The 50,402-nt window shown below is 73.9% G+C and carries 44 protein-coding genes and 3 pseudogenes; 18 read left to right on the plus strand and 29 right to left on the minus strand.

Annotated elements, in window-relative coordinates:
* Positions 1-163: 163 nt before the first annotated feature.
* A pseudogene (locus tag ACH4ZX_RS37165) lies at positions 164-439 on the plus strand (transposase); the annotation flags it as partial.
* Here ACH4ZX_RS37165 and ACH4ZX_RS37170 read toward each other — a convergent pair.
* The 4 genes from ACH4ZX_RS37170 to ACH4ZX_RS37185 form a co-directional block, all read right to left on the minus strand.
* On the minus strand, positions 423-650 hold the full coding sequence (locus tag ACH4ZX_RS37170; RefSeq protein ID WP_398282823.1) for a transposase: 228 nt from the start codon (positions 648-650) through the stop codon (positions 423-425). The pseudogene ACH4ZX_RS37165 and the gene ACH4ZX_RS37170 sit on opposite strands and share 17 nt — an antisense overlap.
* An 83-nt stretch (positions 651-733) precedes the next feature.
* Positions 734-2,236: a metallophosphoesterase family protein gene (locus ACH4ZX_RS37175; protein ID WP_398282825.1), complete on the minus strand. Its 1,503-nt coding sequence runs from the start codon at positions 2,234-2,236 to the stop codon at positions 734-736.
* Positions 2,237-2,321: 85 nt separating this feature from the next.
* Positions 2,322-3,011, minus strand: a complete 690-nt coding sequence (locus tag ACH4ZX_RS37180) for an NADPH-dependent F420 reductase (protein ID WP_398282896.1) — start codon at positions 3,009-3,011, stop codon at positions 2,322-2,324.
* Between the two features lie 49 nt (positions 3,012-3,060).
* On the minus strand, positions 3,061-3,741 hold the full coding sequence (locus ACH4ZX_RS37185) for an SMI1/KNR4 family protein (RefSeq protein ID WP_398282827.1): 681 nt from the start codon (positions 3,739-3,741) through the stop codon (positions 3,061-3,063).
* Between the two features lie 521 nt (positions 3,742-4,262).
* Here ACH4ZX_RS37185 and ACH4ZX_RS37190 point away from each other — a divergent pair.
* Complete coding sequence (locus ACH4ZX_RS37190; protein ID WP_398282898.1) at positions 4,263-6,599, plus strand: M4 family metallopeptidase; 2,337 nt, start codon at positions 4,263-4,265, stop codon at positions 6,597-6,599.
* Between the two features lie 111 nt (positions 6,600-6,710).
* On the opposite strand, the gene ACH4ZX_RS37195 is transcribed toward ACH4ZX_RS37190, so the two are convergent.
* The 3 genes from ACH4ZX_RS37195 to ACH4ZX_RS37205 form a co-directional block, all read right to left on the minus strand.
* Entirely contained in the window at positions 6,711-7,910 is a 1,200-nt protein-coding gene (locus tag ACH4ZX_RS37195; protein ID WP_398282829.1) for a glycoside hydrolase family 64 protein, read from the minus strand.
* A 174-nt stretch (positions 7,911-8,084) separates the two neighbouring features.
* Positions 8,085-8,840 carry a dienelactone hydrolase family protein gene (locus tag ACH4ZX_RS37200; RefSeq protein ID WP_398282831.1) on the minus strand — a complete coding sequence of 252 codons (756 nt, stop codon included), beginning with the start codon at positions 8,838-8,840 and terminating at the stop codon, positions 8,085-8,087.
* A 119-nt stretch (positions 8,841-8,959) separates the two neighbouring features.
* Positions 8,960-9,580 carry an L-threonylcarbamoyladenylate synthase gene (locus ACH4ZX_RS37205; protein WP_398282833.1) on the minus strand — a complete coding sequence of 207 codons (621 nt, stop codon included), beginning with the start codon at positions 9,578-9,580 and terminating at the stop codon, positions 8,960-8,962.
* A 421-nt stretch (positions 9,581-10,001) separates the two neighbouring features.
* Between ACH4ZX_RS37205 and ACH4ZX_RS37210 the strand changes: the two genes are divergently transcribed.
* Positions 10,002-11,501 carry a helix-turn-helix domain-containing protein gene (locus tag ACH4ZX_RS37210; RefSeq protein ID WP_398282835.1) on the plus strand — a complete coding sequence of 500 codons (1,500 nt, stop codon included), beginning with the start codon at positions 10,002-10,004 and terminating at the stop codon, positions 11,499-11,501.
* Between the two features lie 150 nt (positions 11,502-11,651).
* On the opposite strand, the gene ACH4ZX_RS37215 is transcribed toward ACH4ZX_RS37210, so the two are convergent.
* From ACH4ZX_RS37215 to ACH4ZX_RS37225, 3 genes and pseudogenes are all read right to left on the minus strand, one after another.
* Complete coding sequence (locus ACH4ZX_RS37215; protein WP_398282837.1) at positions 11,652-12,878, minus strand: cytochrome P450; 1,227 nt, start codon at positions 12,876-12,878, stop codon at positions 11,652-11,654.
* 202 nt (positions 12,879-13,080) lie between these two features.
* Positions 13,081-14,080 (minus strand): annotated as a pseudogene (locus ACH4ZX_RS37220) (NAD(P)-dependent alcohol dehydrogenase).
* A pseudogene (locus tag ACH4ZX_RS37225) lies at positions 14,057-14,386 on the minus strand (TetR/AcrR family transcriptional regulator); the annotation flags it as partial. The pseudogenes ACH4ZX_RS37220 and ACH4ZX_RS37225, both read right to left, overlap by 24 nt.
* Positions 14,387-14,591: 205 nt before the next feature.
* On the opposite strand from ACH4ZX_RS37225, the gene ACH4ZX_RS37230 reads away from it, so the two are divergent.
* The 6 genes from ACH4ZX_RS37230 to ACH4ZX_RS37255 all read left to right on the plus strand — a co-directional run bounded on the left by ACH4ZX_RS37230 (position 14,592) and on the right by ACH4ZX_RS37255 (position 21,740).
* The gene (locus ACH4ZX_RS37230) at positions 14,592-15,941 is read left to right on the plus strand and encodes a transaminase (RefSeq protein ID WP_398282839.1); all 1,350 of its coding nucleotides are present in this window, start codon (positions 14,592-14,594) and stop codon (positions 15,939-15,941) included.
* A 46-nt stretch (positions 15,942-15,987) separates the two neighbouring features.
* A complete protein-coding gene (locus tag ACH4ZX_RS37235; RefSeq protein WP_324789602.1) occupies positions 15,988-16,428 on the plus strand; it encodes an Lrp/AsnC family transcriptional regulator in 441 nt (146 codons plus the stop codon).
* Positions 16,429-16,719: 291 nt separating this feature from the next.
* The gene (locus tag ACH4ZX_RS37240) at positions 16,720-17,985 is read left to right on the plus strand and encodes a PP2C family protein-serine/threonine phosphatase (RefSeq protein WP_398282841.1); all 1,266 of its coding nucleotides are present in this window, start codon (positions 16,720-16,722) and stop codon (positions 17,983-17,985) included.
* Between the two features lie 126 nt (positions 17,986-18,111).
* A complete protein-coding gene (gene pgm / locus ACH4ZX_RS37245; protein ID WP_398282843.1) occupies positions 18,112-19,752 on the plus strand; it encodes a phosphoglucomutase (alpha-D-glucose-1,6-bisphosphate-dependent) in 1,641 nt (546 codons plus the stop codon).
* A gap of 120 nt (positions 19,753-19,872) precedes the next feature.
* Positions 19,873-20,703: a PP2C family protein-serine/threonine phosphatase gene (locus ACH4ZX_RS37250; RefSeq protein WP_398282845.1), complete on the plus strand. Its 831-nt coding sequence runs from the start codon at positions 19,873-19,875 to the stop codon at positions 20,701-20,703.
* Between the two features lie 59 nt (positions 20,704-20,762).
* A complete protein-coding gene (locus ACH4ZX_RS37255; protein WP_398282847.1) occupies positions 20,763-21,740 on the plus strand; it encodes an MASE1 domain-containing protein in 978 nt (325 codons plus the stop codon).
* A gap of 9 nt (positions 21,741-21,749) precedes the next feature.
* Here the strand turns inward: ACH4ZX_RS37255 and ACH4ZX_RS37260 are convergent, their stop codons facing one another.
* The 3 genes from ACH4ZX_RS37260 to ACH4ZX_RS37270 all read right to left on the minus strand — a co-directional run bounded on the left by ACH4ZX_RS37260 (position 21,750) and on the right by ACH4ZX_RS37270 (position 23,326).
* Positions 21,750-22,223, minus strand: a complete 474-nt coding sequence (locus ACH4ZX_RS37260; RefSeq protein WP_398282849.1) for a hypothetical protein — start codon at positions 22,221-22,223, stop codon at positions 21,750-21,752.
* A gap of 93 nt (positions 22,224-22,316) precedes the next feature.
* Positions 22,317-22,877 (minus strand): GNAT family N-acetyltransferase, encoded by a 561-nt coding sequence (locus ACH4ZX_RS37265; protein WP_398282900.1) that lies wholly within the window; start codon positions 22,875-22,877, stop codon positions 22,317-22,319.
* A 50-nt stretch (positions 22,878-22,927) separates the two neighbouring features.
* On the minus strand, positions 22,928-23,326 hold the full coding sequence (locus ACH4ZX_RS37270; protein WP_398282851.1) for a hypothetical protein: 399 nt from the start codon (positions 23,324-23,326) through the stop codon (positions 22,928-22,930).
* Positions 23,327-23,508: 182 nt separating this feature from the next.
* Between ACH4ZX_RS37270 and ACH4ZX_RS37275 the strand changes: the two genes are divergently transcribed.
* Positions 23,509-24,753 (plus strand): cytochrome P450, encoded by a 1,245-nt coding sequence (locus ACH4ZX_RS37275; protein ID WP_398282853.1) that lies wholly within the window; start codon positions 23,509-23,511, stop codon positions 24,751-24,753.
* On the opposite strand, the gene ACH4ZX_RS37280 is transcribed toward ACH4ZX_RS37275, so the two are convergent.
* The 5 genes from ACH4ZX_RS37280 to ACH4ZX_RS37300 are packed head-to-tail and all read right to left on the minus strand — an operon-like array spanning position 24,754 to position 28,912.
* Positions 24,754-26,130 carry a cytochrome P450 gene (locus ACH4ZX_RS37280; RefSeq protein ID WP_398282855.1) on the minus strand — a complete coding sequence of 459 codons (1,377 nt, stop codon included), beginning with the start codon at positions 26,128-26,130 and terminating at the stop codon, positions 24,754-24,756.
* Positions 26,127-26,762: a GTP-binding protein gene (locus ACH4ZX_RS37285; RefSeq protein WP_398282857.1), complete on the minus strand. Its 636-nt coding sequence runs from the start codon at positions 26,760-26,762 to the stop codon at positions 26,127-26,129. Before ACH4ZX_RS37285 ends, ACH4ZX_RS37280 begins: the two co-directional genes overlap by 4 nt.
* Positions 26,740-27,096 (minus strand): DUF742 domain-containing protein, encoded by a 357-nt coding sequence (locus ACH4ZX_RS37290; RefSeq protein ID WP_398282859.1) that lies wholly within the window; start codon positions 27,094-27,096, stop codon positions 26,740-26,742. The genes ACH4ZX_RS37285 and ACH4ZX_RS37290 overlap by 23 nt, the downstream gene beginning before the upstream one ends.
* On the minus strand, positions 27,093-27,506 hold the full coding sequence (locus tag ACH4ZX_RS37295) for a roadblock/LC7 domain-containing protein (RefSeq protein ID WP_324789591.1): 414 nt from the start codon (positions 27,504-27,506) through the stop codon (positions 27,093-27,095). The genes ACH4ZX_RS37290 and ACH4ZX_RS37295 overlap by 4 nt, the downstream gene beginning before the upstream one ends.
* Positions 27,503-28,912: an ATP-binding protein gene (locus ACH4ZX_RS37300; protein ID WP_398282861.1), complete on the minus strand. Its 1,410-nt coding sequence runs from the start codon at positions 28,910-28,912 to the stop codon at positions 27,503-27,505. Before ACH4ZX_RS37300 ends, ACH4ZX_RS37295 begins: the two co-directional genes overlap by 4 nt.
* A gap of 397 nt (positions 28,913-29,309) precedes the next feature.
* Between ACH4ZX_RS37300 and ACH4ZX_RS37305 the strand changes: the two genes are divergently transcribed.
* Positions 29,310-30,245 carry a helix-turn-helix domain-containing protein gene (locus ACH4ZX_RS37305; RefSeq protein WP_398282863.1) on the plus strand — a complete coding sequence of 312 codons (936 nt, stop codon included), beginning with the start codon at positions 29,310-29,312 and terminating at the stop codon, positions 30,243-30,245.
* 16 nt (positions 30,246-30,261) lie between these two features.
* On the opposite strand, the gene ACH4ZX_RS37310 is transcribed toward ACH4ZX_RS37305, so the two are convergent.
* The 3 genes from ACH4ZX_RS37310 to ACH4ZX_RS37320 form a co-directional block, all read right to left on the minus strand.
* Positions 30,262-31,284, minus strand: coding sequence for a YbhN family protein (locus ACH4ZX_RS37310; protein ID WP_398282865.1), 1,023 nt, complete (start codon positions 31,282-31,284; stop codon positions 30,262-30,264).
* Between the two features lie 643 nt (positions 31,285-31,927).
* A complete protein-coding gene (gene ftsH / locus ACH4ZX_RS37315; RefSeq protein ID WP_398282867.1) occupies positions 31,928-34,048 on the minus strand; it encodes an ATP-dependent zinc metalloprotease FtsH in 2,121 nt (706 codons plus the stop codon).
* 202 nt (positions 34,049-34,250) lie between these two features.
* Positions 34,251-34,754 carry an HIT family protein gene (locus tag ACH4ZX_RS37320; protein ID WP_398282869.1) on the minus strand — a complete coding sequence of 168 codons (504 nt, stop codon included), beginning with the start codon at positions 34,752-34,754 and terminating at the stop codon, positions 34,251-34,253.
* Positions 34,755-35,022: 268 nt separating this feature from the next.
* On the opposite strand from ACH4ZX_RS37320, the gene ACH4ZX_RS37325 reads away from it, so the two are divergent.
* Entirely contained in the window at positions 35,023-35,901 is an 879-nt protein-coding gene (locus ACH4ZX_RS37325) for an LAETG motif-containing sortase-dependent surface protein (RefSeq protein WP_398282871.1), read from the plus strand.
* 253 nt (positions 35,902-36,154) lie between these two features.
* Here ACH4ZX_RS37325 and ACH4ZX_RS37330 read toward each other — a convergent pair whose 3' ends face one another.
* Positions 36,155-36,640, minus strand: coding sequence for an SPW repeat protein (locus ACH4ZX_RS37330; RefSeq protein WP_398282873.1), 486 nt, complete (start codon positions 36,638-36,640; stop codon positions 36,155-36,157).
* A gap of 122 nt (positions 36,641-36,762) precedes the next feature.
* Between ACH4ZX_RS37330 and ACH4ZX_RS37335 the strand changes: the two genes are divergently transcribed.
* The 4 genes from ACH4ZX_RS37335 (at position 36,763) to ACH4ZX_RS37350 (ending at position 41,146) form a co-directional block, all read left to right on the plus strand.
* Positions 36,763-37,719, plus strand: a complete 957-nt coding sequence (locus ACH4ZX_RS37335; RefSeq protein WP_360760082.1) for a helix-turn-helix domain-containing protein — start codon at positions 36,763-36,765, stop codon at positions 37,717-37,719.
* 154 nt (positions 37,720-37,873) lie between these two features.
* Positions 37,874-38,872: a type I glyceraldehyde-3-phosphate dehydrogenase gene (gene gap, locus ACH4ZX_RS37340; protein WP_398282875.1), complete on the plus strand. Its 999-nt coding sequence runs from the start codon at positions 37,874-37,876 to the stop codon at positions 38,870-38,872.
* Positions 38,873-39,174: 302 nt separating this feature from the next.
* Positions 39,175-40,554, plus strand: coding sequence for a diacylglycerol/lipid kinase family protein (locus tag ACH4ZX_RS37345; protein ID WP_398282877.1), 1,380 nt, complete (start codon positions 39,175-39,177; stop codon positions 40,552-40,554).
* A complete protein-coding gene (locus tag ACH4ZX_RS37350; protein WP_398282879.1) occupies positions 40,547-41,146 on the plus strand; it encodes a phosphatase PAP2 family protein in 600 nt (199 codons plus the stop codon). The genes ACH4ZX_RS37345 and ACH4ZX_RS37350 overlap by 8 nt, the downstream gene beginning before the upstream one ends.
* Before the next feature lie 47 nt (positions 41,147-41,193).
* On the opposite strand, the gene ACH4ZX_RS37355 is transcribed toward ACH4ZX_RS37350, so the two are convergent.
* Positions 41,194-42,126, minus strand: a complete 933-nt coding sequence (locus ACH4ZX_RS37355) for an SGNH/GDSL hydrolase family protein (protein ID WP_398282881.1) — start codon at positions 42,124-42,126, stop codon at positions 41,194-41,196.
* Between the two features lie 155 nt (positions 42,127-42,281).
* Here ACH4ZX_RS37355 and ACH4ZX_RS37360 point away from each other — a divergent pair, with 155 nt between their 5' ends.
* Positions 42,282-43,061: a DUF4097 family beta strand repeat-containing protein gene (locus ACH4ZX_RS37360; RefSeq protein WP_398282883.1), complete on the plus strand. Its 780-nt coding sequence runs from the start codon at positions 42,282-42,284 to the stop codon at positions 43,059-43,061.
* 26 nt (positions 43,062-43,087) lie between these two features.
* Here the strand turns inward: ACH4ZX_RS37360 and ACH4ZX_RS37365 are convergent, their stop codons facing one another.
* The 6 genes from ACH4ZX_RS37365 to ACH4ZX_RS37390 all read right to left on the minus strand — a co-directional run bounded on the left by ACH4ZX_RS37365 (position 43,088) and on the right by ACH4ZX_RS37390 (position 50,187).
* On the minus strand, positions 43,088-45,304 hold the full coding sequence (locus ACH4ZX_RS37365; RefSeq protein WP_398282885.1) for a PQQ-binding-like beta-propeller repeat protein: 2,217 nt from the start codon (positions 45,302-45,304) through the stop codon (positions 43,088-43,090).
* Between the two features lie 333 nt (positions 45,305-45,637).
* Entirely contained in the window at positions 45,638-46,510 is an 873-nt protein-coding gene (locus ACH4ZX_RS37370) for a short-chain dehydrogenase/reductase (RefSeq protein ID WP_398282887.1), read from the minus strand.
* Between the two features lie 23 nt (positions 46,511-46,533).
* The gene (locus ACH4ZX_RS37375) at positions 46,534-46,989 is read right to left on the minus strand and encodes a hypothetical protein (RefSeq protein WP_398282889.1); all 456 of its coding nucleotides are present in this window, start codon (positions 46,987-46,989) and stop codon (positions 46,534-46,536) included.
* A gap of 74 nt (positions 46,990-47,063) precedes the next feature.
* Positions 47,064-48,695 carry a phytoene desaturase family protein gene (locus ACH4ZX_RS37380; RefSeq protein WP_398282891.1) on the minus strand — a complete coding sequence of 544 codons (1,632 nt, stop codon included), beginning with the start codon at positions 48,693-48,695 and terminating at the stop codon, positions 47,064-47,066.
* Positions 48,688-49,194: an SRPBCC family protein gene (locus ACH4ZX_RS37385; protein ID WP_398282892.1), complete on the minus strand. Its 507-nt coding sequence runs from the start codon at positions 49,192-49,194 to the stop codon at positions 48,688-48,690. Before ACH4ZX_RS37385 ends, ACH4ZX_RS37380 begins: the two co-directional genes overlap by 8 nt.
* A 102-nt stretch (positions 49,195-49,296) precedes the next feature.
* Positions 49,297-50,187, minus strand: a complete 891-nt coding sequence (locus tag ACH4ZX_RS37390) for an oxygenase MpaB family protein (protein ID WP_398282893.1) — start codon at positions 50,185-50,187, stop codon at positions 49,297-49,299.
* Here ACH4ZX_RS37390 and ACH4ZX_RS37395 point away from each other — a divergent pair.
* The gene (locus tag ACH4ZX_RS37395) at positions 50,174-50,350 is read left to right on the plus strand and encodes a hypothetical protein (protein WP_398282894.1); all 177 of its coding nucleotides are present in this window, start codon (positions 50,174-50,176) and stop codon (positions 50,348-50,350) included. The genes ACH4ZX_RS37390 and ACH4ZX_RS37395 overlap by 14 nt on opposite strands.
* The last annotated feature ends 52 nt before the right edge of the window (positions 50,351-50,402 follow it).

Genomic DNA, 50,402 nt, shown 5'->3' on the forward strand with positions numbered 1-50,402 from the left:
GACGCCAACACCAAGCCCGCATCAGTCACTACAAACGACGCGGACACAGTCTCCGACCTGGCCATCAGTCACACCAAGCACCGTTGCAGTACTAACAGCACGCCTGTCCGAAGTGTGACGCGCAGCCCGGCTCGCCGTGCCGCTCGCGCGGCGGCGCGGTCGCCGGGCACGCAGCCGGCAGAAGGCATGGGCTCACGTCACCGACAACGTCCTCCTCAGCGAGCGTCCCGCCGAGGCCGAGGACCGCGTCGTTCCCGGGCACTGGGAAGGCGACCTCATCATCGGGCTGAAACGCTCGGCGATCGGGACTCTCGTCGAGCGCACCACCAGGTTCACCATGCTGGTCCACCTGCCGCGCGAGGAGGGCTACGGTGTGGTCGCGCGCATGAAGAACGGACCCGCTCTGGCCGGATACGGCGCCATCACGATGAAGAACGCCGCCGCAGTTCCTCTCGCTCGGCGCTGGTCAGCTCGCCGCCCTGCTCCTCGCCCCGATCGGCCTTGGCCTTGCGGTACCAGCCGCGCAGGGACTCGGAGCTGATGCCGAGTTCCCGGGCGACGGCGGTGACCGTCTTGCCCGAGGAGTCGACGAGCGCGATGGCGTCACGTTTGAACTCCTCGGTGTACCGCTTCGTGTACTTGCTTCCCACCTGGTGCTACTTCCTCTGGAACCTCAGGTCCCAGTCTCCAGGTGTCCACGATCAAGGGGAAGCTTCACCTTGTGGCAAGGCGATCAGACCAGCGGGATGATCACCTCGTCCTCCACGGGCGGGTCGACCTCCTGCGCGCGGTTGCCGGTGGCGGCGTGGCAGCGCAGCCGGATCGCCTCGGGGGTGACGTCCAGGCGCAGGAACTGCTTGAAGAACGGCGGGCTGTACGTCGCCGAGCCCGGCGAGAACAGCCGTGTGTAGAGCTTGCGCACCGGGAGCCGGAACCGTGAGGTGCGGTCGGGACGGCCGCCCGCGCCCAGCAGGCTCGCCAGCAGACGCATCCGCCGCGTCACCCGCACCGGGCCGCCCGGCGCGCGGGTCGGCGGGATGCCCAGGCGCTCCGAGACCACCGCCGTCGCCTCGGCCTCGGTGAGGGCGAAGAGGCGGCGCAGCCGCAGCCGGCGGCCGTAGAGCGCGCTGTAGAAGGCGAGGGAGTCACCGCGCAGCGGATAGCAGCGGAAGTCCCGCTCGGTGACGCCTGCGATGCCGACCCGGGGGATGGTGTGGGTGGCGTGCATGAACGCCCCGCCGCCGCCCGAGACGACGTACTGCACGGTGCGGCCGTCCACCTGGACCGGGTAGCGCTGGTAGTTGTGGATGTCGCCGCCGATCGCGGCCACGTAGCGGTGCTCGGGCGCACGGACGATGTCGTCGACGGTGCCGCCGCCCTCGATGGGACAGGGGTGGTGCTCGCCGTCCACGTACAGGGGCGAGCCGGTGATCAGGATCTTCGGGCGGGGTCCCTCGGACACCTCGCGCAGCCATGCGCCCTGCTCGGCGTCGAGGGTGCCGAGCAGTCCGGTGTCGATGCCGACGATCCGCACCGGCCCGGCGTCGATGGCCCAGTACGGGCCCGGCTGGACGGCCTGCTGGTCGGCCGACGACCGCAACTCTCTGGCCTTTTCCAGTTGCTGACTGTCCGTCGGGCGGGGCCGGTGCCACAGGAGTGAGCGCAGCCAGGCGCGGGTGAGCGGGCGCGGCGCCGGCTCGGGGGCGAGGGGCGGGGCGTCGTCGCAGAAGACGCGCATGAAGGCGCCCAGATCCTCGTACCAGTCGTGGTTGCCGGGTATCGCGTATATCGGCGCCCGGTAGTGCTGGTAGGGGCGGAAGAACTTGGTGTCGTAGTCGTCCGCGCTGCCCACCGGGTAGATCACGTCGCTGGCGATGACGGCGAAGTCGGTGCCCCGGCCGACCTTCAGCAGGCCCGGCACGACCGCGTACTGGGAGTCGTCGCCCTCGCCGGTGTCCCCGACGACCAGGAAGGAGAAGCGGTCCGGGCCGTCACGCCGGATCACCTTGTCGGCCGGTGCGCCGGCCGCCGCCCGCTGGGCCACCCAACGGCTGCGGGTACGGCCCGTGGGATCCCCGAACCAGGAGGCCAGCACGCCGTTGCGGGCGGCCCACAGCGTCTTCGGGCTGAGCCAGGAGAGCTTCTCGACCTTGTGCGGCATCAGCCGCTGGTAGTCGCCGCGTTCCGCGGTTCCCCAGCCGGCGCCCGCGGCGGTATCGCGTGAAGAGTCAGACACCGGTGCACGGTAACAACGAGCGCAGCCGGTGATCGAGGCCGGTCAGGTATCAACTCGGGTGCTTACGCTTGCGTTTGGCTGCCCGTCAGGGAGCGATGATCTTGATGCCGCTCATCCAGCCGTGCCCCTCGGGCCGTGTCTGCAGCGCCATGTGCAGCAGCTGGAAGCCCTCCAGTTCGCGGGCGTGGTGCAGTCCGCCGACGTCCACGGGGTTCAGGCCCCCGGAGGAGGCGAGTTCGGCTACCCGTGCGCGGGCGCCCGCGTCGTCCCCGGCGATGAACACGTCCAGCGGGATCCCGGCGACCTCGCCCGCCACCAGGGTCCCGGCGAACGTGGTGTTGAAGGCCTTCACCACGTCGACTCCCGGTACGGCCGCCGCGGCGATCTCCTCGGCCGCCGACGAGCCCGCCGGCACGGTCAGGGAGTCGAAGGTCGAGAAGTCCACCGGGTTGGAGATGTCGACGACCGTCTTCCCCGCCAGCCGCTGCCCGTAGGAGGCCACGACCTCCTTGGCGGCCTCGAACGGCACGGCCAGCACCATCACGTCGGCCTCCCCGACCGCGTCCGCGTCGGCGGCCGCCGCGTCCCCCGCGGACACCCGGCGGCCCAGTTCCTCGGCCAGCTCCCGCGCCCCGGCGGGATCCCGGCCGACCAGCCGCACGGAGTGCCCGCCGGCCAGCGCCCGTGTGCCGATCCCGCCCGCCATTTTCCCGGTGCCGACGATGAAGACCCGCATGGACCGCGCCCTTCCTGCGTGACGAACGACGCGAACCAGCCTGGATCCCCTCGAACCGGACGGCCCACCGGGAGTGGCGGACTGCCGGTCAGGGGCCGGTCAGGGCCGTCCGCTCGGCCTCCTCCAGCCAGCGCAGGTACCAGCGGGCGAACGTCAGCGGTGTGCCGTCGTCGTCGAGGAGCGGGGCGAGGCCGGCGCCGTCCGCTCGATGATCGGACCAGACCGTTCCCCGGCGGGTGCCGCTGACGATCAGCCACTCCCGCAGGGCGCAGCCCAGGTGACAGATCGCGACGGCGCCGGCGGTGCGCTCCGGGGCGAACATGACGGCCGCCCACTTTTCCTCCCACGCATCCATGGCCTCGTCGAAGTCCTCGGCGTCGGCGAAGTCCTCCTCCTCGGGGCACTGGGAGAGCAGGCTCTTCAGCACTTCGGGGTCCGGGCCGTGGTCCGGGAACGGCTCCGCGAGCCTGCCGAGGTCGGCCAGGTCCGCGCCGTCGCCCTCCCAGCGCCAGCGGTCCCGCACGCGCCGCACCGGGAACACGCCGTACGCGGGCCCGGCGCCGCCCGCGCCGACGTGGAGCAGGAAGTCCCGGTACTCCTCGGGCAGCCGCACCCCCGTCTGCGTCTCGAGTTCGGCCAGCTCGGCGGGCGCGAGCGGTTCCTCGAGCACCCACTTGTGTCCCAGTGCCCCGAAAACCTTGCCCCCGGCTGCTGCCGCGCCCGCCGCCGCGACGCGCTCACGCACGCCCGTCCACCACTGATCGGTCATGGGACAGACCGTACGCGCCGCCACTGACAACCGGCCCCGGCGGCCCGCCCGCGCCCAGCCTGCGCCCCGCCGGGCGGCCCGCTCGCGCCCCGGTGGACGGTCCGCTCGTGCCCCGCCTGCGCCCCGGCGGAAGGCGCGCCTGTGCCCCGCCGGGCGGCCCGCTCGCGCCCGTCGGAGGGCCCGCCCGCGCCCCGCAGGGAGGCGGGTTCCGGCCGAGTCCGGGCGGGCCGTCCCTGGTCAGCGGGGTGCCCTGCCCTTCCGGTGCGCGGACAGAGGGATAACCCTCGAATGCCAGGAGCAGGGCTGACATGACCTGGTCAATCCTGCCATCCTCAACTGCCGCGCACCCCCCATGTGCCCGTCGCACCGTCACGGTCCCGCACAGCTTGTCTCGTCCCGGTCAGTACACCCGTCTGCCCGGTCTGTTCCCGGCCGCCCCCGCGGCCGTCGCAGTAGGAGAACGAGTGAGACGCATTCCCCGCAAGCGCGTCGCGGTAGGAGCCCTGGTCTCCACCGCAGCCATGCTCGCCGTCGGCATCCAGTCGGTCCCGGCGACCGCCACGCCGGCCGCCGCCCACCCCAGCCCCCTGCGCACCGGTGGCCTCGAGGCCAAGCTGACCCCGGCCCAGCGCACCGCGCTGATCAAGAGCGCGGAGAAGAAGACCGCCGCCACCGCGCGCACGCTCGGCCTGGGCGCCAAGGAGAAGCTCGTCGTCAAGGACGTCGTCAAGGACAACGACGGCACCGTCCACACCCGTTACGAGCGCACCTACGCCGGCCTCCCGGTCCTCGGCGGCGACCTCGTCGTGCACACCCCGCCCGCCTCCAAGGCGTCCGGCACGGTCAGCACGACCTTCGCCGGCAAGCGCACCATCAAGGTCGCCTCCACCGCCGCCACCCTGACCAAGGCGGCGGCCGAGACCAAGGCGCTGAAGACGGCCCGCGCGCTGGACGCCAAGCAGCCCGCCGCCGACAGCGCCCGCAAGGTGATCTGGGCGGGCAACGGCACCCCGAAGCTGGCCTGGGAGACCGTGGTCGGCGGCCTGCAGGACGACGGCACACCGAGCCGGCTGCACGTCATCACCGACGCCACCACCGGCAAGGAGCTCGGCCGCTACCAGGACATCAAGACCGGTACCGGCAACACCCAGTACAGCGGCACCGTGACGCTGAACACCACGCTGTCCGGTTCGACGTACCAGCTGTACGACACCACGCGCGGCGGCCACAAGACGTACAACCTGAACAACGGCACGTCGGGGACCGGCACCCTGATGACCGACTCCGACGACGTCTGGGGCACCGGTTCCGGTTCCAACACCCAGACCGCGGGTGCGGACGCCGCCTACGGCGCGCAGGAGACCTGGGACTTCTACAAGAACACCTTCGGGCGCAGCGGCATCAAGAACGACGGCGTGGCCGCCTACTCGCGCGTCCACTACAGCAGCGCGTACGTCAACGCGTTCTGGGACGACAGCTGCTTCTGCATGACCTACGGCGACGGCTCCGGCGGCACCCACGCGCTGACCTCGCTGGACGTGGCCGGCCACGAGATGAGCCACGGCGTCACCTCCAACACCGCGGGCCTGAACTACTCCGGTGAGTCGGGCGGCCTGAACGAGGCCACCTCCGACATCTTCGGCACCGGCGTGGAGTTCTACGCCAACAACTCCACCGACGTCGGTGACTACCTCATCGGCGAGAAGATCGACATCAACGGCAACGGCACCCCGCTGCGCTACATGGACAAGCCCAGCAAGGACGGCTCGTCCGCCGACAGCTGGTACTCCGGTGTCGGCAACCTTGACGTGCACTACTCCTCGGGCCCGGCGAACCACATGTTCTACCTGCTGTCCGAGGGCAGCGGCAGCAAGACCATCAACGGCGTCACGTACAACAGCCCGACCTCCGACGGTGTCGCGGTCGCCGGGATCGGCCGGGCCGCGGCCCTGCAGATCTGGTACAAGGCGCTGACGACGTACATGACGTCCACCACCAACTACGCGGGCGCCCGCACCGCCGCCCTGAACGCCGCCGCCGCGCTGTACGGCACCAACTCCACGCAGTACGCCGGAGTCGGCAACGCCTTCGCCGGCATCAACGTCGGCAGCCACATCACCCCGCCCAGCAGCGGCGTCACGGTGACCAACCCGGGCAGCCAGTCCTCCACCGTCGGCACCGCGGTGAGCCTGCAGATCTCGGCGAGCAGCACCAACAGCGGCTCCCTGAGCTACGCCGCGAGCGGCCTGCCCACCGGCCTGTCGATCAACAGCTCCACCGGCGTCATCTCCGGCACCCCGACGACGGCGGGCACCTACAGCACCACCGTCACGGTGACCGACTCCACCGGCGCGACCGGCACCGCCTCCTTCACCTGGACGGTCAGCTCCGGCGGCGGCGGCACCTGCACCTCGGCCCAGCTCCTGGGCAACCAGGGCTTCGAGTCGGGCAACACCACCTGGACCGCCTCCAGCGGTGTCATCACCAACTCCACCGGCGAGTCGGCCCACGGTGGCTCGTACTACGCCTGGCTGGACGGCTACGGCTCCACCCACACCGACACGCTGTCGCAGTCGGTGACCGTCCCGAGCGGCTGCAAGGCGACGCTCACCTTCTACCTGCACGTCGACACCGCGGAGACCACCACCAGCACGCAGTACGACAAGCTGACGGTCACCGCCGGATCGACGACCCTGGCGACGTACTCGAACCTGAACGCCGCCTCCGGCTACACCCAGAAGTCGTTCGACCTGTCCTCCTTCGCCGGCTCCACCGTCACCATCAAGTTCAGCGGCGTCGAGGACTCCTCGCTCCAGACCAGCTTCGTCGTGGACGACACCGCCCTGACGACCAGCTGATCCACCGCACACGCACACGCACACGCACAAGGACCTCACCCCGCACCGCGGGGTGAGGTCCTTCGCGTCGGCTTCGCGTCGGCTTCGCGTCGGCTGCGGTTCGGCTTCGGGTCAGTTCAGCGGGTCGAGCGTCAGATGGGCCTGCTGGGGGCTGCCGTCGTGCACCAGCGACTCCTGGTTGCCGACGTCGTCGAAGGCGAACGCGTAGGCCTTGCCGTCGGCCGTCTGCGCGTGGATGGCCCGGGCGTAGTGGTTGGTCACCGTGTCCTGGTAGAAGTTCGCGGTGGTGGTGTCCGGCTGGTCGGGGTTGACCAGCAGCGTGGAGCGGTTGAAGCCCGCGCACAGGGTGCGGGAGATCGGGCCGCGCACCTGGTCGTTGGGGGCGTCGAGCAGCTTGTGGCAGCCGAAGACGCTGTCGGCGTCCGGCTTCTGGAAGCTGGTCACCACCGCGCCCGAGGCGTCGGTGAAGTTCATGACGCCGCCCGACACCCGGCCGTAGTACTTGGTACCGGGCCGGTCGGCGAACGGGGTGACCGTCAGCGTCGACGTCGTGTACTTCTGCCAGACACGGTTCACGTAGTCGTCCATGACGGTCGCCGGGAGCGCGCCGGTCTCCAGACCGTGTCCCGGGGACAGCGCGCGCAGCACGGTGCCGTCGGAGCGGGTCTGGATCAGGCCGGCCCAGCCGCCGGGCTGCCCGCGCAGGGCGGTGAAGAAGCCGTTGTAGCCGCCGGACTTGAGGTGGCCGGTGGTGGCCGTGGTCCCGTCGGAGCGCTGCACACCGACCGCGTAGGGCACGGAGAACATGTCCACCTGCGTGCTGTTGATCCACAGCCCGGAACCGTCGAGCGTGTACTCGGACCAGTTGAACAGGATGTCGCGGTTGGGGTCGCTCGGGTTCTGCACGGCGGGCTGCACCAGACCGCCGGTGGTGAGCTTGAAGACGAGCTTCTGGCCGTAGGAGAAGTAGATGCGGCCGGAGAATCTGGGGATGCGGATCGTCGTCGACTGCCCGGCCGCGGGGCCGGGGATGGCGGCGTCGGGCGCGGGCGTCGGCGGGTTGCCGCCCGCGGGCCAGGCGTGGAACGTGCCGGCCGCGTCCGCCCAGCCCTGCTGTCCCGTGCTGAGCTGGGTGCCGAGGTCGTAGATGTAGACGGGCTCGCCGCGGCCGGAGTTGTTCGTCACCGTCAGGGGGATGGTGTCGGGCACCGCCGCCTCGGCGGTCGAGGGCGAATGGACCGCGAGGACCGCGCCGAGCAGCGCGGTCGCCGCGGCCGGTGCCAGGAGCCGGCGCAGGGGCTTTCTGAACACGCTCCACCTCCGTGGGGGTTCACGAGTTGTGGGGGGATCTCACGAGGCGCGGGTCCGCAGTGGTCCGTACCTTCATGAGAGCGCTCTCAAAGTGGCACCCAGGCGCGTGCATGTCAAGAAGATGAACCATGGGGGCGGACGGCGCCGGGCCGGCGCCGCGGTCCGCCCCGGTCCTCAGAAGGTGCGCTCCAGCAGGTCGAGCAGCACGGCCCAGTGCCGCTCGGCGCCCTCCTTCTGGTACGCGGCCGTGTCGGCCTGCGTGTAGCCGTGGCGGGCGCCCGGGTACACCTCGCAGCGGTGCCGCACGCCCGCCGCGGTCAGCGCGTCTTCGAGGATCTTCATCTGCTCGGGCGGCATCGAGGGGTCGTCGTCGGCGTGGCCGAAGTACAGCTCGGCGGTGATGTTCCCGGCCGCCAGGTGCGGGCTGTCCGGCGCGTCCGTGGCCAGCTGTCCGCCGTGGAAGCCGGCCGCGGCCGCGACCCGGTCGGGGTACGCGCCGGCGGTGCGCAGTGCCAGCCGGGCGCCCATGCAGTAACCGGTCAGCGCCACCGGGCCGTCGGCGACCAGCGGGGAGTCCGCCATCCAGCGCAGGTACGCGCCCGCGTCGCGCATGGCGAGGTCGGGCGTCAGCGACCGCATCACCGGGCTGATCTGCTGCCAGATCTCCGGCCGCGCGGCCGGGTCGATGAACTCGGGCAGGTCGAAGACGGGCGTGCGGCCGTGCCGGTGGAAGACGTTCGGCAGCAGGACCGTGTAGCCCGCGCTGGCGAGCCGGTCGGCCATCGACCGCAGATGCGGCCGGATGCCGAAGGCGTCCATGAACAGCAGGACGCCGGGGTGCGGGCCGCCGTCGCCGGGATGCACCAGATAGGCGTCGGCGACGCCGTCCTCGGTGGGGACGTCCACGGCTGTTCCCTGTACGGAGGTCATGAGGGGCTGCCTCTCTGCGGTCGACGGCGTAAGCGCGCACCACCGGCCCGACCTGGGCCGGATGATCGAACGCCCATGTTTCCACGGGGCGAGACGCCCGCTTCGTCCGCCCCCGGGTCTCACTCGAACCGTGTCGCGTCCCCCGCGCCGCGCCGTACGATCTCCGCCTCGCCGCCCGAGAAGTCGATCACCGTCGTCGGCTCGGTGCCGCACTCGCCGGAGTCGACCACCGCGTCCAGTACGTGGTCCAGCCGGTCCTTGATCTCCCAGCCCTGGGTCATCGGCTCCTCCTCGTCGGGCAGGAGCAGCGTGCTGGACAGCAGCGGCTCGCCCAGCTCGGCGAGCAGGGCCTGGGTGACGACGTGGTCGGGGATGCGCACGCCCACCGTCTTCTTCTTGGGGTGCTGTAGGATCCGCGGCACCTCCCTCGTCGCGGGCAGGATGAAGGTGTAGCTGCCGGGTGTGGAGGCCTTGATCGCCCGGAACACGTCGTTGTCGATCCGCACGAACTGACCGAGCTGCGCGAAGTCCTGGCAGACGAGGGTGAAGTGGTGCCGGTTGTCCAGGTGGCGGATGGAACGGATGCGGTCCACCCCGTCACGGGTGCCCAGCCGGCAGCCCAGCGCGTAGCAGGAGTCGGTGGGGTACGCGATGAGGGCGTCCGCGCGGACGAGGGCGGCGATCTGGCCGATGGTGCGCGGCTGGGGGTTGTCGGGGTGGACGTCGAAGTACTTGGCCATCTACCGAGCTTATGCCGTCCGCGCACGCGGACCGCACACGGACGGCCCCGGACGCGCTGCGCTCGCGGGGGCGGAGGGGCCGCGCGGGCGTGGTGGGCGGGGCCGTGCTGGGGGCGTCCGTCGAGAGTCGATGTGGGTTGTGCCGGCGTGTACGGACGTGCACGGACCCGGTTGTGCCGTCAGGGGGCGGTGGGGCTGCCCGCCCGTCGGGGCCGTCGGAATTGTGCCGGTGGGACCGGGCGGGCTGCACCGACGGTGTTCGTGCAGGTGGGCGCCGACCCCGCCGCGTAGTCGGGGGTCGACCGGGACGCGTCGTCAGGGGGCGGGCGCGGTCGCGGCGTCGGGTGTCGGGCGGGTCGTGTGGGGTAACGTCCCCGAGCGATGTGCCGAGGCCGACGCGCTGGACGAGGAGAAGCCCGACATGGCTGGCCGCGAGGACGGGACCCGTACCACGGCGGTGACGCAGGACGACGGCCCGGCGTGGGCGCAGCAACTGCTCGACCACCTCAGGCCCACCGGACGGGACGTCCGCAAGGTCGTCGCCTGGCTGGCCGGCGCCGTGCGGGGCACCGCCTGTCTCCAGGACGGCTCCGGCGCCCTCCTCGCCGGCACCCCGACGCCGCTGGAGAAGGACCTGACCGCCGACATCGTCTCCGGCCGGATCGCCTCCGCCGCGTGGGACGGCCGGGGGCGCCACCTGCGCCTGGTACGGGTCGCGCGGCCCCGGCCCGCGTCGGCCGGCGTGCTCGTGGCCTCCCGCGAGACCCCCTTCGACCGGCGGGCCTCCGACATCGTGACGTACACCGCCCAGGTACTGGAGGTGCTGCTCAGGGCGCGGGAGACGTCCGCCGCCGGACGCCGGCTGGAGCGGGCCGCCGCCGATCTGCGCCTGGCGATCCTGCAACTGCTGATGGTGGAGGACCCCGTCTCGGCGCGCCGGGTGGCCGCGGGCTTATGGCCCGGTCTGCTCGACGCGGACACCGCGTGCGTGTACGTGCTGGAGGGCCACGTCGACGACCGCGACCGGACCGCGCAGGAGTGCATCGAGGCGACGGGCGAGCGGGTGCTCGTCGTGCGCTGCCCCGCCATGGACGCGCACGTCATCGTCCTCGCTCCGCACGACACGGCCGCCGACGAACTGCGCTCCCTGATCGGCCGGCGGCCCGGCACCTTCCTCGGCGGCAGCGCCCCGCAGAGCCTCGCCCGCACCGCCACCGCCTACGGTCAGGCCGTCAGCGCCCTGGCCGTGGCCCGCTTCCGGCCCGACCGGCAGGCCGTGTACGCCGAACGCACCCACCCCGAGCGGCTGATGGACCCGGCCGCGCTGCAGCACTGGACCGCCGGGGTGCTGCGCCCCCTGGACGGCCTGGCCCACCACACCCGCGCCGAACTCCTCGCCACCACGCGGCTGGGCCTGGAGTTCACCGCCGTCAGCGCCGCGAAGGTGCTCGGCGTGAGCCGGAACACCGTCCGCGCCCGCATGGAGCGCGTGGAGACCCTGCTGCGGACGGACTTCTCCGACCTCGCGGTCCGCGCCGTCGTCCACCTGGCGCTGAACGCGCACGCGGGCCTCACCGAGGCGCCGCCGCGGGCCGGCGCCGACGCCGCGGCCCGGGTCCGGCTCGGCGACCTGCTCGCCGGCGCCGCCCTGCGCACCTGGGCCGACGACCTGCTCGGACGCCTGGCCGCGGACAGCCGCGACCTGCGTCGCACGCTGCGCACCTGGATCGCCGCCGGAGGCAACGCCGAGCGGGCCGCGCAGACCCTGGGCGTGCACGCGCAGACCGTGCGCGAGCACGTCCGCAGCGCGGAACCGGTGCTGGAACGCCAGCTCCTCGCCGCCGGCAGCGACCTCTACGAGGTGGTCCTCGCCCATCTGGCCCTCGGCGCCCTCGAACCGCCCGCCCTCCACGGGGCATAACCGGGCGATCGGGACTCACTTGTGCACAGGTGAGTCCCCGGGACGCCGGGGCGGGCACCGGCACGATTCACAAAGCCCGGACCAGCGACGTAGGTTCGACGGGCCGCGGGGGCGCGACCGGAACGGGGGACTGGTCGGCCCCCCGCGGTCTCATCCGCGCAGCCGCACCGGGATCTCCTGCCAGCCGGACGCGATGAAGGACGGCACCTGCCGCAACTCCCGCTCGTCGACGGCCAGTCGCAAGCCGGGGAAGCGGTCGAAGAGGGCGGGCAGCGCGGTCAGCGCCTCCACGCGGGCGAGCGGAGCGCCGATGCAGCGGTGCACGCCGATGCCGAACGCCAGATGGTCGTCGGCGCCGCGGGCCGCGTCGAAGTCGTCCGCGGCCGGCCCGTAGCGCGCGGGATCGAGCCCCGCGGCGGCGTACGTGGTGATGATCGCGTCGCCCGCCGCGACCGTGACGTCGCCGACGGCGATGTCGCTGACGGCGAACCGCAACGGCAGCGCGGCGATGGACGGGTGCACCCGCAGCGTCTCGTCGACGACCGCGTCCCAGCCGATCGCCCCGGCCCGTACGGCCGCCAGCTGCTCCGGGTGCGTCAGCAGGGCGACCACCGCGTTGCCGATGAGGTTGACGGTGGTCTCGAAACCGGCGCCGATCACCAGCAGCAGCGTGTACAGCAGTTCCTCGTCGCTGAGCCGGTCGCCGTCCTCGTCGCGCACCCGGATCAGCTCGGTGGTGAGGTCGTCGCCGGGGTGCCGGGTGCGGTGGGCGATCAGCGCGGGCAGCACCGTGCCGATCTGCCGCTGCACCGAGGCGGCGTGCTCCGGACTCGGGTCGGAGGTGTCCATGATGGCGGCGATCAGACGGGCGGTGTCGTCGACCAGTTCGTCCGGCACGCCGAACAGTTCGCAGATGATCCGCATCGGGAGCGGATGCGCCAGCGCCGCCTTGACGTCGACCACGTCCGTGCCGGAGGCCGCCATGGCGTCGAGCAGGTGCGTGGTGATCGCCTCGACGCGCGGACGCATGACCTCGGTGCGCCGGTGCGTGAAGCTCGGGGCCACCAGCTTGCGCAGGCGGGCGTGGTCGGCCCCGTAGGTGGACAGCATGTTGACCACGCCCACCCAGCCCAGGATCCAGCCCCAGGAGGGGTGTTCGCCGATCTCCGGCCACAGCTTCCAGTGCCGTCGCGGGTCCTTGCTGACCCGGGGGTCGAGGATCAGGTCCTTGAGGGTGTCGTAGCCGGTGGGCGCCCACGCGGGTATGCCGCCGGGCAGCTCGACGGGCACGATCGGGCCGAGGGCGCGCAGACGGGCGGTCTCGGCGGCGATGTCGGCGCCGAACGGATCGAGGGCGACGCGGTCGGTCACGGTCACGACGGATCTCCAGGATGGTCACGGTCCGCGGCCCCTCGCGGAGACGCTCGCAGGACAGTACACACCGTGGTCGATCACTCGCGCCGGGTTGAGCTGAATTTAGCCGCCAGGATTGCCGATTCCTGATCGTTTCCGTGCTGGAGCCTGAACTGCCGTTCCGGTGCGGCCAGTTGGCGGGACGCATCGGTACGGCGGGGGACCGTCAGCCGTTCGGGACGATCACCGCGTCCGCTGATCGTCCCGGCGTGCAGCCGCTCGTAGGCGAGCGGGGCGTCGTCCAGGGAGAAGGTCTCCGTGTGCACCGACACCGCGCCGGAGCGGGCCAGCGCGAACACCTCGATCAGCTCGCTGCGGCTGCCCCAGTAGGGGGAGCTGACCGACACCTCGAACGGCAGGTGCCCGAAGCCGACGGGCAGTGCCGCGCCGGCGATGCCGACGATGGAGATGTCGCCCTCGACGGCCGCGACGGCCGCCGCGGTGGCGACGGTGGGCTCGGCACCGACGAAGTCGAACACCGCCTCCGCGCCGACGCCGCCGGTGATCTCGCGGACCGCGCCGGCCGCGGCGGCGTCCGACAGCACCGTCTCGTGCGCGCCGACCTCGCGGGCCAGCCGCAGCTTGTCCTCGCTCACGTCGAGGGCGACGACCCGGGCCGGGGTCAGCGCCCGCAGCAGCTGGACCGCGACGTGCCCGAGCCCGCCCGCGCCGATGACGACCGCGGTGGTGCCCGGGACCAGCTTGGGCAGCGCCCGCTTGACGGCGTGATACGGCGTCAGGCCCGCGTCGGTCAGCGGAACCGCCGCGACGGGGTCGAGCCCCTCCAGCGGCACCAGGTGTCGCGGGTCGTCCACGAGCAGGTACTCCGCCATGGAACCGGGCCTGCCGAGCCCCGGCGGGAAGATGCGCAGCTTCTCGGCCCGCAGGCAGTAGTTCTCCTTTCCCTCCGCACACTTGACGCAGGTGCCGCAGCCCCAGGGCCCGTACACCGCGACCGCGTCGCCCTCGCGTACACCCAAGGCCCCGGCGCCCAGCGCCACGACCGTGCCGACGCCCTCGTGGCCGAGGGTGAGCGGGAGTTCGTACGGGAAACCCTCGGCGGGCCAGCTCATCACCGCGATGTCGGAGTGGCACACGCCGGCGGCGGTGACCTTCAGCAGGACCTGTCCGGGACCGGGTTCGGGATCGGCGAGCCACTCGCGCACGGTCCGGCGGTAGGCGAGCAGCGGCGGCTCCGCCGGGGGCCGGGCGCGCAGCAGCGCGTTGATGCGGTCGCCGTCGCCGCGCACGAAGTCCAGGGCCGCGTCCTCCTTGCCGGTGAAGTACCTGCTGAAGGTGCGGCGCGTGACGTCGGCCCGCTCCGCGATCGCCTCCACCGTGGTGGCCGCCAGCCCGCGCTCGAGGATGAGGTCGAGAGCGGCCCCCGCCAGCGCGTTGCGGGTCTGCCGCGCCTTGCGCTGCCGGCGGTCCTCCGTGGCGGACATGGACCGCATCGCCTCCCTCGCCTCCATCGTGCGCCTCCCTCGCGTCCACCGGTCACCTTGACTCTTGATGTCCCATTGGGACAGATGTCCCGTCGGGACATGTCCCTGGACCGCGCAAGACGAAGGAATCGATCGCGCAGACGACGGAAACAGCGGCCACTACTTGTCCATACGATGTTTTCCGTCGTAGTGTCCGGCTGTTCGATCGGTACGCGACATCCCGAGGTGACCCATGGACCGCTCCCGCCTGCAGGACCTGCTGGCCCGCGAGAGGGCGGAGGCCGTGCGCCGCTGCCCGCGCTCGAAGGACGCCTACGGGCGTGCCGACCACCTGTTCGGCCGGGTGCCGATGACGTGGATGAACAAGACCGCCGGCCCCTTCCCGCGCTACCTGGCCACCGCGCGGGGCGCCCGCGTGACCGACATCGACGGGCACGAGTACATCGACTTCTGCCTGGGGGACACCGGCGCGATGGCCGGTCACTCCCCGACCGTGGTGGCCGAGGCGGTCCGGCACCGGTTCGCCGACCAGGGCGGGGCCACGGCGATGCTGCCGACGGAGGACGCCGAACTCGTGGGCGCGGAACTGACCCGCCGCTTCGGCCTGGCCCGGTGGAGCTTCTCGCTGACGGCCACCGACGCCAACCGGTGGGCGATCAGGCTGGCGCGCGCCGTCACCGGCCGCCCGAAGATCCTCGTCAACAGCTACAGCTACCACGGCAGCGTCGACGAGTCGCTGATCGTGGTCGGGCCCGACGGCAACGGAACCGCCCGCCCCGGAAACGTCGGGGCTCCCTGCGACGTCACGCTGACCAGCCGCGTCGCGGAGTTCAACGACCTGGACCAGCTGGAGCGCGAGCTGGCCCACGGCGACGTCGCCGCCGTCCTGATGGAGCCCGCGCTCACCAACATCGGCATCGTGCTGCCCGAGCCGGGCTACCTGGCCGGAGTGCGGGAGCTGACCCGCCGGCACGGCACCCTGCTCATCAACGACGAGACGCACACCTTCTCGGCCGGACCCGGCGGCTGCACCGCCGCCTGGGGCCTGGAGCCCGACCTGCTCACCATCGGCAAGGCCATCGGCGGCGGCATCCCGGCCGGCGCCTACGGCCTGTCCGCCGAACTGGCCGAGCGCCTGCTGGAGCGCGACGACCTCGACCTGGTCGACATGGGAGGCGTCGGCGGCACGCTCGCCGGCAACGCCCTGTCGATGGCCGCGGTACGCGCCACGCTGGAACACGTCCTCACCGACGAGGCCTTCGCACGCATGGACGAACTGTCGCAGCGGTTCGAGGCGGGCGTGCGCGCGGGCATCGAGGCGCACGCGCTGCCCTGGTCGGTGAGCCGGCTCGGGGCGCGTACCGAGTACCGCTTCGCCGACCCGGCGCCGCGCACCGGCACCGAGTCCGCGGCGGCCGCCGACCCCGACCTGGAGGACTTCCTCCACCTCTACCTGGCCAACCGGGGCATCCTGCTGACGCCGTTCCACAACATGGCCCTCATGTGCCCCGACACGACCGAGCAGGACGTCGACGCCCACACGGAGCTGTTCGCCGCCGCCCTGTCCGAACTGGCCGGCTGACACGGCGACCGCGGAAGGCGGAAAGAGGAAGGAAGGGACGACGCACGTGGACGAGATCGACCGGGCCATCCTGCGCGAGCTGCAGACCGACGGCCGCATCGCCTACGCCGACCTCGGGCCCCGGGTCGGGCTGTCGGCGTCGGCCGCCCGGCAGCGCCTGCAACGGCTGCTGGACTCCAAGGCCGTCCAGGTCGTCGGCGTCACCGACCCGATGTCCATGGGCGGGCAGGCCATGGCCCTCCTCGGTATCCGCGTGGACGGCGACCCGCGTCCGGTCGCCGACGAACTCGCCCGGCGCGCCGAAGTGGTCTACTCGGTGCTGACGTCGGGCGGCTTCGACCTGTTCGCCGAAGTGGTCGCGCCGGGACCGCGGGAACTGCTCGACTTCGTCAACGACGTGGTGCGGCCGATCGAAGGCGTCGAACAGATCCAGCCGTTCCCCTACTTCGGCATCCACACCCACCGGTTCCTGTGGGACCTGGGCTGACCGGAGCCCCGCATCCAGGACGCCGAACCCGGCAGGGAACTGCTGCGAGCGCGCCTCAACGGCGGCTGACGACGACTCGCCGGGGCCCGGCCGGCCGTGCAGCACACGGCTCGCCGGGCCCGTGCGTGCCGGGCCCGCGCACCCGACCGCACCCGACCGGCGTCCCCCGCCTCACCCGCTGCCGCCCCGACCGCCGCCGTCCCCGCTGTCGCGCCGACCCCGTATCCCGACCGGGTCGCTACCGGCCCGCCGCCCCCGCTGATGCTGGGATGGAAACGGCAGAAGGGAACGATGGTGGAACGTCAACGGGTTGCCACGCCCCGACCGGGGCTGGCCGATCGATTCACCCTGGAGCAACGGGCCGTCGCCGCGATCGGCACCACACCGGACGAACGCGGCACAGCCGCGGAGTGCGCCCGTTTCCTGGTCGGGGAACTGTGCGACGCCGCGGCCGTCGACCTCCTCACGCGGCAGGAGGACCCGCGCGCACGGCGCGGCGCCCTGCGCGCCGCCGCCGCGGCGGGCCGCCGCGACCTGCTGGACGGCCTGCGGCACGTGCCGCGGCGGAACATCCTGGTTCGCGCGCTGGACGCGGGCCACCCGATCACCGCCTCCCTCAGCCTCGACGGCCAGGAGCCGGTGGCCGCGCTGTCCGTGCCGCTCCTGGCCTGGGACCGGGCCTACGGAGTCGTCCTCGCGGTCCGCGCCGGCCGGGCGTTCGACGACGGCGAGGCCGCCGCGGTGCACTACGCCGCCCGGCTCACCGCCGCCCATCTGCACCACGCCGCCCATCCGCACCCCGCCACCTCCACCCATCCGCACCCCGCCGCCGGACACCGCCCGCCGCGGGACACGGCCCCGCCCCTCGCGGCGGGCCCGCCCGCCGGACCGGGCCGCCCGCACCCCCGCGTCGAGGTGGCCACCCGATTCGTGCCCGCCGGCCCCGGCACGGCGGTGGGCGGCGACTGGTTCGAGACCGTACGCCTGCGCCAGGGCCGCACCCTCCTGGTCGTCGGCGACGTGATGGGGCACGGCCTGGACGCGGCGGTCGACATGAACGCCTACCGCTCGACGCTGCGCTACGCCGCCGCCGCCGGCCTGCCGCCGCACCGCGTGCTGCGCCGGATGGACGCCATCGCCGCCGCGGACGCCGGGCGCAGGCCCGCCACCTGCCTGCTCGCCCTGCTGGACCCGGCGGGCCGCTCGGTCGCCCTCGCCGCCGCCGGGCACCTCCCCCCGGCCGTCTTCCACCCGGACGGCACCGGCGAGCTGCTCCCCCTGCCGGCCGGCCCGCCGCTGGGCGCCGGACCGGCCGACCACACGACGACCACCCTGCCCCTGGGCACCGGCGACACCCTGGTGATGTTCACCGACGGACTTGTCGAACGCCGCGGCGAGGACATCGACACCTCGCTCTCCCGGCTGGCCCGGCTGCGCCTGCACCCCGGCCTGGACGCCGGGCAGGTCCTGGACGAGGTCGTCGCCCGGCTGGCGACACCGCGGGCGGACGACGACATCGCCGTCCTCACCGCCCGTCTGCGGCCCCGGCCCGGCTGAGCCCGCCGCCCGTCCGGCCACCCCTCGCGGCGGGCCCCGTTCCGTGCGCTCTCGCACGGCGCCGGGGTGACGGGGCAAGATGGGCCGGCAGGCAACACTGGTCAACCGATGTGGAGGAGCGGGCACATGCAGCACGAGCGAGCGGGCAGGCCGGCCGGCCCCGAGGACCTCGTCGACGTCGCCCGGCTGGTCACCGCGTACTACGCGCTGCACCCGGACCCGGCCGACCCGGCGCAGCGGGTGGCGTTCGGCACGTCCGGGCACCGCGGATCGTCCCTGGCGACGGCGTTCAACGACGACCACATCGCCGCGACCAGCCAGGCCATCTGCGAGTACCGCGCCGCGCAGGGCACCGACGGCCCCCTCTTCCTCGGCGCCGACACCCACGCCCTGTCCGAACCCGCGCGGGTCACCGCGCTGGAGGTGTTCGCGGCCAACGAGGTGACGGTGCTCATCGACAGCGCCGACGGCTACACCCCGACCCCCGCGGTCTCGCACGCCATCCTCACGCACAACCGCGGACGCGCCTCCGCACTCGCCGACGGCGTCGTGGTCACCCCCTCGCACAACCCGCCCGCCGACGGAGGCTTCAAGTACAATCCGCCGAGCGGCGGACCGGCCGGCTCCGACGCCACCTCCTGGATCCAGGACCGCGCCAACAGCATCATCGCGGGCGGCCTGAAGGACGTACGGCGCATCCCCCTCACCCGGGCGCTCGCCGCGCCCACCACAGCCCGCCACGACTTCCTCGGCGCCTACGTCGCCGACCTGCCGAGCGTGCTGGACCTGGACGCGGTCCGCGCCGCCGGCGTGCGCATCGGCGCCGACCCCCTGGGCGGGGCGTCGGTCGCCTACTGGGGCCGCATCGCCGAGCAGCACCGGCTCGACCTGACCGTGGTCAACCCGCTCGCCGACCCCACCTGGCGGTTCATGACGCTCGACTGGGACGGCAAGATCCGCATGGACTGCTCCTCGCCGTACGCGATGGCCTCCCTCATCGAACAGCGCGACCGATTCCAGATCGCCACCGGCAACGACGCCGACGCCGACCGGCACGGCATCGTCACGCCCGACGCGGGCCTGATGAACCCCAACCACTACCTGGCCGCCGCCATCGCCTACCTCTACGCCCACCGCGAGCAGTGGCCGGCCGGCACCGGCATCGGCAAGACGCTGGTGTCCTCCGGGATGATCGACCGCGTCGCCGCCGACCTGGGGCGCCGGCTGGTCGAGGTGCCCGTCGGGTTCAAGTGGTTCGTCGACGGGCTGGTCGACGGCTCGCTCGGCTTCGGCGGCGAGGAGTCGGCCGGCGCGTCGTTCCTGCGCCGCGACGGCTCGGTGTGGACCACGGACAAGGACGGCATCATCCTCGCGCTGCTCGCCTCCGAGATCCTGGCCGTCACCGGCAAGACGCCCTCCGAGCACTACGCGGCCCTCACCGACCGCTTCGGCGCGCCCGCCTACGCCCGCATCGACGCCCCGGCCACCCGCGAGGAGAAGGCGCTGCTCGCCAAGCTCTCGTCCGCTCAGGTCGGCGCGGACACGCTGGCCGGAGAGGCCGTCACCGGAGTGCTGACCGAGGCTCCGGGCAACGGAGCGCCCATCGGGGGCATCAAGGTCACCACCGAGAGCGCGTGGTTCGCGGCCCGCCCCTCGGGCACCGAGGACGTGTACAAGATCTACGCCGAGTCCTTCCGCGGCCCCGACCACCTGCGCCAGGTGCAGGAGGAGGCCAAGGACGTGGTGATGGCGGCCCTGGGCGCCTGACGCAGGCTGCGCCGCCGTGCTTCCGCCGGCCGGGAGCACGGCATCGCACCCCGTCGCCCGAAATGGTTAATATGAGGGAGTTTTACCCTGAAGGGGCTGATGCCCTCACCGGAGTGATCCATGTTCCGCACGCGCCCGACGGACGACGGGGACGAACTGCTGGCCAGGCTGTCCTCGCTGACTGCCCAGGCGCGCGAACTCGCGCAGCAGCAGCGCTCCCGCGTCGAGCTGGCCATCGCCCTGCAGCGCGGCATGCTGCCCCGGGACCTGCCCGAGGTCCCCGGCTACCGGCTGGCCGTCCGCTACGCGCCGGCCTGCCACGGCCTCAACGTGGGCGGCGACTGGTACGACGCCTTCACCATGCCCGACGGCCGGCTCGGGCTGTCCATCGGCGACGTGCAGGGCCACAACATCGAGGCGACCGCCTTCATGGGCCAGGTCCGGGTCGGCCTGCGGGCGCTCGCCTCCGTCACCGGCGAGCCGGGCGAACTGCTGACCTGCACCAACGACCTGCTGTTGTCCCTCGGTACGGACCTGTTCGCCACCTGCACCTTCATGCGGCTCGACCCGGCGACGGGCGTCCTGGAGAGCGCGCGGGCCGGTCACATCCCGCACATCTGGGCCACGGCGGACGGCAAGTCCGGCGTCGCCGAGACCCGGGGCGGCCCCCCGCTGGGCGTGCTGGCGGGGGTGCGGTACCCGGTGACCCGGCACCGGCTCACCACGGGCGGCGTCTTCATCATGCTCACCGACGGGGTGGTCGAGGGGCCCACCCTGAACGTCGACGAGGGCCTCGACCGGGTGGTGCGGCTGGCGGGCGCCGCGGCGGTCGCGGGGATGGAGGCTGGCGCGCTCGCCGACGCGGTGCTGAAGGTGGCCGAGCGGGTGGGTCACGAGGACGACGCGGCCGTGCTCGTGGTCGGCCACGACCGGCCCGGCGTTCAGTCATAGGGCCCGACGCCGGGGCTCTCGCCTCGCCGCCGCGCCGGGACCGGTGTCTGATGGCAACTGTGGTGACTACCCAGGACCTGCGGCGGGCCGGTGCCTACGTCCTCCAGACGCTGGCCGTGGCCGCCGCGTACTTCCTGGGCGGCCGGCTGGGGCTGCTGGGCCACCTCGCCGCCAAGCACGCGATCATCTCGCCCGTCTGGCCCCCCACCGGCATCGCCTTGGCCTGCCTGCTGGTGCTCGGTCTGCGCTGCTGGCCCGGCATCGCCCTCGGTGCCTTCCTCGTCGTCGCGTCCGTCACCCCCTCCCTGCAGCCCAGCGCCATCGGTACGGTGTTCGGCAGCACCGCCGCTCCCGTCGTCGCCTTCCTGCTGCTCCGCGCCGTCGGCTTCAGCGCCGACCTCGCCCACCTGCGGGACGGCCTCGAACTGGTGTTCCTGGGGGCGTTCGCCGCGATGACGATCAGCGCCACCACCGGCGCCCTGCTCCTGCTGCTCACGGACAAGATCCCCGCGGGCGGCTTCTGGACGGTGTGGCTGGGATGGTGGGTGGGCGACGCCATGGGCGTCCTGATCGTCACCCCGATCCTGCTGATGCTGCGTCACGCGCGATGGCCCATGGACATGTCCCGGTGGAAGGAGGCCGTCGGCACGGCGCTCCTGATCAGCGCTCTGGTGCCCCTGTTCAGCTACAACCGCGTCAGCACGCTGTTCCTCGTCTACCCGCTGCTGATCTGGACGGCCCTGCGGTTCCAGCTCCTGGGCAGCATGCTGTGCGCCCTGTACGCCTCCGTCATGGCCACCCTCGCCGCGATGGACCAGGCCGGCCCGTTCGACTACCTGACCCGGGCCCAGGTCCTGATGAAGCTCCAGGCCTACAACGGCTCCATGGCCCTGACCGCCCTGCTCCTGTCCGCCGTGATCACCGAGCAGCACAACACCAGGAGGTCGGTGGCCCAGGCCTGCCGGGAACTGGTCACGGTGCTGGAACACCTCACCGCTGGGGATGCGCCGGAGGCCCGGCGGCCCGAGGAGCGCTGAGCCCGCCCGTCAGTTCCACAGGGGCAGGGTGACCGTCCGTGGGTGGATGTCCGGCCGGCTGCCGTGGTACTCGAGGGTCAGCCGGGTGAAGTGCCGGACGTGCGGCCGCTTCTTCCAGGGCTCCGGGCGGCCGAGCCGGACGGTGACGCGATAGGAGTGGAAGGTGCCCGCCGCGCAGTAGGGTTCGCAGTCGTTGACCGCGTTCACGCCCTCGGCCGTCGCCGACTCCGGCCCCCACCGGGACCAGTGCAGGGCGGTCAGGCGGCTGTTGCCGTCACCGCAGGCGAGCATGAAGCCGGCGGGACGTACCCGCGGGTGCCAGAGGCAGTCGACCAGCACGGGAGTCCGCGGCCGCTGCCGGGCGACCTGCCCGGCCGACGCGGCCGGCGGGGCCGGTCCGGCGGCGGAGGGAGCCGCTCCGGCCGCCGCGAGCGACGCGGCGCAGCACACCGCGACCGCCGTGCCCCATCCGCGTGTACGCATGACCCCTCCCCGGTGACGCCGGCCGGTCCGTCCCGCATCCGACGCTACGACCGGACCCGCCGACCCACCACCCGAACGGCCCACGGCGACGGGTCAGCAGCCGCGGCGACGCAGATGGAGACAGCCGTCGAGCGGGAACGCCGGGGGCGCCGCGGGCACGGACCCGGCCGGTTCGTACCGGCACTTCCGCGCGACGCGGCAGGAAGCGGTGTTGTCGGCCTGATGGAGCAGCCTCAGCCGCTCGAGCCCGTCCTCGGCGAAGGCGGCGAAGGCCCAGTCGGTCAGGGCGCCCGGTGCCCTCGGCGCCACACCGCGACCACGGGCGTGCGCGGCGGTCCAGTAGCCGACGTCGCCGGACGGGGCGCCGGACGCGGGACGCTCGAGGACCACGTGTCCTGCCGGCCGCCCGTCCTCCCCGGCGGGGGAGACTTCCACCACGGCGAAGGCGAAGCGCTCGCCCGCCTCGTGTGCCTCGCGCTGGGCCCGTACCCACCGTGCGGCGCCGGCTTCGTCCCGCACGGCGGCGCTCGTCCAGTGGCGCAGGGCGTCGTCGCGGAAGACGTCGACCAGGGCGGCGGCGTCGGCCGGTCGCCAGGGGCGCAGGAGCAGGGCGGGCGCCGACGGCGTGGCGGGTGCTCGCAGGTGCTCCGTCACCTCGTTCACGGGGGCAGCGTACGCAGCCGTGGGCCCGCGTGGTCCAGGGGTCAGGACGGGCAGCAGGCGTCGGTGGTCAGGCAGGTGCTCAAGGCTGAGTGCAGGCGTGCCGCGCTGGTCCATTCGCAGCCGCGGGACGGCGCTACGTGCCAGTGCGGGCCGGGGCCCGTGGTGCGGTGCAGGGGCGGGACGACGACGTGCGAGCCCGAGGTCAGGACGGACACCGGGGCGAGGCTCCAGCCGGCCGCGGAGCCCGGCCGGATCAGCCAGTACAGGATGCGGCCGTAGCCGTCCGTGATCACGGCTCCGGTCTCGTCCCCCAGGTGCCGCAGCGCGTGCAGGCCCAGGTCGAGCGGCACCCGGACGGCGTCCCACCAGTAGCCGGCGGCCAGCAGCTTCGCCTCGGGACTGTCCCGCGGCATCCACCGTGGAGCCCAGCTGCCTGTCATCACCCTCACCGGTCCTCCCGTCCGACGTCCCGACCCTAGGGCCGGCGCGGTGCCGCCGACTTGCGGTCACGCGCACGGAAGTTGTGACGGTACGCAGCACGCGCGGCCGGACCTCGTCCGGCCGCACGACGGCGACGTAGCGTTACGGGCCGTATCGGCGCAGGAACATCCAGGAGGCTGCGATGGGTCACCCCGACCCCTTAGTGATCGACCCGACGGGCCGGGACATCCACGGCGAGGCCGCCCGGATCCGCGAGCGCGGACCGGTGACCCCGGTCGAACTCCCCGACGGCGTCGCGGCGTGGGCCGTCAGCGACCCCGGCCTGCTCAGGCGCCTGCTCACCGACCCCCGCGTCTCCAAGGACCCGCGGCAACACTGGAACAGCTGGATCAACGGCGAGATCGCCCCCGAGTGGCCGCTGTTCACCTGGGTGGCGGTGCAGAACATGTTCACCGCGTACGGCGGTGAGCACAAGCGCCTGCGCGCGCTGGTCTCCAAGGCGTTCACCGCCCGCCGCACCGCCGCGCTCCAGCCCCGGATCGAGGAGATCACCCGGAACCTGCTGGACCGGGTGGAGCGGGCCGGGCGGGACGGGCACCCCGTCGACCTGCGGGAGGACTTCTGCTACCCGCTGCCGATCCAGGTGATCAGCGAGCTGTTCGGCCTGCCCGAGGACCAGGGCGCGGAACTGCGGGCCGTCGTGGACGGCATCTTCCACACCTCCGCCACCCCGGAGGAGGTCACCGACATCTACACCCGGTTCTACGCCGCGCTCGCCAAGCTCGTCGCGCTCAAGCGAGAGTCGCCCGGCGACGACCTGACCACCGACCTCATCGCGGCCCGCGACGACGAGGACGGCACCCGCCTCAGCGAGCAGGAACTCCTCGACACCCTGGTGCTGATGGTCAGCGCGGGCCACGAGACCACGGTCAACCTCCTCGACAACGCCGTGCACGCCCTGCTCACCCACCCCGACCAGCTCGCCCTCGTCCGCGACGGCAGCGCCTCCTGGGACGACGTGATCGAGGAGACGCTGCGCGTCGAGGCGCCGGTCGCCAGCCTGCCGCTGCGGTACGCCGTGGAGGACCTGGTGATGGAGGAGTTCGGCGGCCCCGCCGGTGTCGTGATCGGCAAGGGCGAGGCGATCCTGGCCGCGTACGCCGCCGCCGGGCGCCACCCGGGCAGGTACGGCGACGACGCGGACCGCTTCGACGTCACCCGTGTCGACAAGGAGCACCTGTCCTTCGGGTACGGCGTGCACTTCTGCCTGGGGGCTCCGCTGGGGCGGCTGGAGGCGCGGATCGCGCTGCCGGCGCTCTTCGACCGCTTCCCGGGGCTGCGCCCGGCGGTGCCCCGGGAGGAGCTGGAGCCGGTGGATTCCTTCATCTCCAACGGCCACCGCTCCCTCCCGGTGCACCTGCGCTGATCACTCCCCGCGCCACCAGCCGCGCAGCCGGGATCCCAGGCCGCGCCGCGCCCCGGCGGCGGCCGGAGCGGCGGCGGCCGGCCCCGCGGCCGGCGCCGCCGCCACGGGGGCCCGCCGGGCGGGCGGCGGACCGTCGCCCGCGCCCGGCCCGGTGACGGCGGCCGGCGGGAACGCCACGGGCAGCGCGGCCAGCGCCCGGTGGAACGGACCGGGCCGCCAGACCAGGTCCTCGGCGGGCACCGCGAGCTCGAGGTCGGGAAGGCGGTCCAGCAGCTTCTCCACCGCGGCCGCCGCGATCAGCCGGGCGGGACCCTGCGCGGGGCAGGTGTGCGGGCCCGCGCTCCACGCCAGGTGGGCGCGGTTGCCCGTGCGCCGGTCGGCCGCCAGCGCCGGGTCGTTGTTCGCCGCGGCGAAGGAGATCACGATCGGCCGGCCCGGGCGCAGCGCGACGCCCTCGTACACGACGTCGTGCAGCGCGTAGTGCACGCCGTAGTTCGCCATGGGCGGGTCGTTCCAGAGCACCTCGTCGAGGGAGTCCTCCACCGGCAGGCTGCCGCCCGACAGGTCGCCGGCGAACCGGTCGTCGGACAGCAGCAGCCGCAGGCTGTTGGCGATCAGGTTCTGCTGGGGTTCGGTGCCCGCGCCCATGAGCAGGACGAGGGTGTGCACCATCTCCTCGTCGGTGAGTTCGGCGGGGTGCGCCAGCAGCCAGGACGTCACGTCCTGCCCGGGCTGCCGGCGTTTCAGCGTCACCAGGTCGAACAGGGTCGTGGCGAGCAGCTCGTTCGCCCGCTCCGCGTCGACCCCGTCGAAGATGCCGGACATGCCCCGCACGAGCCGCTCGCCGTACTCGGCCGGGCAGCCGAACAGGTGGTTGAACACCAGCAGCGGCAGGACCTGGGAGTACTCGCCGAGCAGATCGGCCTTGCCCGCGGGCGCGAACCGGTCGATGAGGGTGTCGGCGCTGGTCTCGACGTATCCGCGCAGCGTGTTCGGCTCCACGCGGGCCAGGCTGTCCATGATCGCGCCGCGCAGCCTGCGGTGCTCCGCGCCGTCGGCCCACAGCGCGTTCGGCCGGTACATCATCATCGGCACGACCGGGCTGTCGGCGGGGACCGTGCCGTCGGCCAGGTCCTGCCAGCGGCGGGGGTCCTTGGAGAAGGTCTCGGGGCTGCGCAGCACGTGCAGGGCCGCCTCGTAGCCGAGGACGAGCGACGCCTCGACGCCGGGCGCCAGTTCGACCGGGGCGATCGGGCCGTACCGGCGCAGCCGCCGGTAGACGGCGGCCGGGTCGGCGGCGAACTCGGGCCCGTGCAGGGCCTGATGGGCGGGGCAGCCCGGTGGCGGGCCGGCCGGCCGGGGTGGTTCGGGGCTCACACGTGCTCCAGTCGGCCGTCGGGGGCTCCGCTCGTGCGGAGCCGGGAAGCGGGGAGGGTCATGAGGTACTCGACGAGGGAGATCAGCGCCCGGGTGGAGGAGATCCGGTCGCGGGCGTCGCAGCGGACGAGGGGGGTCTCGGGCAGCAGGTCGAGGGCTTCGCGGACCTCGTGCAGTTCGTGCCGGGGCGCGTCGTCGAACTCGTTGAGGGCGACCGCGTAGGGGAGGCCGAGTTCCTCCAGCACGCCCATGACCTCGAAGGACTGGCTCAGCCGCCGGGTGTCGGCGAGCACCAGGGCCCCCAGCGCGCCGCGCGTCATGTCCTGCCACAGCTGGGTGAAGCGCTGCTGGCCGGGGGTGCCGAAGAGGTAGAGCACCAGGTGGTCGTTGAGGGTGAGCCGGCCGAAGTCCAGGGCGACCGTGGTGGTCGTCTTGTCGTTCATGCCGGCCAGGTCGTCGACGAGGGCGCCCGCCTCGGTCATGACCTCCTCGGTGCGCAGCGGACGGATCTCGGAGAGCGCCCCGACGCAGGTGGTCTTGCCGACCGCGAAGTGACCCACGATCAGCACCTTGACGGCGGTCTGCACACCGGGCCGCAGATAGCGGTCTTCAGAGGCGGGCGCGGAGTGCATCGAGCACCTCCTGGAGGATGGTGAGGTCGGACGGCCGGGCGGCCGGGACCGGCGCGCGGGTGACGATGTGGCCGCTGTCCATGAGGTCGGCGATCAGCACCTTGGTGACGCTGACCGGCAGCGCCAGGTGGCCGGCCACCTCGGCGACGGACAGCGCCCCCGGCCGGCACAGCTCCATGAGCCGGCGTTTCTCCGGGTTCAGCCCGGCCAGCGGCAGATCGTCGGCGGCGATCAGCACGGTGACCAGGTCCAGGGTGTTGCGGGTGGGATGGGCGCGGCCGTCCGTGACGACGTAGGACCGCACCAGCCTGTCGGGGCGTCGCCGCGGGGTCATGCCGGACTGCCGGCGTCCTGTCGCGCGGGGCTGGTCAGCTCCTTGCCGAGCCGGTCGACCAGCTTGTGCATGCGGTAGGTGACCGCCTCCATGTCCACCTCCTGGGTGGTGGAGACCGCGAGGTAGGCCCCCTCGCCGGCGGCGACCAGGAAGACGTAGCCGTGCGCGAACTCGATGAGGGTCTGCCGCCACGGGGTGTGCGGGGTGCCGGTGAACTCGGCGGTGCTGCGGGATATGGACTGCACGCCGGACAGGCCCGCGGCGAGCCGCTCGGCGTCGTCCCGGCCGATGTCCTTGGAACAGGCGCGGAGCATGCCGTCGGCGGAGAGCAGGATCGCGTGCAGCGCCTCGGGCACCTTCAGCACGTCGTCCAGCATCCAGCCCAACTCGTTGTTGGTGGGCCCGGTCATTCGTGGGTGTTCCCTTCGTCTTCCTGGGTGGTGTGCCGGGCGTCCCGGCCGAAGCGGGTGCCGCGGGCGAAGGCGCCCATGCGCCGGGCGTGCTCCTCGGCCGAACGGCCGCCGACCTCCTCGGCCGGCGCGGCCGGAGACTCGGCGTCGTCGGCGCGGACGGACCGGCGGCGACGCTTCGGCAGGCCCCCGGACGTGGTCGGCCGGGCGGGGCCGATGTCGGAGACCGGTGCGGCGCCGGGCACCGCCTCCCGGGCGGCTGTCGCGGCTGTCGCGGCTGTCGCGGCTGTCGCGGCTGTGGCGGCCGTCGCGGTGGGCTCGGTGCGGGGCATCGGGCCGGGGCCGGCCGCGGGTCCGGTGGCGCGGGCGGCCGGGGCGGCGGCGGTCACCGCGGGCCGCGGGGCGGCGTCCGGGTGCGTCAGCAGCGCGGACGGCAGGAACACCACGGCCCGGACACCGCCGTAGGGGGAGAGGGTGTCGGCGGAGACGCTGAAGCCGTAGCGCTCGGCGAGCACGCCGATCACGGCGAAGCCGAACCGGGGCGGGTCGCCGAGCCGGGTGACGTCCACGGGCCGTCTGCCGGAGAGCAGTTCGGCGGCGAGTTCGGTCGCCCGGCCGTCCATGCCCACTCCCGCGTCGTCGATCACGACGCAGGCTCCGTTGTGCACGCTCAGGAGGGTGACCTCGACGTTCGTGTTGGGCTGCGAGTGGCGTGCCGCGTTGTCGAGCAGCTCGGCGACGGCGAGCACGACCGGCTCGACGGCGCGGCTCTCGACGGCGATGTCCACCTCGCCGTGGACGCGGATGCGCCGGTAGTCGCGGATCCGGGAGGTGGCGCCGCGGACCACCTCGACGAGCGCGGAGGTGGCGCGCTGGCGGCCCGGCCAGGAGCCGCAGAGAACGGCGATGGCCTGCGCGCGGCGGCCGAACTGGGCGTTGGTGTGGTCGATCTCCAGCAGGTCGCGCAGCACGTCGGGGTGGTCGTGGCGGTCCTGCATCTCGGAGATGGACACCTGCTGCTCGTTGGCGAGGGCCTGGATGGAGCGCATGGACGCCTTCAGGGCGGCCTTCGCCGACCGGTCGGCGCGGGACTGGGCGTGCTCGACGGCTTGGGAGAAGCGTTCCAGTACGGCGTCGAGGCACTTCGCGAAGTCCGTGCCGTCCAGGCGGGCGTCCAGCAGGCCGGACGCGGGGGCCGGCCGGAGGGAGACGTCCTCGAGGGCCGGCAGACGGACCGTCACCAGGTGGCGCAGTTCCTCGTCGCGCGCCCGCAGGCCGTCCGACAGTTCGGCGTTCCGTCGGCGCTGCAGTGCGGTGATGCCGCGCTGCCGCACCAGCAGCACGGTGACGGCGCACAGGCACAGGCCCAGGCACCACGACACCGCCTCCGGCATCTGTTCGGTCATGGAGTCCTCTGTGGCGGGCATGGGTATGGGCTGACAGGTCGCATGACGCTAGCGGCGCTTCGGACGGGCGTACTTGTCGGTACGCGAACGGAAGTTGCCGCCGGACGCACCGGTCCCGCCGGTCCCATGGGTCACTGGGGCCCCGGCGCCCTCCGGTCCCCGGCGTCCTCCGGTCCCACAGGTCCCTCCGGCCCCAATCAGCCCAGGTGGACGCGTCGGGCCGACCGACTTCCCTTTGGCATATGCCAATGTCCTTCCGGGGGTGCTTTCCGGGCGGGTAGTTGCACTAGGCTGCCGCCAAGTAACTCTCGGTATTCGCATGGGCCAGAGCTTTGCCTGTGCGTGTCGTCGCCACACGCCGCAACGGAGGGGTGCGTTGCCCGCGGGAAGCTACGTCGTGGAAGAGCAGACCACGGTTGACGTGGGTGCGCAGGACAGGGCCGACTTCTGGAGCGAGCACATCGCGTCGTACCAGTCCCGGATGGGTTACCGGTACGCGCGGCTCGACGACTTCCACGGGGAGACGGTCCGCCAGCGCAGCAACACCTACCAGCTGGTCAGATACCGGTCGGACGAGATCGAGTACCACCGCACCCTGCAGCAGATAAGGCAGGACCCCGACGAGGACTACCGCTTCCTGGTCCCGCTCAGCGGGCGGATCGTCATGCGCTACGACGACGAGCAGGCGGTGGTCGGGCCGGGCTCCGGCACGCTGCTCAACTTCCAGACGCCCTTCCAGTGCCTGCAGGACGCCTCCGTTCGGGCGTTCATCTTCACCATCCCCGCACGCGAGATCGACGGACGGCTCAGCCGGACGTCGCCGATGGCCGCCGGCGTCGACCTGACCAAGGGCCTGGGCCGGGTGGTGAAGTCCGTGCTGAACGACATGTACGAGGAGCGGTACTCGCTCACCGACCCGGAGTTCGACGCCGTCGCCGACCGCGTCGTCGACCTGCTGTGCATGCTCGTCGTGGGCGACGAGCGCCCCGAGGCGCCGGGGCACCTCGCCCAGGTGGAGGCGATGGTGCGCCGCCACGTCCGCGCCCACGCCGCCGACCCCGGGCTCACCGGTACCTCCATGGCCCACGCGCTCGGCTGGTCCCTGCGCCAGATACAGCTCGCCCTGCAGCGCGCGGGCACCACTCCGCGTGACCTGATACGCGAGGAGCGCCTGCGGCTGGTCCGTGACCGTCTCCAGTGCGGCAGCTGCGCGCACATGACGATCACCGAACTGGCCTACGCCACGGGCTTCTCCTCCGCCAGCGCGCTCAGCACGGCCTTCCGCCGGCGCTTCGGGGTGAGCCCCCGCGAGATGCGTCTCGGCCCGCGCTGATCCCCGGCCCGCCGCCTCAGCGGGCGGCCGGACCGTGCGGGGTGTGCAGGGTCAGCCGGAGCCAGCTCGCCCAGCCGATCGGCTGCGGCATCCAGAAGCTGACGATGCGGTACAGCAGCGCCGCCGCGATCGCCTGGTCGGCGCGCAGTCCCTGGACGACGAGCAGCGTGCCGAGGCTGGCCTCGGCGATGCCGACGCTGCCCGGAGTCAGCCGGAGGCTGATGGAGATCTGGGTCAGTCCGTAGGCAACGAGGACGCCCCGCCACGGCACGTCGATGTCCAGGGCCCACAGGCAGGCGGTCAGGGCGGCGGCGTCGCACACCCAGTTCAGTGACGCCAGGGTGAACGGGCGGCCCCAGTGCCGCAGGCCGGGCTGGATGCTCTCGGCCTGGTGCAGCACCTCGGAGAGCAGTTTTCCGAGCCGGCGCCAGGCCGGCCGGTTCCCGGCGACGCGGTTCCCGGCGTGCCGCATCATGCCGCGCGCGGCGGGCGAACGGGTGAGCGCGACGGCCGACACGGTCACGGTGGCCAGCACCGCCGCCGACATGAGGATGACGGCGCGCAGTCCCGGGGCCGGCCCGGCGGGGTCCGCCACCAGCGCGCCCACGGCCAGCAGCAGCGCGAGGGTCAGCGCGGACAGGGCGCCGGACACGGCCAGCATGGCGACGCCCAGCGCCAGGCCGATCTGCCGACGGCGCAGCTGGCGGATCGCCCACGCCACGGACAGGGCGGAGCCGGCCGGGATGACGCCGGCCATCGCGTTGGCCGCGAGCACGAAGGCCGTCATGGTGCCCAGGCCGGGCCGCACCACTGCCCTGCGCAGCAGCCACCTCTGCAGGGACGCGAGCGCGAGGAACGACGCCGCCTCCAGCGCCGCGGCCACCGTCAGCTTCACCGGGCTGACGTGGGTCAGGAGTTCGGAGGCGCCGGACAGCTCGTGACGGTGCGAGGCGGCCGCCACGGCGGCGAGGGCGACGAACGCCGTCAGGCCGGCCCACCAGGCCCACACCTGCCACCGCGGCCGTCCGGCCGACGCCACGGCCCCGGGCGGTCGGGCCGACGCGGAGCCAGGGGTGTCCGGCGGCTCCGGACACCGTCCGGTCTCCCCGCCCGGCGCCGTCATCGTCCCGGTGGTGCGCAGCGAGTGGGCGGCGGACGCAGCGGCCCGCTCCCGGCGGCGGCCGGTGCGTGCCGGGTCGGCGCCGCGGGCCGGGCGGCGCCCACGACGCCCGGCAGCCGTCGGCGTCGTACGGCTCCCGGTCGCCTCCCACGGCCGCCGGAACCATGACGGCCGGGGCCCTGGAGGTCCGCGCCGGGGTGGCTGGGGCCGGGCCGACGGGGGCTGCGGAGTTCCGGGCTGCCGGGGGCCGGGCTGGGGCAGTGGGCACTGCGGCGGTCTGGGCTGCCGCGGTCCGGGCTGGGTCGGCCGGGGCCCGTCGGGCAGTCGGCGGCCTGACTGCCGCGGTCCGGGCTGGGGTGGCCGGGGCTCGGGTCCGGGCTGCCGTGGGCCAGGCCGGGGTGGCTGGGTGCGGTGGGGCTGCCGGGGTCAGGGCCGCCGGGGTTCGGGCTGGGTAGGCCGGGGCTCGGGTCCGGGCTGCCGTGGGCCAGGCCGGGGTGGCTGGGTGCGGTGGGGCTGCCGGGGTCAGGGTCGCCGGGGGCCGGGCCGGGGTGGGCGGGGCGTGTCATGGTGCGGCCTTCGACGGAGGGGGGCCGGGCCTGTTCCGGCCCGGGTCCGGGCCGGGGGTGGGCTGCGCGTGCGCCGCCGTGTCGGACGCGGACGACCGGTCGGCGGAGCGGCTCCGGCCCGGTGCGGGCGCGGGTCCGGCCGGCGCGTGGCCGCTCCGGTGCGCGGCCGCCTCCTTGGTCACGGACACGCGGCGGGGCGCGATGGTCTCGCCCGTAGGACGCGCACTCGGGGGCTCGGTGCCCAGCAGCCGGTAGACGGCCGACCCGTCGACGGTCTCCTCGACCAGCAGCACGTCCGCCAACTGCCGTAGCTGCGTGCGGTGTTCGGTCAGCAGGCCGATGGCCCGCCGTTCGGCCTCGCGCAGCAGCCGGGCCACCTCGCCGTCGATGGCGGCCTGGGTGGCCTCCGCGAAGGGGCGGCTGCTCATGGGCGTGCCCGAGCCGCCGAGGAAGACCGAGCCGCCCTGCGGGTACCCCACGGGGCCGACCTCGGGCGACAGCCCGAACTCGCGCACCATCTTGGTGGCCAGCTCGGTGGCTCCCGCGAGGTCGTTGGCGGCCCCGGTGGATCCCTGGCCGAGCACGACCAGCTCGGCGGCGCGGCCGCCCAGCCGTACCGCGAGGGTCTGCGTGAGGTAGTCCTCGCCGTACAAGTGGCGCTCCACCAGAGGCAGTTGCTCGGTGACGCCGAGCGCCTGCCCGGCGGGCAGGATGGTGACCTTGGCGACCGGGTCCGCGCTCGGGGACAGCGCGGCGACCAGCGCGTGCCCGGCCTCGTGGACGGCGACGGCCTCCTTCTCCGCGGGCAGCAGGACGTTCGAGCCCTCGCGGCGGCCGAGCAGGATCCGGTCCCGGGCCGCGTCGAAGTCCCGGGCGGAGAGGATCTCCCGGCCGTCGCGCACGGCGAAGATGGCGGCCTCGTTGGCGAGGTTCGCGAGGTCGGCGCCGGAGAAGCCGGGCGTCCCGCGCGCCACCACCTCCAGGTCGGCGTCCGGCCCGAGCCGCTTGTCCTTGCAGTGGACGGCGAGGATCGCTGCGCGCTCGGCCAGGGTGGGCAGCGGGATGACGGTCTGGCGGTCGAAGCGCCCGGGCCGCAGCAGCGCGGGGTCGAGGATCTCCGGCCGGTTGGTGGCGGCGAGCACGACGATGCCCTCGGACGCCTCGAACCCGTCCATCTCGGACAGGAGCTGGTTGAGGGTCTGCTCGCGCTCGTCGTTGGAGACGACCGAGCCGGCCGCGGCGCGCCTGCCGCCGAGCGCGTCGATCTCGTCGACGAAGACGATCGCGGGGGCGCGCTTGCGGGCCTCGGCGAACAGGTCCCGCACGCGGGCGGCGCCGACACCGACGTACATCTCGACGAAACTCGATCCGGCCACCGACAGGAACGGCACGTCCGCCTCGCCCGCGACCGCGCGCGCCAGGAGTGTCTTGCCGGTGCCGGGCGGGCCGACCATCAGCACGCCGCGCGGTGCCATGGCCCCGGCGCGGCGGTAGCGCTCGGGCCGCCGCAGGAAGTCGACGACCTCGGCGATCTCGGCCTTGGCGCCCTCGTAGCCCGCGACGTCCGCGAACGTCGTGCTGGGCCGCTCCGCGTCGAACACCTTCGCCTTGGACTTGCCGACCCCGCCCAGCGCACCGCTCATCTGCGCGGCCCCGCCCTTCGACAGGCGCCGCCAGAACCAGACGATCAGCAGGAACGGGCCCAGCAGCAGGACCCACGACAGCAGCTGGGAGCCGAACGACGGCGAGGAGGACGGCTGGGACGCGGTGACCTCGACCTTCTTCTTCTCCAGCCGGTTCAGCAACTGGTCGCCGGCGAGCTGCACCGGGACGACGGTGGTGAAGCCGTCGCCGTCGGTGAGGGTGCCGCTGGCCTTGCCGTCGCTGTCGATCGTGACGGACTTGACCTTGCCGTGGTCGACGTCGTCGACGAACTGCGTGTAGGTCAGCTCCGTCTTCTCCGACTGGACCGAGCCCAGCCTCGGCAACGCCACCCACATCCCGATGACGAGGATGATCGCGAGCGGCCACAGCCAGTGCCGCCAGGCAGGCGGAGGCGGCGGCGCGGTCGGCGTCGGCCGGTCGCCGGGCGGCGGTGACTGGGCCTGCTTGCTCATCAACGGCTCCGTACGGTCTGGAACACGGCCAGCCTCCACTGTCCGTCCGCCCCGCGTCACGCAGTAGGGACCTTCCGCCCTTCGGCATGGGGCCACCATTCCCCCGGGTCTTCAGTGTCCCCCGGATCCTCCGCGGGCGGCGGGCCGGGACGGCCCCGCCACCGCGGTGTACGCCGGCCCCGTCCGGCCCCGTCCGGCCGTGTCAGACGGCCGTGAGCCGGTCCAGCTCCTCGCGGATGGCCCCCCGCAGGGCGTCGTGCCGGGGGCCGAGCGCGTACCGGGCCGCGCGCCACCGCTCGGGCGGGTACAGCCATACGGGCCTGCCCGCCAGCTCGGCCGGCTCCCAGGCGAAGCGCGGCCACACATGGGCGTGGAGGAACGGATCGGTGTTCCCCAGGATCTCCAGGTTGACGCGGCGGAAGGCGGGGTCCAGGCGGGCGCAGGCACGTTCGACCGCCTCGCCGAGCCGGTCCATGTCGGAGAGGAAGGCCGACCGTCTGGACCGGGGGAGGTCCGAGAGCCGTTGTACGGCGGGATCGTCCACCAGGAGCACCGAGTAGCCCGGCAGGAACTGGACGTCCCCGATCACCGCGAACCCGGCGTCCAGCCTCCGCAGCACCGTCGGATTCGTGCCGCGCAGCGCGCTGCCGATCCGGTCCGCGCGCCAGTCCCCGTGCCGCTCGTCCCCGTGCCGGTCGTCACCCATGGGTGCGATCTTGCCATCCCTCCGGCTCGCGGTGGAACAGCTTCCGCAAGTGCTGGACTGGTGCAGGATTGACGGGAGTTGTGAAAGGTGACAAGAATTCAGCTCGCTCCGCCGTGACTCCATGAGCGAAGCGACGTGAGTGGCTCGGTCGCGCTGCCCCGCCATGGCCGGCCCGCGCCCGCCACCACGCATGCCACCTCCCACACCCCCATTTCTTCAGAGGCGCATTTTGTCGCGTACGCAACAATCGAGAACCGTCGCCGCCTTCGTGGCGACCGCCTTCGCCGCCGCCGTCGTCCCCCTCGCCGGAGCCGGCACGGCGAGCGCCACGACGGGCTCGGAGTGCCGGTCCGCCACGGTCCAGTACCGGATCGTCGGCGCCGACGGGAACGTCGTCGGAGCGGACTGGACATCGCAGGGCGGATTCCACGCCTGGGACACCGTGCCCGGAACCGTCGAGGTCCGCCTGGCCCCGGGCCAGAACGTGGCCGAGGACTGCAAGTACCCGGTGTCCCTCGCCGAGTACACCACCGAGGGCCCCGACTGGTTCACCTCCGGCCACCAGACCCTGGTCGACAAGGCCACCGTCCACCTCGGCGCCGCGGACGTCGCGGGCGGCGACGACGCCAAGCGCACCTGGCAGAAGCTGACCGTCAAGTCGCCCGACTGCTACGGCCAGATAGACCTGTACGGCGACGACGTCACCTACGACGGCCAGACGGGCGAGGGCCACGGCCCCGCGCCGTACCAGCCCGGCAATGTGGTCACGCCGTACCACCTCATCGCGGCGTGGAACGGCGGCGAGAAGGAGTGCACCCCCAGCACGCCCGAATCGCCCACCCCGTCCGAGACGCAGCCGAGCACGCCCGCGACGCCCACCACCCCCGCGGACAGCACGCCCCCCGCCGAGACGACCGCGCCGCCCACCCCCAAGCCGTCCACCACCCCGCCCACCGACTCGGACGTGCCGCCGATGGAGTCGAACCCGCCGGCCACGCCGAAGCCGTCGCCCAGCGACAGCGGGCCGCCCCTGGCCGAGACGGGCTCCAGCGCCCCCGTCGGCGCGATCGCCGGGGGCGCGGCCGTGGTGGTCGCCCTCGGAGCCGGCGCGCTCGTCATGTCCCGCCGCGCGCGCCGCTCCTCCTGACGCGGTGCCGGCGAGGGCTGCCCTCCGTGCCGTAGTACGGCCGGACACCTCCGCCTCCGTGGCCGGCACCCGTGTGCCCGGCCACGGAGGTCCGCGGCCCTCGCCCGCTCCCGCGTCCCCGCGCGCGAGAACCCGCCCGGCGCCCGTGACCGGGCTCAAGGCGTGTCCGTGCACGGGTGCGCCCGGCCGGTCAGCCGGTCAGCCGAACAGCCGAACAGCCGATCGGCCGAGCAGTGATCGGCCGAGCAGCCGATCAGTCGATGTCCGAGGCGTAGGGCCTCGACCCGCTCCGCCGTGTCCCGGTCGACTCCGCGGCCCGGACCGCCGCGCTGGCGGCCAGCACCAGCAGCAGGGCCACCGCACCCGTGATGACGTTGCTCACGATCGTCCTGGTGGTGCTGGCGTTGCCGGCCACCACCCAGGGCGCCACGATGGTCCACACACCCAGGGCGCAGGCCGCCCAGGCCATGCTGTGGGTGCGTTCGTAGGCACGGCCGAACCCGCTCATCGTCAGCGCGTAGCCGATGCCGACCAGAAGGTTGGTGACGGCCAGCGTCGTGATGCCGTTGAAGCCGACGATCCAGGGAGACGCTGCGAGGTACAGGCCGGTGAGAAGTGCCAGCGACTCGACGGCCTGCCCCCGGGGCGTGCTGGTGGTGCGCTCGGCCATCTCGTGACGGAGCCGCATGTCCACGATGTCGGGATGCGTCTCCATCGATGACCTGGGAGATGTTGCCATGATGCTCACCTCTGAAGGGTGACAATGTGTGTGCATGACCACGGGTAACCCGGCAGGCCCGTCCGAACCGCCGTTCCCGGCGGCGACAGGGCGGGCCGCCGGGTCCTCGTACCCTGGTCGGCGTGTCAGCCAGCCGTCTCCACCGTGTCGCCGTCCTCGTCCTCGAAGGGGCCAAACCGCTCGACGTCGGCATTCCCGCGCAGGTGTTCACGACGCGCAGGAGCATGCCGTACGAGGTGAAGGTGTGCGGCGCGGCGCCCGGCCCGGTGACCGGAGGGGACGGGCTGTCGTACTACGTCGCCGACGGTCTCGACGCGCTGGAGTGGGCCGACATCGTCTTCGTCCCCGGATACCGGTTCCCCGACCGCGACGACCCGCCGCGGGACGTCGTCGACGCGCTGATCGCCGCGCACGGGCGCGGGGCACGGCTCGCCGCCATCTCGACCGGCGCCTTCGCGCTCGCCGCCACCGGCCTGCTCGACGGCCGGCGGGCCACGACGCACTGGCACTACACGCGGGCGCTGGCGGCGCGCCACCCCCTGGTCAAGGTCGACGAGAACGTCCTGTTCGTCGACGAGGGCAGCGTGCTCACGTCGGCCGGCGCCGCCTCGGGCATCGACCTGTGCCTGCACATCCTGCGCCGCGACCTCGGCGTGGCCGCCTCCAACCACGCCGCCAGACGCCTGGTCGCCGCCCCCTACCGCAGCGGCGGCCAGGCGCAGTACGTGCCGCGCAGCGTGCCCGAGCCGCTGGGCGAGCGGTTCGCCGCCACCCGCGAGTGGGCGCTGCACCGGCTCGGCGAGCCCCTCACCCTGGAGTCGCTGGCCCGGCACGCGGCGGTGTCGCCGCGCACGTTCTCCCGGCGGTTCGCCGAGGACACGGGGTACACGCCGATGCAGTGGGTCATGCGCGCCCGCATCGACCTGGCACGCGAGCTGCTGGAGCGCTCGGAGCGGAGCGTGGAGCAGATCGCCGCCGACGTCGGTCTCGGTACCGGCGCCAACCTGCGACTGCACTTCCAGCGCATCCTCGGCACCACCCCGAGCGAGTACCGGCGCACCTTCACCCAGGGCGAGTAGCCCGGCTGCACCCGGGGCGCAGTGGCCCGGCGGCCGCGTCGCCCGGCGGCCCGTACCGTCCGGTGGCGAGATCCTTGCGAACCGTGGCGATCACGCCGCTGTCCCGCGCGGGCGCCGCGCGCGAGCCTGGGGGCGAAACGAAGGGACATCATTCATGACTCGCATCGCCATCAACGGATTCGGCCGCATCGGACGCAACGTGCTGCGCGCCCTGCTCGAGCGCGACAGCGCCCTCGAGGTCGTCGCCGTCAACGACCTCACGGAGCCCGCCGCCCTCGCGCGCCTGCTCGCGTTCGACACGACGTCCGGCCGGCTCGGCCGCCCGGTGAGTGTCGACGGGGACGTCCTGGTGGTCGACGGCCGGCGCATCAAGGTGCTCGCCGAACGCGAGCCGGCACAGCTGCCGTGGGCCGAACTCGGCGTCGACATCGTTCTGGAGGCGACCGGCCGCTTCACCTCGGCCAAGGCCGCGCGGGCCCACATCGACGCGGGGGCGAAGAAGGTGCTCGTCGGCGCCCCGTCCGACGGCGCCGACGTCACGCTCGCGTTCGGCGTCAACACCGACGCCTACGACCCCGAGCTGCACACGATCGTCTCCAACGCCTCCTGCACGACCAACGCGCTCGCGCCCCTGGCCTCGGTGCTCGACCAGCTCGCCGGCATCGAGCACGGCTTCATGACCACGGTCCACGCCTACACGCAGGAGCAGAACCTGCAGGACGGCCCGCACCGCGACCCCCGCCGCGCCCGCGCCGCCGGCGTCAACATCGTGCCGACCACGACGGGCGCCGCCAAGGCGATCGGCCTGGTGCTGCCCGGCCTCGACGGCAAGCTGTCCGGCGACTCGATCCGCGTGCCGGTGCCGGTCGGCTCGATCGTCGAGCTCAACACGACCGTCGCCCGCGACGTCACGCGCGACGAGGTGCTCGCCGCGTACCGCGCCGCCGCCGAGGGGCCGCTCGCCGACGTCCTCGAGTACTCCGACGACCCGCTGGTGTCGTCCGACATCACCGGCAACCCGGCCTCGTCGATCTTCGACTCGGCCCTCACCCGCGTCGACGGCCGCCACGTGAAGGTGGTCGCCTGGTACGACAACGAGTGGGGCTTCTCCAACCGCGTCATCGACACCCTGGAGCTGCTCTCCGCCCGCTGACGGACCGCCGCTGCACGCCCGGCGTCCCCGCGGCCGGCGACCCCGCGTCGACCGGCCGCGGCCTGTGGATTCCCGGTACTCCCGGCCGTTTGACCCGGGCGGTACCGGGAATCCGCGCGTTCGGCGGCGCGGGCGCGCCGGCAGCCGTGGCGCGGGATGTGGTGCCGGCGCTCCGGGCCGCGTGAGATCGTGGTGCCCGGCGACGACCATGGGGAGGTGCAGGGCGGAACCCGAGGCACGCGGGCAGACCGGCGGCGCCGCGCACGCGGCACCCGGACGCGCGGGGGACCGTCCGACGCATCATGAACGCGACCCGGACGACGAGTGAGACGGAGCCGGACGGCTCCGGCACGCACGCGGCATCGGCGCGCGCGCTGGCCCGGCTCGCCCTGCTGTGCCTGGCCGGTGCCGTCGCGGCCGTGGTGGCCGGGGCGGGACAGTGGCTGATCCTCCTGCTCGGCCTGGCCGGACTGGCGCTGGCCGGTGCGGGCCTGTGGTGGGCGCTGGCACACCGCGGGCCGGTGCGCCTGCTCGGCGCGCTGCTGGCGCTGGCCTCACCGGTGGGCGTGCTGGTGCTGTACGCGGTGTCCGGACTGTGGGTCGTGGCCGTCAGCGCGGTTCTGGCCTGGGTGGCGGCGCTGGCCTGCGCCCGCGGCGCGCTGCGCCGGCTGCGCACACCGCACGGCATGCACTCCCGGTCGGCCCGACCGCCCCGCAGACCCGTGCTGATCATGAATCCCCGGTCGGGCGACGGCAAGGTCGGCCGGTTCCGGCTGGTGGAGCGGGCGGAGGCACTGGGCGCCCGGGTGATCCTGCTCGACCTCGACGACGACCCGGACCCGGTGGCACTCGCGCGGCAGGCGGTGGCCGAGGGCGCGGACCTGCTCGGCGTGGCCGGCGGCGACGGCACGCAGGCCCTGGTGGCGGCGGTGGCCGCCGAGCACGGTCTGCCGTTCCTCGTCGTGTCCGCCGGGACCCGCAACCACTTCGCCATGGACCTGGGCCTGGACCGGGAGGACCCGGCCCGCTGCCTGGACGCCCTCACGGACGGGGTGGAGCTGCGGGTGGACCTCGGCGACGTGGCCGGACGGCCGTTCGTCAACACGGTGTCGTTCGGGACGTACGCGGAGATCGTGCAGAGCCCCGAGTACCGGGAGGCCAAGGCGGCCACCGCGCTCGGCCAACTACCCGACCTGCTGGGCGGGGAGGCCGGCACGGTGCTGCACGTGCGGGCGGACGAGGAGCGGCTCAAGGTGCCGCAGACGCTGCTGGTGAGCAACAACCGCTACGCGCGGGCCGACCCGCTGGGCGGCGGGCGCAGGCCGCGGCTGGACGGAGGCCGGCTCGGTGTGATCGCGGTCTGCGTCGAGAGCGCGGCGCAGGCCGCCGAACTGGCCCTGCGCGGTGAGCGGGCCAGCAGCGTGACCTCGCTGACGGCGCGCCGCGTGGTCGTCGAGGCCGAGGCCGAGCTGATCCCGGTGGCCGTCGACGGCGAAGCGCTCACCCTGCCCCCGCCCGTGGTGTGCACGATCCGGCCCGGCGTGCTGCGGATACGGGTGCCCCGGCACCGGCCCGGCGCCCCCTACGTCGCGCCGTCGGTGGACTGGCGCCGCGTCGTGCGTCTCGCGCTCGGCCGAACCCCCCTGCCCCTCCGGAAGGAACAGGAACAGACCGATGACTGACAGCCGCCCGCAGGTCCACCGGGCACGGCACCGTCTGCTGCGCGACCTCGGCGCCCTGGACCAGGCGCTGTACGAGGCCGTGACGGTCACCGAGACGCCCACCCTCGACTCCGCCCTGCGGCGGCTGTCCGCGGCGGCCGACCACTCCAAGATCTCGTTCGTGGCCGCCGCGACGATGGCGCTGTTCCCCGGCCGGCCGCGCCGCGCCGCCGCGCTCGGGCTCGCGGCCGTCGGCGTCGCCTCGGCGACGGCCAACCTGCTCGGCAAGCGGCTGGTGCGCCGGCACCGACCGCACCGCGCCGAGGACTCGCCGTTCCCGGGGCGGCACGTGCCGATGCCGGCGTCCGCGTCCTTCCCGTCGGGCCACACGGCCTCCGCCGTAGCCTTCGCGGCGGCCGTGGGGCCCGCGTTCCCGGTCGTCGCGGTGCCGTTCGGCCTGCTGGCCTGCGCGGTCGGCTACTCCCGCGTCCACACCGGCGTCCACTATCCGGGTGACGTCATCGCCGGCGCCGTCCTGGGCACCGGGGCGGCGGCCGTGGTCCTCGCCACCGCCCGCCACGAGGTGCACGGGCGGCACGCCGTGGGCCGGTGACCCGGGCCGGCCGCCTCCCTGCCGCCGGCCCGCGGTGCGCCGGTGCGTCAGTGCCCGTGGCCTCCGTGGCCCCCATGCCCGCCGTCCAGCCGTTGCAGCACCGCCTGCGCCATGGCCTCCTCGCCCTTGGCGTTGGGGTGGGCCGGGGCCGCCGGTGAGGTGGGCCGCAGGGGCTCGATCCAGCGGTCCGCGGGGGACTTGCACATGTCGTGGCCGACCGTGGGCCCGTACGTGTCGACGTAGGTTGCGCGGTTCAGCCCGGCCACCAGGCGCAGCATCAGGTTGAGCCGCTTCTCGGTGTCCTTCAGGTAGGCGAAGTCCTTCGCCGCGAACGGCACGGTGGGGTAGCAGCCGCTGCCGTCGTCGGGCAGCAGGTCGGGGTACCCGACGACAAGCACGCGCGCGTGCGGGGCCCGGTCGTGCACGGCCCTGAGCACCCGGGCCACCTTCGGCGCCGTCTCCAGCACGGCCAGCGCCAACTGGTCGGTGCCGGAGGAGGTGTAGTGGCGCCGGCACGGGTCGCCCGTGAGGTCGGTGGCGCTCAGCCCGGCGCAGGTGGCGATGATGGAGCCGAACCCGACGTCGTTGCCGCCGATCTGGACCGTCACCAGGTCGGTGTCCCGCCGCACGGCGTCGAGCTGGGGCCCGTTGGTGCCCTGCGGTTTCCACATCTCCTCGGTGGTCGCCCCCGCACAGCTCACGTCCTCGAAGACGGCCACGGACCGCTGCGCCGCCACGAGCGAGGGGTAGTTGTGGTCGGAGCGGGCGCAGTTGGCGTCCACCTGCTGGGGTATGAGCGGCCCGGAGGTGTAGGAGTCGCCGAGGGACACGTAGTGCGTGCCGCGGCCCGTTCCGGGGCCGTGCGCCGCCGCCGGTGCGGTGAGCACCAGGACGAGGGCGCAGCCGCTCGCGGCCGCCGCGGCGACCTTGGCACGGCGGCGGCCTGACGTGGGTGCGGCTGATGGGGTGTCACGCTTCAAGAAGGGCCTCCTGATGAGAGCCGGCGGGCAGGTCCCGCATGGCCGTCGCCTGTTCGACTGGCCTTGTATACCGGCGGGTAGCGGCCGCGGGCCAGAGGGGTGCGGCAACGAGTCGGCCGCTCATGACACCGCCGGACCGGGGCACCCGATGGTGCATGAAGGCGAATCCCGCAAGGCGGCTGCTGCGCCTGAGTGTTGTGCCGGCCGTGCTGTGCCTCGCCGCGGCATGCGGTGGCGGCGACCACGAGGGACCCGGCGGCGCCGGATCCGGCGGTCCGGGGAGCGCCGGGACACCGGCCCTCGCGGGGACGGGGGAACGGCTGGTGATCACCACCGGCGACGGGCTGCGGCTGCGCGCCGCCGACGGCCGGCGGGTCACCGTCGACGACCGCACCCGCCGGCACTGGTCCCACCACCACGGAACCTGGACGCTCGACCTGTCGTGCGCCGGCCGGGGACGGCACGGCGCGCCGTGCCCCCGCATGCCCGAGGTGGACGTCCCCGGCGGGGTGAGCGTCACGGTCACCGCCCGCGACGCCGGCATCGACGTCTCCGGCGTCGCCGCCGCCCTGGACCTGACGACGGTCAACGGCGATGTGACGGTGACCCGTTCCGGACGCGCGGACGCCGCCGTACGGCTGGCCACCCGCAACGGCTCGGTACGTGCGACGGCCCTGGAGGCGGGCCGGCTGCACGCCGGCACCGTCAACGGCGATGTGGTCCTGGCCTGCGCGACCGCGCCGTCCTACGTCACCGGGGCTACCACCAACGGCTCCGTCGACGTCACCGTGCCGCACGACACGCCCGCGTACCGGGTGACCGCGGACACCGGCAACGGGCGCGCCGTCGTGACCGTCCCCACGCGGGACGCGGGCCGCGCCCGCACCATGACGCTGACCACGGTCAACGGCGACGTCGACGCACGCCGGGACTGAGGGAGGAAGCGGGCGCGGCCGGTCGTTCAGCGGACATCGGCGACCGAGAAGACGCCCGGCCCGGTGACCGCGTACAGCACCCCGCCCACCCTCAGCGGCGGCACCTCGCTCGGCGACAGCTCCTGGAACGAACGGCCCTCGGTGTCGAAGGCGGGAGCGGTGCGTCCGATCTCCTTGCCGGTCCGCGGATCGAGGGCGAGCACGCTGGTGTCCGGCAGCAGCACGTACAACCGGCCCCCGTGGACGGCCGGTTCGCTGAACACCCGCAGGGTGCGCGAACTGGTCCACAGCGGCTTGCCGCGCTTCAGGTCGAGGGCGAGCAGCGTCTCGTTGTCGTAGTCGAAGACGTACATGACGTCGCCGTGCACCAGCGGCGGGGCCTCCGGTGTCACGCTCCACGGGAAGTCGATCCGGCGGGTGGCGCCGTCGCCGAGGTCCTGCACGTACAAGGCCGCCGAGGCCCCGGTGTCGCCCTCCCAACGGGCGTAGTACGCCGTGTCGTCGTGGACCGTGGCGAGCCACAGGTCGCCCTGCGGGGCCTTCAGCGTGCGCAGCGTCCGGCCGGTGCGCGCGTCGAGACGGGCGATCCCGCCGGAGCCGCCGCGCAGGTCGGCGTAGAGGATCCCGCGCGATCCCGCGTGGAACGGGTTCGCCGAGCCCGACGCCAGCTTCAGCCGCCACAACTCCTCGCCGGTGCGCGGCTCGTAGGCGGCATAGCGCGCGGTGTCGGAGGGCCCGAGCTGATCCAGCCGCACCAGCAGGACACCGCCGAGGTACGCGTACGAGCCGACCGGGCCGTCCAGATGCCACAGCCGCTTGCCGGTCCTGGCGTCGAAGGCGTCGACGCCCTCGGAGCGGTCGGCGGCGGCCGCGTACACCACGTCGTCGTGGACGACGGGGCGGCTCAGCGAGAAGGTGTGGGGCTGGGCGCCGGCCATGGGTTTCGTCCAGTCCACGCGGCCTGTGGCGGGGTCGAGGCGCATCAGCGCGATCCGCGGGGAGGAGCAGAAGACGCCGAGCGCGCCAGGCGTGCACACGGGGCCGATGCCGGAGTTCTCGTCGGCGTCGGCCTGCGGGTCGTACTGCCACGGCTTCCAGCCGGCCGGAACGTCACGGGACGCCGCCCGCGCGTCGGCCGTGCCGCCCGTTCGGGCCGCGCTCGCGGGTGCGTGGTCGGTGCGGACCACCAGCGTGCCGGCCGCCGCCAGGACGGCCGCCGCCGCGAGCGCGGCCCACAGCTTCCCGCGGTGCCGCCGCCGTCCCTGCCGCCCGGACGCGGGGGAGGGCGGCCCGGGGGACGCCGGTGGCACCAGCGACATCGTCGGCGTGGTCGCCGGTCCGGGGGAGGGCTCATCACCGCGTTCGTGGGCGGGGTCCTGGACCGAGTCCGGCCCTGCGGCACCGTCTTCCCGGCCCGGCAGCCGCGGCGGCAGGGCGGTCAGCGTCTCGAGGGCCTCGCCCGACGTGGGCCGCCGCTCCGGTTCCTTCGCCAGACAGGCGGACACCAACGGCCGCAACGGCCCCGGCAGTCCGTCCAGCCGGGGCTCGCTGTGCACCGTGTTGTACGCGGCGAGATAGGCGTTCTCCGCCTCGAACGGGCTGCGCCCGGTGGCCGCGTACACCAGCACCGCGCCCAGCGCGAAGACGTCCACGGCCGGGCCGACCTCGCGCGGGCGGCTGAACTGCTCCGGCGCCATGAACGGCGGCGAGCCCATCACGATCCCGGTCTGGGTGCGCACGTCGCTGCTGGCGGCACGCGAGATGCCGAAGTCGATGACCCGCACCGCCCCGTCCTCGCTGCCGCCCTCCAGCAGGAGCACGTTGCCCGGCTTGAGGTCCCGGTGCACGACCTCCGCGCGGTGGATCTCCCGCAGCGCCTCGGCGAGTTCGGTGCCCAGGCGGCGCAGCGACGGCCAGTCCAGGGGGCCGGAGTCGGTGACGCGGTCGGCGAGGGTGACTCCGGGGACGAACGCCGTCGCCATCCACGGCCGTTCCGCGTCCGCGTCGGCGTCGACGACGGGCGCGGTGAACGCGCCGCTGACCCGCCGCGCCGCCGCGATCTCCTGCCGGAACCTGGCCCGGAACTCGGCGTTGTCCGCGTACCTGGCGTGGACGACCTTGACGGCGACGGCCCGCCCCGACGCCGACCGGCCCAGGTAGACGACGCCCATGCCGCCGGTCCCGATCCGCGCCTCGATCCGGTACCTGCCGACGGACCGCGGATCGTTCTCGCGCAGGGTCACCGCATCTCCTTCACCGGCCCGGGGCGGGTCCGGTCGGCCTCGTATGGCATGGACCGCTCACTCTACTGGCCCGCGTACGAGGCGACTTCGGCGAACGGGCGATGGCCCGGCGGCCCGGCGGTCCGGCCGGCGCAGGTGCGACGGCGCGGCCGGGGGAGGCGTGGCGGGGGAGGCGCTGTGGGGCGGCCGGGGGAGGCGTGGCGAGGCGGGGCGGGGGAGGCGTGGCGAGGCGGAGCGGGGGAGGCGTGGCGAGGCGGGGCGGGGGAGGGCGTGGCGAGGCGGGGCGGGGGAGAGGCGGCACCGCCCGGCCGGCCTGACCGGGCGGGCGAGCCGTCAGCCGGTGGTTGCCGCGCGGTCGGCCGCGCCTCCGGCGCCGAGCAGGCCGGTCGCGGGGAAGGCGTCCCCGGCGTGGCGCCGCGACGCGAGGCGCGACCGGCGCAGGACGAGCGGCGGCAGGGCGGTGCGCGCGCCCTGCGCGAGGCGCAGCCAGGCGGGGAAGTGGACGGCGGTGCTGCGGCGTTCGACGGCCCGGGCCAGCCGGGCGGCGGCGGCCGGGGCCGGGCTGACGCGGCGGGCCGGTGGCGGCATCTGGGCGCGCAGTTCGCGCAGCACCGGGTTCCGTTCCGCGTCGCGGATCATGTCCGTGTCGATCCAGTCGAGGTAGGCCGTGCCCACGGCCATCCCGTCCGGGGCGGTCTCGGCGCGCAGCGCGTGGGCGAAGGCCTCGACGCCCGCCTTGGAGGCGCAGTAGGCGCTCATCCGCGGGGCCGCGCCGATCGAGGCCGGCGAGGCGATCTGCAGGTAGTAGCCGCGGGTGTGCGTCAGATCGGGCAGGAAGACGTGCGCGGTGAACGCGCTGCCCGCCAGGTTGACGTCGATCACGCGCCGCCACCGGGCGAGGTCGGCCGTGGCGAAGGGGCCGCCCTCGGCGATCCCCGCGTTGGCCACCACGACCGACGGGCGGCCGAGCCCCGCACGGACCTGCCCGGCCGCCTCGCGGAGGGCCGCCGCGTCCGTCACGTCGACCTCCAGCACCATGGCCGCCGTCGGCAGGGAGCCGGCCAGCGCCTCCAGCCGCGCTCCCTCGTGCCCGAGCAGTGCCAGGCGGGCGCCCCGGCGGGCCAGTTCCTCGGCCAGGGCCGCCCCCAGGCCCCGTGCCGCTCCCGTCACCACGGCGGTGCGGTCCCGCAGCGGGCTGTCGTGCATGGCGCAGGGCCTCTCCGTGCGGGTCACATCCCGGGTGTGGCGCCGGGCCGGGCGGTGTGGTGCGGGTCGCCGGAGGTGCGGCGGGCCTCCTTCATCTCCGCCTCGTACAGGTGGTCGCGGCCCGCGGCGAGCTCCTCGACGACGGCGCGGTTGAGGTCGCGGAAGGCCTCGTAGTAGGTCCTGTCGTACGCCTCGACGATCTGGAAGGTCCAGTGGCCGGGGATGACGTTGCGCCCGATGATCCCGGTGCGGACCTTCTCCGCCCATTCCGGGTGACCGGCCTCGCGCAGCAGGGCGACCGCGTGGTCCAGTTGCAGGTCCGCGGTGCCGGTCAGCTGGTGGAAGTCGTACAGGCGGCCTCTGGCCCGCTCCGTGGTCTCCAGCGCCTTCGACAGGGCTCCGAGCGCTTCCACCGTCGCGTCGTCGACGTTCTCGGGACGCCGGTGCGCCGCGTCGGGGCCGTCCTGGGGGATGTGCATGGTTCGTGCCGTTCTCTCGTGTCTGTCTGTCTGTTTTCCGTCCACGCCGTGGGCCGTCGGCAGGCCGGCCGGCGTCAGCGCGGCGCCGGACGCTTGCGGCCCGTCCGGTCGCGGTGGGTGAGCAGGCGCTGCGCCGTGGCCAGGCCGAGGCGGCCGGAGGCGCGCAGCGCGGCGCGCGCGGCGTTGGCGCCGCAGGCTCCGTGCACGCCGCCGCCCGGGTGGGCGCCGGCGGAGGCCAGGTACAGGCCCTTCACCGGGGTCTCGGGACGCCCGCTGCCGGGCACCGGACGGAAGACGAGCTGCTGGTGGACGGCGGTGGTGCCGCCGTTGATGGCGCCGCCGTCCAGGTTGGCGTCCAGGGACTGCAGGGTCGTGGGGGCCAGGACGCGCCGGGCGCGGACCAGGCCGCGGAAGCCCGGGGCGAAGCGCTCCACCTGGCGTTCGACGCGGTCGGCCATGACCTCCTGCTCGCGGGCGTCCCAGCAGCCCGTGACGCCCTCCTGCCCGGCGTCGGCCCGGATGTCGCGCGGTACGTGGGTGTAGGCCCAGGCCGACTCCGTGCCCCGGGGCGAGCGTGCGGCGTCCGCGGTGGTCATCTGGCCGAACAGCACGAAGGGCCGGTCCGGTACCCGGTGCCGGGCGATCTGCGCGGCGAACCGGGTCAGCTCGTCGATCCCGCCCGCCAGGTGGACGGCGCCGGCCCGCCGGGCCTGCTCCGCCTGCCAGGGGACGGGGCCGTCGAGCGCCCAGTCCACCTTGAACGTCGAGAAGTCCCACTGGAAACGCCGCAGGTCGTCCAGGAGCTGGGCGGGCAGGTGGTCGGCGTCGACGAGCTCGCCGTACAGGGCGGGCACCGGCACGTCGGCGAGGACGGCACGGCCGGCGGCGACGGTGTCCCCGCCGGCGGTGCGCACGCCGACGGCCCGTCCGCCGCGCACCACGACGCTCTCCACGCGCTGCCCGCACCGCACGTTCCCGCCGCGCGCCGCCAGCCGTCGCACCAGCGCGCCGGTCAGCGCCCCGGAGCCGCCGACCGGCACCGGGAAGCCGTACGTCTGGCCCAGCATCGACATCAGCCAGCCGAACCCCCCGCTGCCGGTGGACTCCGGCGCCAGGTCGGCGTGCAGCGCGTTGCCGGCCAGCAGCAGCCGGCCTCCTTCGCCGCGGAACTCCTCCTCGCCCATCCGCCGCACCGGCAGCGCCAGGGTGCGCGCCATCCGCAGCCCGCCGGCGGCCCGCAGCCGCAGCGCCAGCCGGGCCGCCGCCCGCACCGGCGGGAACGGCGTGAACAGGGCGTCCAGCAGATCCGGACGCACCCGCTCCCACACCTCGTGCAGAGTGCGCCAGGCGTCGCCGTCCCCGGGCGCGAACGCCTCCAGCGAGCGTGCCGTGGCGTCCACCCGGCGCTCCAGGACGGCACAGCTGCCGTCGTCGAAGGGGTGGGCCAGCACGCTGGGCGCGTGCGTCCAGCGCAGGCCGTGGTCCTGCAGCCGCAGCCCGGCGAGGACCGGAGAGGCGGCGGCCAGCGGGTAGAAGGAGCTGAACAGGTCGTTGACGAAATCCGGGTCGACGCCCGTGTCGTGCCGGACCGCGCCGCCGGGCTCCGGCTGCTCCTCCAGCACCTCGACGCTCCAGCCGGCGTCCGCCAGCAGGTTCGCCGCCACCAGCCCGTTGGGGCCGGCCCCGATCACCACGGCGTCAGGCATGACCGTCCGCCCCGGCCGTCCGCACCGCTCCGGTCACCGCCGGGCCGGGCCGGCCGGGCACGACGGTGGGCTCGGCCTCGCACACCTTGGCGAGGCGGGCCAGCATGGCGCGATGGCGCACCTGGATGAACGCCTCGACGGCCCAGTTGTGCAGGACGCCGCCGGCACCCCGCAGCGGGTGCTCGTCCACGACGACGAGGCACTCGTCGCCCCACGGACGCAGCTCGATGGCGATCCGCGCGGTGCCCAGGAACCCCGCGTGGGCCTCCAGTTCGACGGCGGATCCCTCCTGGCAGCCGCGGACAACGGTCTCGTTCCGCAGAACCACCGGACCCAGGTTCACCTCGTAGCCGAGCGCCGAGCCCACCTCGGGCCAGCGCCCCCGCAGCGGCCGGGACGCGCTCGTGCCCACCACCCACTCGGCATACCGCTCGGGGTCGGCGAGAACGGACCACACCGTGGCCGGACTCTCCTTGATCAGTCGATGCCGCACCGCCACAGGTGCCTCCCTGGTCTCTCCTCCGGCATGTGTCGCGGCCGAGTGCCCCGGGCGGTGCGGACGAACCACCTTCCCCCGGCCGTCCGCCCGTTCCGCCCCCGGTCAGCCGGTGGCCGGGGCGGTCGCGGGCCGTGCGGGCGCCATCGCCCACCGCACCGCCGAGGTGACGGCGGTGCCGAGCGGCCGCACGCACCACTCGTCGACCACCGGCAGCCTGGGCAGGCGCAGTTCCCGGGCGGCCCAGGACGGCAGCAGCGACACGGCGTTCGCCGCCAGGACGCCGTACGGCAGCCTCGCGGCGAGCGGGACCGGCGGGTCCAGGAGCAGGAAACGGGCGGCCTGACGCGCCTGCGCGGAGGCCCGCAGCTGCGGACGGTAGCCGTCGAGCACCCGCGCGAGCTCGGCCCGGGTCGTGGGCGGGTCGGTCACCCCCAGCGCGGCCGCGACCCGTGCCGTGTCGGCGACGTAGCCGTCGCAGCCGGACGCGGACAGGGGCCGCGCGCCGTAGCGCTGGTGCGCGCGCAGGAAGCTGTCGACCTCGGCGGCGTGGACCCAGCCCAGCAGACGGGGATCGGCGGCGTGGTACGCCTCGCCCTCCGGGGTCACGCCGCGCACCCGCTCGTGCACCGCCCGGACCTGCTCGCAGGCCTCCTCCGCGTGTGCCGCGGTCCCGTAGGTGGTCACCGCCAGGAAGGTGCTCGTCCGCTGCAGCCGGCCCCAGGGGTCCCCGCGGTAGCCCGAGTGGGCGGCCACGGCGGCCATGGCGAGCGGGTGCAGGGACTGCAGCAGCAGTGCGGACAGCCCGCCGATGAACATCGAGGCGTCGCCGTGCACCCGGCGGACCGGGCGCTCGGGCCCGAACCAGCGCGGGCCGGGAGTGTGGTGGATACGTTCGCGGTTGCGGGGGCCGTCCGGGCCGGCCACGCGGGCGAACAGGCCGTTGCCCAACTGCTCCCGCAGACCTGCCGCGCCGGATCCGATGCGCTTCCTCAAGGCCGGTTCCTCCTGCCTGCTCGACGACGAAGACGGCGACGGCGACGCGGTGCCGGACCGGCCGCCGGACTCCATTGTTCCGCGGTGCCCGGGCGGGCGGATGCGGCCGCCGGGCACCGCGGCAAGGCTTGCGCAAGTTCCCGGGATCGCCCAACTGGCGTGAGAGTGTCGCTGGTTGGGGTGGATGACAGAGCGGACACGGGATCCGTGATCAT

Source organism: Streptomyces sp. NPDC020490 (assembly GCF_044335305.1).
Classification (GTDB): domain Bacteria; phylum Actinomycetota; class Actinomycetes; order Streptomycetales; family Streptomycetaceae; genus Streptomyces.

Coding starts and splice junctions, on each gene's coding strand:
- ACH4ZX_RS37350 (WP_398282879.1), top strand. CDS start 40,547: ATGACTGACAGCCGCCCGCAGGTCCACCGGGCACGGCACCGTCTGCTG.
- ACH4ZX_RS37185 (WP_398282827.1), bottom strand. CDS start 3,741: ATGACCGATCAGTGGTGGACGGGCGTGCGTGAGCGCGTCGCGGCGGCG.
- ACH4ZX_RS37300 (WP_398282861.1), bottom strand. CDS start 28,912: ATGACCGAACAGATGCCGGAGGCGGTGTCGTGGTGCCTGGGCCTGTGC.
- ACH4ZX_RS37330 (WP_398282873.1), bottom strand. CDS start 36,640: ATGGCAACATCTCCCAGGTCATCGATGGAGACGCATCCCGACATCGTG.
- ftsH (WP_398282867.1), bottom strand. CDS start 34,048: ATGAGCAAGCAGGCCCAGTCACCGCCGCCCGGCGACCGGCCGACGCCG.
- ACH4ZX_RS37210 (WP_398282835.1), top strand. CDS start 10,002: ATGGCTGGCCGCGAGGACGGGACCCGTACCACGGCGGTGACGCAGGAC.
- ACH4ZX_RS37360 (WP_398282883.1), top strand. CDS start 42,282: ATGAAGGCGAATCCCGCAAGGCGGCTGCTGCGCCTGAGTGTTGTGCCG.
- ACH4ZX_RS37370 (WP_398282887.1), bottom strand. CDS start 46,510: ATGCACGACAGCCCGCTGCGGGACCGCACCGCCGTGGTGACGGGAGCG.
- ACH4ZX_RS37205 (WP_398282833.1), bottom strand. CDS start 9,580: ATGGCCAAGTACTTCGACGTCCACCCCGACAACCCCCAGCCGCGCACC.
- ACH4ZX_RS37230 (WP_398282839.1), top strand. CDS start 14,592: ATGGACCGCTCCCGCCTGCAGGACCTGCTGGCCCGCGAGAGGGCGGAG.
- ACH4ZX_RS37395 (WP_398282894.1), top strand. CDS start 50,174: ATGCGCTTCCTCAAGGCCGGTTCCTCCTGCCTGCTCGACGACGAAGAC.
- ACH4ZX_RS37380 (WP_398282891.1), bottom strand. CDS start 48,695: ATGCCTGACGCCGTGGTGATCGGGGCCGGCCCCAACGGGCTGGTGGCG.
- ACH4ZX_RS37200 (WP_398282831.1), bottom strand. CDS start 8,840: ATGACCTCCGTACAGGGAACAGCCGTGGACGTCCCCACCGAGGACGGC.
- ACH4ZX_RS37275 (WP_398282853.1), top strand. CDS start 23,509: ATGGGTCACCCCGACCCCTTAGTGATCGACCCGACGGGCCGGGACATC.
- ACH4ZX_RS37190 (WP_398282898.1), top strand. CDS start 4,263: ATGCTCGCCGTCGGCATCCAGTCGGTCCCGGCGACCGCCACGCCGGCC.
- ACH4ZX_RS37295 (WP_324789591.1), bottom strand. CDS start 27,506: ATGACCGGGCCCACCAACAACGAGTTGGGCTGGATGCTGGACGACGTG.
- ACH4ZX_RS37285 (WP_398282857.1), bottom strand. CDS start 26,762: ATGCACTCCGCGCCCGCCTCTGAAGACCGCTATCTGCGGCCCGGTGTG.
- ACH4ZX_RS37270 (WP_398282851.1), bottom strand. CDS start 23,326: ATGACAGGCAGCTGGGCTCCACGGTGGATGCCGCGGGACAGTCCCGAG.
- ACH4ZX_RS37320 (WP_398282869.1), bottom strand. CDS start 34,754: ATGGGTGACGACCGGCACGGGGACGAGCGGCACGGGGACTGGCGCGCG.
- ACH4ZX_RS37250 (WP_398282845.1), top strand. CDS start 19,873: ATGTTCCGCACGCGCCCGACGGACGACGGGGACGAACTGCTGGCCAGG.
- gap (WP_398282875.1), top strand. CDS start 37,874: ATGACTCGCATCGCCATCAACGGATTCGGCCGCATCGGACGCAACGTG.
- ACH4ZX_RS37345 (WP_398282877.1), top strand. CDS start 39,175: ATGAACGCGACCCGGACGACGAGTGAGACGGAGCCGGACGGCTCCGGC.
- ACH4ZX_RS37260 (WP_398282849.1), bottom strand. CDS start 22,223: ATGCGTACACGCGGATGGGGCACGGCGGTCGCGGTGTGCTGCGCCGCG.
- pgm (WP_398282843.1), top strand. CDS start 18,112: ATGCAGCACGAGCGAGCGGGCAGGCCGGCCGGCCCCGAGGACCTCGTC.
- ACH4ZX_RS37240 (WP_398282841.1), top strand. CDS start 16,720: ATGGTGGAACGTCAACGGGTTGCCACGCCCCGACCGGGGCTGGCCGAT.
- ACH4ZX_RS37375 (WP_398282889.1), bottom strand. CDS start 46,989: ATGCACATCCCCCAGGACGGCCCCGACGCGGCGCACCGGCGTCCCGAG.
- ACH4ZX_RS37290 (WP_398282859.1), bottom strand. CDS start 27,096: ATGACCCCGCGGCGACGCCCCGACAGGCTGGTGCGGTCCTACGTCGTC.